Origin of the sequence: Micromonospora citrea (genome assembly GCF_900090315.1) — a bacterium.
GTDB lineage: Bacteria > Actinomycetota > Actinomycetes > Mycobacteriales > Micromonosporaceae > Micromonospora > Micromonospora citrea.
Map to the genome: position 1 here is coordinate 1 of NZ_FMHZ01000001.1, position 56902 is coordinate 56902.

Below are 56902 nucleotides of genomic sequence, written 5' to 3' on the forward strand. Positions count from 1 at the left end.
AACAGCTCGTAGGCGTCGACGCGGTCCTGGACGATGATCGTGGTGGTCACGGTCATGGCGCTCACCGGCCCCAGATCGCGAGGGCGGCGGTGATGGCCGCGCCGGCGTATCCGGCCAGCAGCAGCGGCACCGCGCGGGCGATGGCGGCGTACTTGGCGCGTACGGCGCGGGAGAGCCACCACAGCTCGCGGGCGCGGGTCAGCGGGGTCATCTGCGCCACCTGGTCGGTGTCGCCGCCGGCGAGCCGGGCCAGGACGCTCTGGGCGTCGGTGGCGTCGGCGTAGGCCATGAACCCGTAGCCGCCGGCGAGGCGGGGCCGGGAGGCCGTCAGCAGCAGCACCACGGCGGTCAGCACGACGGCGGCGGTGGCCGCGCCGGCCACCGCCGCGGTGGTGGGGAGGTGGCCGCCGGCTCCGGCGCCGCCGAGCACCGCGAGGCCGGCGCCGAGCAGCACCCCGGCCATCTGCAGGTAGCCGCTGGCCTTGGGGTCGACGCGGTACAGCTCGGCGCGGACGGCGGCGATCTCGGCGTCCAGGGCGGCGGTGGTGGTGCCCCGGCCGCAGGCGGAGGCGTGCGCGCCGGCGCGGGCGAGGATCTCCAGCTCGGAGAAGTCGCTGTCGGTGGTGCCGCAGCCGGTGCAGCGGGAGGTGCTGTTGGCGAGGCTGGTGGAGATCTCCACGAGCACCGCGTGGGCGCCCGCAGTGGGGATCTGGAAGTGGCGGCGCGGGCCGTGCGGGCCGCGCGGGTCGTGGGTGCTGGCGTAGGCGACGCCGAGGTAAGTCGGGTCTGCGGGATCAGGCACGATGGCGGTGCTCCTTCGGTTCGTTGCGGGCTGGGGGAGTGGCGGGCGGCCCTGTGCTGTAGGAGGCGGTGGGGCCGCCCGCGCGGCGTTATCGGCTGGTGGGGTCGTAGAGGGTGGAGTCGGGGCGCGGGTACGCCTCGGGGCGGCAGGAGTCGTCGTGGCCGCACCAGTGCCAGGTGGTGTTGCCTGGGCGCAGCGGGGCGGTGCGGGCGTCGGCGAGGATCTGCGCGTCGTCGTCGTTCCAGTCGATGCCGGTGGTGATCGCCGTGGCGGCGGCCTCGTCGACGTGGCGGGCGCACAGCCGTTGCGCCAGGGCCAGGCCGCTGGGCAGGTGCACGAGGCTGTAGCGGCCGTCGAGGCGCTGTCCGTCGTCGTCGACGGTGACGTGCACGGCCAGGCCCGGCGCTACGGGCCAGCCGGCGACGATCGTCTCGCTGACGCGGGGCTGGTCGGCGGCGTCGGTGTCCAGCGTCTTGATCCGTACGGGAATGGTGATCGGCGCGGTGGCGGGGGTCGTGGTGGTCGTCATGGGGGATCTCCTGTTCGGTTAGCGGCGGGTGCCGCTGCGGAACGGCAGCACCGTGGCGCTGGCGCTGTCGTCGGGGTCTGCGGTCGGCTGGCTGCCGAGGGCGGTGAGCAGGTCGGGCAGGTCGTCGGGGCGGATGAGCACCTCGCGGGCCTTGGACCCTTCGGAGGGGCCGACGATGTGCAGGTCGGCCAGGGCGTCCATCAACCTGCCGGCCTTGGCGAAGCCGATGCGCAGCTTGCGTTGCAGCATCGAGGTCGACCCGAACTGGCTGGTGACGATCAGCTCGGCGGCCTCGCCGAGCAGGGCCTTGTCGTCGTCGCTGAGCGCGTCGAGCACCGTCGTGTCCACTGCCGCCGGCGCTCCGGTGGTCGGCGCCATGACGGTCGGGGCGGTGGGCTGGCTATCGGCGGCGGCCTGGCTGCGCCAGTGCGCGACGACGGCGGTGACTTCGGCGTCGGACACCCATGCGCCCTGGATCCGGATCGGGGTGGAGGCGCCCATCGGCAGGAACAGGCCGTCGCCCTTGCCGAGAAGTTTCTCGGCGCCGGGCTGGTCGAGGATGACCCGGGAGTCGGTCAGCGAGGAGGTGGCGAACGCGAGCCGCGACGGCACGTTGGCCTTGATCAGGCCGGTGACCACGTCCACGGAGGGGCGTTGGGTGGCCAGCACGAGGTGGATGCCGGCGGCGCGGGCGAGCTGGGTGATCCGCACGATTGAGTCCTCGACGTCGCGGGGGGCGACCATCATCAGGTCGGCCAGCTCGTCGACGACGACCACCAGGTACGGGTACGGCTCCAGCGTGCGCTCGCTGCCGGCCGGGGCGGTGATCTGACCGGCGCGGACCTTGCGGTTGTACTCGTCGACGTGCCGCACGCCGTGGGCGGCCATGTCGTCGTAGCGCATGTCCATCTCCCGCACGACCCACTCCAGGGCGTCGGCGGCCTTACGGGCGTTGGTGATGATCGGGGTGACCAGGTGCGGAAGGCCCTCGTAGGCGGTCAGTTCGACACGCTTGGGGTCGATCAGCAGCAGCCGCACCTCCTCGGGAGTGGCCCGCGTGAGCAGGGAGGCGAGCAGGGTGTTGAGGCAGCCCGACTTGCCGGCGCCCGTAGCGCCGCCGATGAGGATGTGGGGCATGGCCGCGAGGTTGGCGGTGACCGCGCCGCCGTCGATGTCCTGGCCCAGACCGACAAGGAGCCGGTGCTGGTCGCGGGCGGCGACGCGGATGACGTCGCCGAGGGTCACGATCTCCCGGTCCGGGTTGGGCAGCTCCACCCCGACGGCGCTCTTGCCCGGGATCGTGTCGAGCATCCGCACGTTCTCGGTGCCGACGCGCAGGCCAAAGTTCTTGGCTAGGCCGGTGACCTTCTGGACCTTCACGCCAGGGCCGAGGGTGATCTCGTAGCGGGTGACGGTCGGTCCGCGGCGCGCGCCCGAAACCTTCGCGGCGACCTTGAACTCGTCGAGGACGCCCTGCAGCGCCATCCACCCGGCGTCGCCGGGCCCAACGCGGCGGCGGGTGGACTCGCCAGCGACGAGCAGGCTCACCGGTGGCAGCTGGTAGCCGCCGGCCGTCGTCGCCGGCGACACCGCCGCGACGGTCGTGGTGGCCGGGTCGGCCGCCCGGCGCGGTCGCGGCGGACGAGACGCGGATTCCTCGGAATCGCCCGGGGCGGGGGTCGTGGCAGCCGCCAGCGTGGCGGTGGTGGCCGTCGGTACGGCGGTGGGGACGTCCTGGTCGACGTCGTCCTCGTCCTCGGCGTCGGCCAGGTCGATGAGGTCCGTCGCCGGCGACGCGGGGGTACGGCGGCGCAAGGCGGCGATGCTGATCGCCACAGCGACCGGGGTGACGCCGGTAAGGGCGGTCAGTCCGGCGGCGACGAGTCCGATCATGATCGGCACGGCGCCCCATGCGCTGAGCACGAGGTCGAGAGCACCGGCCAGGCGGCCGAGCAGCCCGCCCGCGCCGGACACGGCGAGATCGAGCAGTCCTCCGAAGCCGGCGGCGATCCCGAGGATGCCGGCGGCCTGGGCGAGGGTGCGCACGGTGTGGGTGCCGGCGGGATGGCGCATCGCCTGCACGGCGAGCCAGAGCAGCGGCAGCGGCGCGAGCGGGGCGAGCTCACCCAGTAGGGCGTCGGTGATGCCGGCCGGCACGTCCAGGATCCGGCCGGGCAGGCCGGCAGGGTTGGTCCACACGGCGGCCGCGGTGACGACGCCGGTGAGCAGCAGGGCGAGGCCGGCGTGGTCGTGGCCGGGCAGGTCGACCTCGGGGGTGCGGTGCGGGCTGGGCAGGCGGCGGGCGAGGCGGCCGGTGTGGCGGGCGCTGCCGTGCCAGGCGCTCCGGGCGGCCAGGGCGCACCAGCGGACGAACGCGGCGCCGTGGTCGACCTCGGCCTCCTTGGTGCGGCGAGAGCGGCGGGCGGTGCTGGCCATAGGGGTCTCCTTGTCCGAGCGGGGTTTGGGTGCGCGGCAGAGGGCGGGGCTTGGCGGCTGCCGCGAGGGCCGGACTCGTGGGGGCCGGCCGTCACGGTGGCGGTCAGGCCGAGAGGGTCCAGGGGCCGCCGCGCTGGGCGGGCGGGGTGATGCGGCCGGCGTCCTTGAGTCGGCCCAGGACGGCGTAGAGCTGGGCCTGGTTGACCGGGCAGTCGGGGCGGTCGAGCAGCGCCTGGGCGGAGGCGGGGCCCCGGCGCAGGCACGCCAGCACCCACTCGGCGGTGGTCTGCGGCTGCGTGACCTCGACGACGGTGGTGGTCGTCTTGGTGCGGCCACCGAACGCGGCGCGCAGTCGGTCCACGGCGCTGCCACCGGTCGTCGGGGCATTGGTGGTGGTGCTGCTGGTCTTGGGGGCCTTGATCGGGGTGTTCGGGTCGATCGGCGGGACGTTCCAGCGCACCGGCACGCGGGGGCTGGCGGCGGCGACGGCGACCTCGTCGAGGTGCGGGACGCGGCAGAGCATGCCGACGCGGTTGCTGTGGCGCAGGTAGCCCATGCCGGCGGTGGTCTTGCCGTCGATCTCCCGCTCGATGGCGAACGGGTCGCCGACGAAGTCGTCGGGCAGGATCGTGGTGCCGGAGCCGCGGTTGGACAGCCGCAGGATCAGCGCGTTGCCGGCGACCAGGGCGTCACGCAGTCGCACCGAACCACCGAGGGACTTCATCTGCGGAAGCTGGGTGGCCAGCACGAGACCGGCGCCGGTCTTGCGCATCGTCTCGGCGGCCTGCTCGACCAGGGGCACCAGCAGGGTGTTCGGAATCAGCACCAACTGGCACTCGTCGACGATGACCATCAGCTTGCCCAGGCCGAGGGCCTTCACCCGGGGATCGTTCTCGTCGTAGGTGTCGACGCCGGCGGCGGCGAGCAGCTCGGAGCGGCGCATCACCTCGGCGTGGAAGCGGCGCAGCAGCAGGTTCACCGCGTCGACACCGGCGTGGTACTCCACCGTGTCCTTCCAGGCGGGCAGGCTCTGCCCGTTCTGCGTGTCGCCGATCACGACCTGGAAGCCGCCGTCGAGCAGGTTGGCGCACAGCACCCCCAGGGCGCGGGTCTTGCCGGAGCCGGAGGAGCCGACGACCACTCCACCGAGCACCCCGAAGTTGCGTCGGGAGAACACCCACGGGCCAGCGGAGCCGTCGGTGAACCGGGCGATCTCGCAGCGGCCGTCGTGGTAGGTCGGGCCGGTCCACGGCACGCCGTCGAGGATGTAGGAACGCTCGACGATGATGACCTGCAGCCGGGCCGTCTTGCCGGTGGAGCGCCACCCGACGGTGCCTTCATCGAGGTCCAGGGCGACCTCGACGTCCGGGCCGCTCTTGAACAGCGGGGCCGGCTTGGTGCCGGGAGCCAGGCGCACCAGAGCCTCGGTGACGCCGGGGCGGGGGTTGGCGGCCCGGGTCAGGGTGGTGCCGGCGCAGACGCCCTGTCCGACGACCTCCTGCTGCCAGCGCTGCTGCCAGTGCGCGGTCAGCGGATCCACGGTGGGCGGCGCGTCGACCACGACCGGGGCCTGCTGCGGCTCGGGCTGCGAGGGTCGCTGACGCAGGTGGTACCACCACGGCCAGCCCAACACCGCGCCGGCAAGGGTCGGCCCGAACATCGTCAGCGTGGGGTGGGCGGCCATCGCGGCCGAACCACCGGCGGCGACCGTGGCGACAGCGAAGACGCCGAGGACCACGGCGATCGTGGCCCGCCAGGCGCGCACGGTGCGGCTGCGGGCACGCCACCCGGCGGCCGTGGCGGCGATCGCCAGGGCGAGGATCGCCACCGTCTGCCACGACAGGCCCAGCGGCCCAGCCATCCAGGCCACGGCCAGCTCTGCGAGCACCCAGTAGCAGGGAAACAGACGCCGCCAGCTACGGCGCACCAGCCAGCCGACGCCGTAGGCGACGATGGCGAGCAGGGCGCTCAGGGCGCGGCCCAGCGCGGCCAGGCGGTCCGCGCGTACCTCGGAGGCGGTCCGGGTGGAAGCGGTCCGGGTCGACATCGTGGGTGCTCCTTCGATCCAGGCTGGTGGGGGCGGAAGGTCTTGGGATGGGCCCCGGGGCGGTGCGTCCGCCCCGGGGCCGGGGTAGAGCTCGGTCAGCCGACCAGAACTTCCTTCGACGCGACGTTGCCGCCGGCGTCGGCGACGGCCTCGGCGACCTGGCCGTCCTTGGCGTTGAAGTCGGCCAAGGCGGCCTGCAGCTCCTCCTGGGCGCTGTTCAGCGCCGCGTGGGCCGAGGCGAACTGCTCGGCGGCGTCGCGCAGGTGCCCGACGGTCGAGGCGGCCATCTCCAACCCCTCGTAGCGGTCGGCGGCCTCGGTCAGGACGCCGGCGACCCCACCGACCTCCTCGGCCCGCTCCCCGGCGGCCTCAGCGGCCTGGGTGAACGCGGCGCGGATCTCCTCCGGACCAGTGGCTTCCAGGTTCACGGTCATCTCCCTCAGTTGCTCGGTGGTGCTGGACAGACCGACCGCCGGGCGGGCGGCCGGGTGGTGCTGGTCGTCCCCGGCGTCGGTGCCGGAGGTCTTGTGGACGTCGCAGAACGGGCCCTCCGGGCCGCCGCCCGGGTTGTCGCACCACTGATCCGGCAGGCCCTCGCGAACCTCGCGGTGGGCGCACCTGCCGTACAGGTCGTTGCGCATCCGCTCCACGTCGGCCTGACTGGGCGGGCCGACCGGCGACGGGCGGGCGGGCTGCGACGGACGGGCGGGCCGCGGGGGGCAGGTGTGCTGCGCGCCCGCCGCCTCGGCCGCCTGCATCGAGGTGAAGGTCTCGTCGCGCTGGCCGCACACCCGGCACCGCCACCCGAACCGCGGCGGCCGGCACTTCGCGCAGTCCGGCTTCTGGCAGTAGGTGTGGTCGTCGGTGTGGACCACCGATGACACCGGGCCCTTTGCCTGCGCCACCGGGTCGTTGACCGGCTCAGCCGAGCGGGCGGACTCCGTCGCGTCCTGGGCGCCGCCGGGAATCACCCGAAGTGCCGGCCGACGCGTTTCCTCCTCACCGGCGCTGCCGCTGGGGGCGGGGGATTCGGCGGGATCACCAGTGGTGGTCTGGGTGGGCTCGGGCTGTCCGGTGTACTGGTCGGGGTGCTCGGTGCGGGTGTGCTCGCGGCCGGCACCCTGGGCGTTGGCCTCGATCCGGTACGGGCGGCTGGACCACCCGCACAGGTCGCAGTCGGCGTACCAGCGGCCCTGCTCGTCGACGTCGACCACGACCCCGTCGACGGCCTGGGCGCCCCGCTTGCGGGCGGCAGCACGTCGGCGGCGGGCCCGGGCCCGGTCGGTGGCGTCCTCGATAAGTCCGGCCAGGTAGCCGTCTGCGGCGGCGACCGTACTGCCGGTCCGGCCAGCGCCGGCCGGGGCGCTCACCCCGGCCGCGCCGTCGGCCTTCTGCGCGGCGGCCTGCTGTCGGGCGCGGGCCTGGCGGCGCGGGGACTGCTTGCCCCGCACCGCGTAGGCGGCGTCTTCCAGCAGCAGCACGGCGATCTTCGCCACCGCGAGGTAGACCAGGACGTCGAAGATGATCACTGGACCACGCTCCGGATGGTCTCGCCGAGACCGCCGATGATCATCGGCAGCAGCAGGGCGCAGGCCAGCGCGGCGTGGGCCAGCTTGGCCTTGCCGCCACCGCCACTCTTGCCGGCCGCCCCCTTGCCGCCGGCCTTGGCGCCGCCGCCCTTGCCGCGCAGGAACACGACCACGACGATCGCCAGCGCGAGACCCAGCGCGGTGGGAATGGCCAGGGCCACGTCCTCGGCGTCCTGACCGATCCACTTGCCGACCGGTTGGGCGATCGTGTCGATGCCCTTGGCGAGCCACTTGTTGACCTGCCTGACGACGACGCCGGCGAGCAGCGCGCCCACCACCAGGGCGACCACGACCCGCAAGCGGGGGGTGAAGTGGAAGACGATCGACAAAGCGATGTAGACGAGTCCGCCGAGCACGATCAGTGCGCTGGTCATGACGGGTGCCTCCTCTCAGAGGGTTCGGGTTGCGAGGTAGACCGCGGCCACCGCGGCGGCGGCCAGCGATCGGAGGGGATGCGCGAGGACCCACGAGGCCAGGTGCAGCAGGCCGCGGGGGATGAGCACGAGAACGGCCCAGCAGGCCATCGCGATGGCGTGGGCGTCCTGACCGTCGCGGGCCCGGCCGGTCTGCTCGACCAGCGCGGACAGCGGCTCGGGGGAGCCCGTCCACACCGCCGTGACGCTCTCCCAATCCCCCGGAATGTCACGCAGAGTAACTCTGGTGCCGGAGTTGGGGCCAGAAGAGGCCGGTGCAGTCTGTACGGGTTCGTACTGGTTGGATTCCGGTAGGGGAGAGGGCGGAAGGGCGTCTGACCTGTGCGGAACGAGGGAAACGACATCCGCCTCACGCCGGAATGGAATTCGCGGCGATGGTGACGGTCGGTAGTTGTCCTCGGCGGGTTGGGCGCTCACGGGATCACCTCCATCAGGTGTCGGTGGGGCGGGGTCAAGACGGGTCGCATGGGGGTTGTTCCTCCCTGCCGAGGGGTGGGGCCACGGCACTCGACCCGACGTCGGCGGCGGATCGAGCACCGTGGGCTCACCTGCTCACGGGGTTGCGGCTGTCGGCGTCGCTGGCCGGCCGGCTCAGGCGACGCGACCGTCGGTGAGTTCGCGGACCCGGCCGACGATTTCCGCCGGCACGGCGTTGAGGACCTTGCGGATGGTGCGGTCGGAAATCCCGGTGATCTCCGCCAGGTCGGCCTGCCTCGCGTCCGGGTTTTCCGCCCGGGCGATGAGGATGGCGGCCACCTTTTCCGGCTTCACCGTTTCCACCTCCGGCAGGCCAGGCGGCAACTGCGCCGGCACCGGGGCCAGAGATTTCCGGGTGGCGGGCCGCACGATTTCCGGCTGCCTGCCACCGCTGATTTCCGCCTTCTCCTGTGCCCTGGCGAGGGCCCGGCGGGTGCGCTCCAGCTCGTTGACCAGACCGTCGCGGGCATCCTTGATCGCCTGGCTCTCCTGCTCGGCGTAAGCCCTGGCGGTGGCCTGCCGCTCGGCGAAGCGCTGCGCCTCGTCGAGCTGCGCCCGCAGCGCCCGCACCGTCTCGTCCAACTCGGCGGCCCGGTCCTGGGCTGCCTGCGCGGTGTAGCGGGCCTCCGCGAGGGCCTGCTGGTAGTCGCGTTCGGCCTGCTCAGCGGCCTCGGTGAGCACCCGGACCTGCTCGCTCGCGGTGTGCTCCGCCAGCACCCGGGCCGCCGCCGCCCGGTCTGCGGCGTCGCGGGCCTCGGCCAACCGCCCCTCGGCCAGCCGGGCCGCCTCGACAGCGGCGTTCGCCCGCTGCTCGGCGACACGGGCGGCCTCACGAGCCTCCGTAGCGGCCCGGGCATGCCCGGCGATTTCCGCCTCCGCGTCGGCCTCGATTTCCGCTCGCGTTTCCGCTTCCGACCGCGCCCGTGTTTCCGCTTCGGCCACCCGGGTTTCCGCCTTGACCCGGGCAGCGGCTTCCGCCTCGGCCCGCGCCGTTTCCGCCCGCGCCACTGCCTCGGCTTCCGCCTGCGCTGCCCGCGCGGCGGCCGTTTCCGCCCGCGCCACCCGGACCTCTTCCGCCCGCTGGGCCGCCTCCTCCTGAGCCGCGATCTCCTTTCCGGTACGGCCAGTGAGGATCTTGACCCGGACAACCACGATCGGCGCGATGCAGGCGACCGCCACCACCAGACCCCACGGCACCTCCTCGCCCTCGGTGATGTAGACCGGGAGAAGGTGCACCGCGACCTGGCAGAAGATCATCAGCAGCATGCCGACGACCATGTCCTTCCACCGGCGACGGTGGAACGCGGTGATCACGTACACGTCGAGCATCACCGGGAACATCCAGGCGATCCACTGCGAGAAGTGCGCGGCCACCGCCAGGTCGAACTCGCCCTTGGCCGTGAGGATCACCGCTGCGGCCATCGCAATCCACGGACCCCACGACGCGTCGGCGAACCTCTTGTTCACTGCGGGCCTCCCGATGCCGGCACCCGCTCGTCGGCGATCAGCGACCGCCCGGCGCCGAGCAGCTCCCGGGCGATCTCGTCCTCCGCGCACGACTGGTGGCAGGCGGCGCCCTTGCTGTCGCGCATCTTGGTGCCGGTTTCGCAGACTCGGCAGGGCAGCGACCGCACGCCGTCGTAGTGCCCGGGGCCCGTCCAGTCCAGGTGCACTCGCACCACCAGCAGCGCGGCCATCACGACACCTCCCCACGGCGGGACCGGACCTGCGCGACCAGCTCCCGGCCCAGCGGGTCGAGGTCGGCCTCGTCGACGTCCACGGCGAGGCCGTGGCGGCGCTCGTTGACCCACCGCACGACTCGCCGGCCGGCCACCACGGCGGCGACCAGCCCGAGGACGGCGGCGGGGGAGTAGAGCAGCAGGTCCGGGGCCGCCTCGGCGTGCTCGGCGTAGCGGCGCCCGGCGCTCACGACGAAGGCGGCCGGGCCGGCCACGGTCACGCCGGCGACGGCGACCCACACCGCCCGGCCGGAGCGGCCCGGCCGGGCGTCGTCCTGGTCGACCGGCTCCACGCGCGGCGCAATCGGCCACCAGCCGTCACGGCCCTGGTGGTCCCACGCGGCCCCGCAGAACGGACACGCCCAGCCGTCGGCCTGCCGGGTCAGCACCACGTCATCGAGAGGGCACAGCGCCCCGACGTCGTCGAGCCGGAGCGCCGGCGGAACCGGAAACGCCTCACGCAGCAGGGGGCCGGCCTGCGGCCGGCACGCCGCCACGCGCACGACCGGGGAGTTGGTGGTCGTCATGCCGCCACCCCCAGCGCGTGGGTGAGAGCGGCCAGCTCGCGCAGCCGCACCAGCGGACGCTGCTCCACCTCCGGCAGCTCAGTGAGCACGTTGTGCTCGACCAGGCCGTCACCACCACGCAGCTTGACTTCGTACGCGGCGGCGTCCGCGGCGGCGAAGGCCCGGCTCCGGTCCTCACCGGCCGTGGCGTGGACCGCACCGACGCTGGCCGTCACCGAAACGGCGACGCCGTCGGCGACCTCGATCGGCGCGGCCAAGGCCTGGATGACCTCCGCGCCGAGAATCTGCGCCATCGGTGCCGGCGACGGGCACGCCAGCACGAACTCGTCGCCACCGATCCGGGCGACGACCGCGCCGTCGATGCCGTCCAACGGCTCCCGCAGCCGGCGGGCGATCTCCACCAGCAGCCGATCCCCGGCGGCGTGGCCCCAGGTGTCGTTGACCGGCTTGAACTTGTCCAGGTCGGCCAGGACCAGGTCGTACGACTCGCCGTCCATCTCGTCGAGCGCGGCGGCCAAGCCCGCCCGGTTCGCCAGGCCAGTCAGCGGATCCGTGGTCGCCTCCCGGCGGGCCTGCGCCAGGCGGCACCGCTGCGACCGAACCGCCCGCGCGGCCCACACGTGCCCAGCCACCGACAGCGCCGCAACGGCCGGGAGCAGCACCGTCCGCGCCTTCACTGGGTCACCTCCGACCCAGTAGCCGCCGCGTACGCCTCGCAGATCTCGCGCGAGATCCGACCCCGCTCCTTGACCTCGTAGCCGTTGGCCACGGCCCACTGGCGCATTGCCACCCGCTGGGCGGCGCCCTCGCGGCGATTACGCGGCGGCGAGTCCGCAGAATCGCGGCGGCCGGCCGCCCGCAGCTCCTGGCGCACCTCGGCGAGCTGGCTCGCCAGCTTCTCCGCAGCCTCGGACAGCTCGCGGCGTCGCTTCTCAGCGGCCTCGCGCTCCTGGCGCGTCGCCTCCTCCGCCTCGACCCGCCCGGTCAGCTCCTGCACCAGGCCGGTGATCTTCTCGGCGAGCTTCCGGGTTCGGGCGGCCTCGCTGCCGGCCGCAATTCGCAGCAGCTCCTCCACAGTGCGGCGGACCTGGGCTGGCGTCGGCTCGGCCCCCGTGGTCGGCGCGACCGGCGCGCCAGGGCCCACGGTGACCCGGATGCCCATCGGCATCCGCTGCGCCGGGGCCGGCGTGCCCTTCGCCGCGCGCACCAGCGCGGCGGTACCGTTGGGCGGCGTCATCGTCGTGATGCTCATGCCGGCATCACCACCGTCACCGGCAGCAGTGCCCGCAGCGCCTTCAGTGCCTTGTACTGCACCGACTTGATCGCCATCGGGGTCTTGCCCAGCGCCTGCGCGGTCTCCTCGATTGACAGCTCCCGCAGGTACCGCAGTGTGATGCACTGCCGCTGTACCGGGTTGAGCTGCTCGATCCCGGCGAGCAGGGCCTCACGGGTCAGGGTGTCCACTGCGGCGGCCTCCGGGCCCGGCGCCCGGTCCGCCGGGGCCGCGTCCCGCAACTCCGCCACCGGCCGCTCACGCCGCTGGTGCGACCGCTGCCAGTTGATCACCAGATTCCGGGCGATCGTGGTCACCCAGGCACCGAAGTCGCCGCCCGGCCGCCGGAACGAGTTGATGTTGCACAGTGCCCGCAGGAACGTCTCCGAGGTCAGGTCCTCGGCAACCTGCCGGTCCAGGACCCGCCGGTAGATGAGCCGAAACACCTGGTCGGTGTACCGGTCGTAGACCAGCCCGAACGCTTCCGCGTCACCAGCCTGTGCCCGCGCCACCAGCGCGGTCATCTCGTCGGCCGTCGATGATGTCTGGGGCTGCCCGGCACGAATTTGGGCAGCACGTACTCTCGTTGCAGGCATCTGAGCCTCCTCAGGTAGAGATGCCGTCGCCCTGGGGCGTCAACCCGCAGGGCATTGGTCACAGCGGGTGCGATCCGTTGCGACCATGACCGCGGCGGGTGCGATCCGCCGCGGTCTCTTTTTGGGCCTATGGGTGCGATCCTTTGGCCCTTGGTTCTTGTCTTGGGACAATGTTGACTGTCAGCCCCTCGGCTGTCAACGATAGTCCCAAGACAATTCTTGAAGATGAGGAGACGCGGTGGCCGTACACTCGCGCTACCTGGACATAGCGGCCAAGATCCGCGATCGGATCCTGGCCAACGAGTGGAAGCCCGGTTCCAAGCTGCCGCGCCTCGACGACTTTGCCGCCGAGTACGCAGCAAACCGGGACACCATTGGGAGAGCCATCGGTGCACTGGAGGCCGAAGGCTACGTCTGGGCGATCCAAGGCCGAGGGATCATCGTCCGTCACGGGACGATCCGCCCTCGTCGCCCTCGTGGGAACCTGGTGAAGCGAAACACCGTCGCGCCTGGGTACTCGTTCCCCTCGGCCTCCAGCCAGGAGGTCTGGAAGCACCACATCCCGCCCGTGGCAACCTTCGAGCCGGTGACCGATTCCCGGATCGCCAAGCTGCTTGGTATCCCGCAGGGGACCGAGGTGCTACGGCGTTTTCGGGTCACCGGGCCAGAGTCGGAGCCCCCCTTCCAGATCAACATCTCCTGGATCCATCCTCGGGTGGCCGATATCCCAGGGGTTGCCTCACAGGCGCCAGGGCCGGGGGACTGGCTTTACCGGATCGAGCGAGCTGGCCACTGGCCGCTGAGTTGGATGGAGATCCACAGGGCCCGGATGCCCAGCAAGGACGAGGCAGCACTACTCGAGATCCCGACCAGCCTCCCGGTCTTGGAAATCGTTCGCGTCGGCACATCCGGAGCAGACGGTCAGCCCGTCGAGGTGACGGAGTACGTCGTTGCCAGTGACCGTGTCGAGACGATCCACGTTCTGCATCGAGATGATTCAGCACAGAATCCTTGGCCTGACGAGGGTAAAGATGCACCCCACGGCGACGGCGGCGGTGCTGCATGACGCCGCCCCTCCGCATCGAGCGAGCAGGTGGGTCGCACGTCGGCTACGTCCGACAGCGCAACGAAGATTCGATCTACTTGGGACGCTCTCTGATCGCCGTAGCTGATGGGCTCGGGGGGCACGTCGCCGGCGACGTAGCCAGCTCGACGGTGATCGAGGCCATGCGGCAGTACGACCGGGAAGTCGATCCGAGCCTTCTTGCAGCCACACTCGGGCAGGCCGTCAATGCCGCCAACAACGCTCTCCGAGAACGGATCACGTCCGATGCCGAGCTAGCAGGTATGGGGACCACCCTGGTCGCCATGCTGATCAACGGCCAGACTGCCGCGCTGGCCAACATCGGCGATTCGCGGGCCTACCGACTTCACAGGCTGGCCACACAGGGTGGCCTCACCACGCAAGTCACGGAAGATCACGTCTACGGCCGCCTGGTCTCCGACGCCGCAGATGTGCCTAACCTCCCCGAAAGGCTGGCACGCTTCCTGGACGGAAGACCCGACGGCCGCTCGCCAGACATCACCTTGTTGGCCTTGAACCCGGGCGACCGGTTTCTGCTGTGCTCCGATGGGCTCAGTTCGTACGTGCCGGAGCACCTGCTACACGCCGCACTGGCAAACGCCTCAACGCCGACACAGACGGTTGATCGCCTGATCGCGGCGGCTCTCGACCACGGCGGCCCAGACAACGTCACCGTCGCTGTCATCGATGTCCAGGAGGGCACAGGATCCGACTGAGCGTCGGGCGGCCCGCATGTGGCCTGGGTGGATTCGGCCGCCTGAATGACGGTGGTTGGGCCAGGCGCGGGGTCGCGGCCCTGATCACGACCGGCCTCAGTCTTCGATGCCAGCGAGGGAGAACAGGTCGAGCTGCTCGCCGGGGTCGGTTGGCCGGCACGCTGCCCACACGGCCTCGCCGGCGCGGGAGCAGGAGTCGACGACGTCAGTCCAGCCGATGCCCCGGAATCCACCCGGGTGGTCGCGCCAGGCGATGACGGCCTGCTCGCAGCGGCGGATCAGGTCGTCGGTAACCCGGTCGCTGTCGAGAACGGTGCCCAGGTCGGTCCAGGTCAGCCGCAACGGCCGGTGGAGGTTGCCGTCGTTGATCTCGATGCGTGTCCGGTCGAGCCGGAGCAACCGGCCGGCGGGCAGCGTCTGCCCCTCGTACTCCGGGGCAAGCCGTCGGGCGTCTCGGGTGCGCCAGTAGGTCAGCGGGTGGATGGCGTGGCCGCGTGCGGTGGCCCCGACGGCCCAAGCCAGCAGCGGGCGGTGGGTGGCCGAGGTGGCGGTGGCGAGGATGGTGCGGGCGTCGAACCGGTGGCTGGTGCTCATGGTGGTCCCCCTGTCGTGTGCTGGTCGGGCGGCGGGTCCGCACCCGGGCCCGTGGCGGCCCGGGTGCGGGAGGTGTCAGCCGTGGTCCTGGTCGACGTCGACGACGTCGGGCAGGCGGGTCCAGCCGGTGGGGGTCCAGATCTGCCAGTGCTGGCCGGGGCCGGCGGGAAAGTCGCGGTGCAGGGCGCGGGCTACCGCGCGGTGCCAGGCGGTGTCGGTGGTCATCGGCGCGGTGGCGCTGGCGTAGGTGATCGGGTACGGGGCCCCGACGGGCTGGCTGTCGCCGTCGAGGGTGTGCTGCATGAGCCGAACCGGGGTGCGGGAGGCGGCCAGCCGCTCGGCGATGTCCGCCGCGGTGACGTGCTCACGGACCAGCTCGGCCAGCACGTCGGCGACGGTGGCGGCCTCGCCGGTGAACAGCCGGGCCCCAGCGGCGTACTCGTCGAGGTCCCTACCGCCGAAGTGGGGGTTCACCGGCCGGTAGGTGGCAGTTCGGTGCGGGCGGTGCGGGTGAGTGGTGATCCAACCGAGGAAGCGGTCGCCGAGGTACAGCCCGTGCTGCTCCGCGCGGTCGGGACCGGGCTGGGTGAGGCCGTCGACTCGAAGCTGGGTGTGCGGCACGGTGAGGCCGGTGTGCGGCAGGGTCACCGGTCCGCTGGTCGCCGCGATCACCCTGGCGTTGATCCAGGCCACACGAACCGGGTTCGCCTTCACGCAGGTGCGGCAGTCGATCGGCACGGTAACGGCGGCGCCGGCTGCGACGGTGTCGCCTCGGGTGCCGGCGCCGCACGAGCTGGAGATGTAGCGGGGCTCGCCGGCCGGGCCCTTGATGCTGCTCAGGTTGCCGAGGTGCACGGCGCGGCCTCGGCCGACGCGAACCGGTGCGAGCTGGGCGGGCCTGGTGTGGGTGGTGCTGGTCATGGTCTCGATCCCTCCGATGTGCTGACTGGGGTTGGTGGGGAGCCGGGCCGGCCCCTCGGTGGGCCGGCCCGGCCGGGTGTCAGCAGTCGCTGGGGTCGGGGTCGTTGCCGTCGTACTGGTCGGCCGCGCCGTAAAGCGAGACCGCGATCTCGGCGAGCTGGGCGAAGAGGCCGTGCCGGTAGACCACCTGGTTGTGGATCGCCTCGGCCTGCGGCCCCCACTGGCCGACCAGGTAGTCGGCCAGCGCTTGCCGGGACTCGTCGGCGAGGGCCTGCGCCTGGTCGTTGCCGACCAGGTCGATGGCGGCGGCGAAGATGGCGCCGGCGATGTCGTATCCGACCCCGGCCGGGTGGTTGCGCACCCGATGGTTGGCGGCCCGCAGGATGACCGCCGGACCGAACTCGCCGGTCTCGAACGGGCACAGCGGGTGGCACGGGTCGGAGAGGTGGGCGCTGCATCCAACGCACTCGTCCTGGTGGTTGATCTCCCGCGCCGAGATCGTCGTATCCTGGGACATGGAACTCCCTTTCGCAGAGGGCTGTTCTTCCTGGCCCGGCCGGGTGTTGCCTCACCCGCCGGGCCGTTCCTTGCCCCTCTATCGTACAGGAAAAGGTACAGAAAAAGCTGTCTCCGAGGGCCTTTTTCTGTACCTTTTTGCCGTACGCTGGGGGCATGAGCAGCGAGTCTGAGATGCGCCGGCCTGAGGTGTCGGCGGGGATGGCGGCGGCCCGGGACCGAGGTGTGCGGTTGGGTCGGCCGCCGGCGCCGGTGCCGCCCTCGGCCGTCCGGGCGGCGAAACTGCGTGGGGAAGGGCTGTCGCTGGCCGCGATCGCCGAGAGGCTGAACGCCGAGCAGGTGCCGACACCGTCGGGCAAGGGGACGTGGGCCAAGAGCAGCGTCAAGTACGTGCTCGACCGGCACGACGCGGCTCAGGAGCCGACGTAGGCCCTTGAGGACGCGGGTTGCAGGCTTGCCCGCGCACGGTGCCGGGGGTGGGGTGGGATCTCCTCGTGTCGGCCGATCTCCGATCGACCGGGCCGGCTCCGGGACGGCCAGGCTCGGCGCAGCCGACCGCGAAGCGGCTTGGCCTGGTCGTCTTGGAGCCGGTCTGGTAGCCCTCTGGGCGGCCGGCGCGAGGAGATCCCACCCCAGGGTGACCACTCACCCACCTGGCACCGGCGGTCGTTCCCCGGGCATCTCCGAGAGAGGCCCCGCCGGAGGCGTCGATATTGGAGAGCCCGACCACGACGGGCCGGGCGGCTGGCGCCTCCTGGACCGGGTCGCTACCCCTGGCCGTAATTCCGCGGCATCAGCTCCGCCGCGTAGAACCCAAGGTCACCCGGGCTTACCGGACCACCCCGTCCCTGGACGGACAGAAAGCGCACGCCGGGCTCAAGCTCCTCCGCCGTGGCGTGCGGCCAACGCGTCAAAGAAGGTGCGCAGAAGGTCGCTGGGCCGGGCTTCCTCCCGCAGCTCCTGGCCGCCGAAGCGGTAGACCTCGTAGCCACGCAGCCGCAGGCCGCGGTCCTCGGCGACCATCTCCGCGTACCGCTGAGGGCTGGCCCGGCCGAAATCGTCGGCGTAGTGCTGGACACCGTCGCACTCGATCACCACGCGCGCCCGGTTCGGCAGCAGCAGGAGGAAGTCCATCCGCTGTCGGGCAAGGGTGGTTCCGCCCTGACGCTTCGTGTACGGGTCGTAGTGGAGATAGACCTGCGGAATCAACGCGGGGATGTCGGGGCCCAATCGCAGGTACCGGTCGGCGTAAGTGCGCAGGATCCGCCGCTCTGCGTCGTTGCTGCCCAAGGACCGATCCAGCCGGCTGTAGAGGCTCCGGGAGACCTCTGTCGGCGATCGGCCGGTCAAGCCTTCCCGATCGGCCCACCAATCAGTGAGTTCCTTCCAGGTGAGCCCGCTCGGACCCAGTGGCCGGTCATAGACCAGGCAGTACTGCTCGTTTTCCACGAGGGCGATGTCGTTGTTGACGGCATCCCGGAAGACGATCTTCGGTTTGGGCCCGTCTGCCGCGAAGATCAGATTCTTTAGGTCGCCGGCGACACCGGTCGGACCTAGGCGGTCCACCAGCGCGGCCAGCCCCGGCGCCTCAACCTCATCCAAAACGCGACGCGCGACGTCGGCCAGTTCAGGCAGTGTGTGGTCCCCCAGGATGGACCAGACGAACGCCGCCTTGGTCAACGACACCCATTCGTCTGGCCAGGGAGCCAGACCGAGGTCCTCAAAGAAGTTCTCGATCTGCCGCCGCGTCATGCCGTCCCGGAGATGCTCGGCGATGGCGTCCCGTAAGCGTGAAGGGCTCACAACCTGCATGGCATCTGACTGTAGGTAAGCGGTAGGACACGACCGCTGTCCCGGACCTATCTCGACGTGGCGTGCCGGGGCTGACTACCGTGGGCGGGGAGTCGATCACTACGGGGGCACGATGACCGACGAAGCTGCGCAGCCTGCACCGCCGCGGACTATGGACAGCACGATCGCGAGCTTGCAGGACCAAATCGACCAGCTCACGTCCACGCTGGAGCACCACCAACGGCTGTTCGAGCGGTTGCGCGCCCAAGGGGTGCTGACAGCGGGTGAGCCCGACGACGAGCGAGCTCCATGACGACGCCTGACCGCAGCGACGACCAGGTCGCGGCTGAGGTCGCCGAGCGCGTCGACGCGGCCCGCGACCGGGCTGCGGCCTTGGCGCTGCGCGCAGCGTCCCTGGACGCCCAGGTCACACCCCGACCTCCGACGCGGTCCCGGGTCACCTCCGCCGAGCAGGACCGTCTACTGGCCGCGCAGGACCTCGCAGCCCGCTTCTACCGGGCGCAGCTCGACGGGCCGGACGGCGCGGGACCACGCCGATGGCTGGCCGGGCAGGGCGTACCGGTCGACGGACGGTGGATGCTCGGGTACGCGCCGGGCCGCCCGACGGCGCTGGTCAACGAGCTGCGCCGGGCCGGCTTCACCGACACCGAGATCCTCGCCTCCGGGCTGGCCTCGACCGGCCGGGGCGGGCACCTCGTCGACCGCTTCCAGGACCGGGTCATGGTCGGCGTACGCGATCCCCAGACACACGCCGTGGTCAGCTTCGTCGGATACGCGCCGCCGGGAGCCGACCCGTCGGTGCCGCCGGTGCTGCACGGCCCGGCCACCGCAATCCACCGGCCGGCCGATGCGCTGGTCGGGCTCGCCGAGCAGCCGGAGCGGACCGGCCGGCCGGTGGTGGTGGCCACGTCGGCGCTGGAGGCGATCGCACGGTCCGCGACGGCCGGCGAGGACGCCCCGGTGGTGGTCGCACCGTGCGGGCCGACCCTGACGCCTGGACAGGTCGCGGTACTCACCGAGCAGACCGAGGTCGCTGCGGGCGTGACCGTGGCCATCGGTGCCAGCGAGGCCGGCCGGCGCGCGGCGGAGCGCGCCTACCACCTGCTTGCCCCCGCCGTGCAGGCCCACCCCACGATGCCGGGAGCGCTGCGGGCGGTCGGCCCCCGGCCGCAGGACGGTGCGCGGCCGTTACTGGAGGCCGTGGTCACCGCCCGGGTCGAGTGGGCGGCCCGGACCTACCAGACGCCCGCGGGCCGCGCCGGCGTCGCCCGCTCGGCGCGGTCGCTGCTGCGCTACCAGGTCGGCGCGAGCGGGGTGGACGTCGCCGCCCTGGAGGCGTACATCGCCCGGCACCTGGACCCGGAGCCTGCCCACGACGTGCAGCCGGCGGCCATGGTCGACGTGCCGGCGCCCGCTCCGGCCGTCCTGGACGGCGCGGCCACGGCGCACGCGCCGCCGGTGGTCGACGCGGGCGAGGGGGCGACCGCCGACCCGCCCGCCGACGGTGACCAGGACGGCCCGGCCGACGCGGAGGAGACGGATGAACCACTACGGGGCGCAGGCCCAGCGGCACTGGCGGACGTACCTGCCCCAGCGGTACGCGACCATCGAGGACCCGAGCAGCTTCTTCTCGACTTTGGGGGAGCAGGCAGCGGAGCAGATCGAGCAGCGGACGCGGGAGCTGGCCGGTCCGGATCAGCCGGGCGAGGGGTACCTCGGCAAGCTCGGCCGGCTGAACGCGGCGAAGCAGATGGCGGAGGAGGAGATCCTCCCCGAGCTGATCCTGATCGACCCGAACGCCGAGCAGGCGGCGAACGAGACGCCGACCGGCTCGACGACGCCGGCGGCCAGCCCGACGTGGACGCCGCTGGTGGAGGACCCGAACGACCCGTGGTGGCAGCGGGTCGCGGAGGAAGAGGACGACCAGAACGACGACCCGGTGACACCGGCCCGGTAGCCGGTCCGGTTGACGACGTCGGCGCGGCCGGGCCCGGCGACACCGGGCCGGCCGCCGCCGTCGACCAGGCGCCCGTCGCCACGGCGGTTGATGACACGGAATCGTTCCGGCCGCGCGGGCAGCAGGACCTGGCGCCCGCTGGCGAGATGGCCAAGCTCCGGGCGAACCTGGCCGCTCTGCGGACCCTGCGGGAGGTGCAGGCCGCCGGGCGGCCGGCGACCGCCCAGGAGCAGGCTGTGCTGGCCCGCTGGTCGGGGTGGGGTGGGGTGGCGGGGGTGTTCGAGGCCCGCACCAACCATCGCGACTACGCCCGCTTCGCCGAGCAGCGAGCCGAGTTGCGGGAACTGCTGTCGCCGGCGGAGTACGCCGCAGCGGAACGCACCGTCCTCAACGCGCACTACACCGACGTCGCCTACGTGCAGGCGATCTGGGACGCGGTGCGGGAGTTGGGCTTCGACGGCGGCGCGGTGCTGGAACCGGGCTGCGGGTCCGGCAACTTCATCGGCTTGGCCCCGCCGCAGGCGCGGATGGTCGCCGTGGAGCTGGATCCGGTGACCGCCGGTATCGCCGCCGCGTTGTACCCGCACGCGGAGATCCGGACCGAGAGCTTCGCCGACACCCGCGCGCCGTCCGGCGCATTCGATCTGGCCGTGGGCAACGTGCCGTTCGCGCGGCTGCCCCTGGTCGACCGGCGACACAACCCGGGCCGGCACTCGCTGCACAACCACTTCATCATCAAGAGCTTGCACCTGACCCGGCCTGGCGGGCTGGTTGCGGTGCTGACCTCCCGTTTCACGATGGACGCCCGGCATCCGGCGGCCCGGCGGGAGATGGCCGCGCTGGCCGACCTGGTTGCCGCGGTGCGTCTGCCCTCGGGCGCGCACCGGGCCACCGCCGGAACGCAGGCCATCACCGACCTGCTGATCCTGCGGCGTCGAGAGCCGGACCGCGAGCCTGCTGCGATGACCTGGGAGCAGACCCGACCCCTGGACCTCGACACGGACGCCGAACAGCCCGAGCACGTCAACGGCTACTTCCTCGACCGGCCGGAGCGAGTGCTCGGGGAGATGGCCCTGGGGCGGGGCATGAACCGCGACGGCGAGCTGATCGTGCGCGCGAGCGGCGACCCGGCCGAGGACCTGGCGCGGGTACTGCGCGACGTCGTCGACGAGGCCCGCCGCGAAGGCCTGACCATGACGCCCCGCGGCGACGCCGACCGGCCTGCCGAACCGCTGGCCGTGCTCGCGCCGACCGATCGCGCCGAGGGCCACATCGAGGCCCTGGACGACGGCACCTTCACCACGGTTGCTGATGGTCAGGTCGTGCCCCACCAGGTGCCTGCCACGCAGGCTGACGAGCTGCGGGCGCTGCTCGGGCTGCGTGACACCGTGACCGCCCTGCTGTCCGCCGAGGCGGCCACCCTCGACGACGGTGACGAGCACGGAGGCCCGGCCGCCGAGGGCACGCCAGCGGCGCTGCGCGCGCAGCTCAACGACCGATACGACGCCTACGCGGCCGTCTACGGTCCGCTCAACCGGTACACCCGGCGTCCGACCGGCCGCACGGACCCGGAGACCGGCGAGCCGAAGATGGCCCGGATCAACCCGCCGATGGGCAAGTTCCGGCAGACCGACCCGCACGCCGCCACCGTGTTCGCCCTCGAGCACTTCGACGAAGCGACCCAGCGCGCCACCAAGGCCGACATCTTCGCCCGGCGCGTCATCCTGCCCCGTGCCCCGCAGCTCGGCGCCGACACCCCGCAGGATGCCCTCGCGATCTGCGTCGACACTCACGGCGAGGTGCGGCTGCCAGAGGTGGCCCGGCTGCTGGGTGTCAGCGAGCCGGAGGCCCGCGCCGCGCTCGGCGAGCTGGTCTACGACGAGCCCGACACGGGGCGGCTGGTGGAAGCCCCGGAGTACCTGTCGGGCAACGTGCGCGTCAAGCTGCGTGCCGCGCAGGCCGCCGCCGAGGACGACCCGCGTTTCGAGGCCAACGTGCGGGCGCTGCACCGTGTCGTGCCCCGCGACCTCGGGCCGGGCGAGATCGACGCGGCGTTCGGCGCGCCGTTCCTGCCCGCCGCCGTCGTCGAGCAGTTCCTCCGGGAGACGCTGCGTGACCCGGGGCTGCGGGTGGAGCACGTCGGCGGCTCGGACTGGCGGGTCCGCGGCTCGCGCGCCGGCGTGCTGGCCCGCTCGACCTGGGGCACGCCGGGCATGGCCGCGCCGGACCTGGCGCAGCGGCTGTTGACCAAGACCCCGATCCGGGTGTTCGTGGAGGTGGAGGAGGGCAAGCGGGCCCTCGACGTGGAGGCCACCGCTGCGGCGCAGGCCAAGGCGATTGAGCTGGAGGAACGCTTCGGCGCCTGGGTGTGGGAGGACCCGGACCGGGCCGCCGAGGTCGCCACCACCTACAACGAGATGTTCAACGCCACCGTGCCGCGCTCCTACGTCGGGGTGACCCGGTCGCTGCCGGGCATCGCGGTGGGCTTCGTGCCCCGCCCGCACCAGGTGGAGGCGGTGGCCCGCATCGTCGCCGAGCCTGCCGTCGGCCTGTTCCACGCCGTTGGGGCCGGCAAGACCGCCGTGATGGCCATCTCCGCAATGGAACAGCGCCGCCTCGGCCTGGTCAACAAGCCGGCGATCGTGGTGCCCAACCACATGCTGGAGCAGTTCACCCGCGAGTTCCTGCAGATCTACCCCCGGGCCCGGCTGCTGGCCGCCGGCCGCGACGACATGAGCACCGAGCGGCGCCGCCGCTTCGTCGCCCGGGCCGCGACCGGCGACTGGGACGCCATCATCATGGCCGCGAGCTTCTTCGAGCGGCTGTCGCTGTCCCTGGACGAGCAGCGCGCCTTCCTCGACGAGGAACTGGCGGAGCTACGCGAGAAGATCGTCCGCGCCGGTGAGCAGGCCATCGAGAACGGCGAGAGCCCCAAGCGGAACAGCACCGTCAAGCGGCTCCAGAACACCCTCGCGCGCAAAGAGGAACGGATCAAGGAGAAGCTGAGCAAGGCCCGCGATCCGGGTGTCACGTTCGAGCAGACCGGCATCGACTTCATCTACCGCGACGAGTTGCACGAGCTGAAGAACGACACCATCAACAGCGCCATCCCCGACGCCGGCCACGAGGGCTCCGACCGGGCGGTCGACTTCCGCATGAAGCTGAGCTATCTGCGCCGCAAGCAGGGCCTTCGGGTGGTGTGTGGCGCCACCGCCACCCCGATCGCCAACAGCGTGCGGGAGCTGTACGTGGTGACCCGCCAACTCCGCCCGGACCTGCTGGCGGCCACCGGCACCAGCGACTTCGACACCTGGGCGGCCACCTTCGCCAAGGTCGTCACCGCCATCGAGGTGTCGCCGACCGGGCAGGGCTTCCAGATGCGCGCCCGGCTGGCCAAGTACACCAACGTGCCCGAGCTGTCGCTGATGATGCGGACCTACGGCGACGTCCGTACGCCCGAGGATCTGGCGCTGCCCACGCCGCTGCTGACCCAACGCGACGACGGCGAACGCGCCCCGCACATCGTCACGCTCGACCCGTCACCCGAGCTGGAGGAGTTCATCTCCAGCCTCGACGAGCGCGTCGACGACATCCGCAACCGCCGCGTCGAGCCGGAGCAGGACAACATGCTCAAGGTCTCCGGGGAGGCCCGCGCCGCCTCCCTGGACATGCGCCTGATCGGCGGCGAGCAGAACACCCCCGGCAAGATTGACGCCGCCGCCGACCGCATCGCGGCGATCTGGCGCGACACCCGCGACACCGTCTACCTGCTCAACCCCGACGCCGACACGCCGGTGCCGCACCCCACCCCGGGCGCCCTGCAGATCGTGTTCTGTGACCAGTCGACACCCAGCCCGGAGAAGTGGAACGTCTACGACGCCCTCGCCGACCTGCTGGTCGAGCGGGGGATGCCCCGCGAGAAGATCCGCTACATCCACGAGGCCGACACCGACGCCAAGAAGGCCAGCCTGTTCAACGCCTGCCGCTCCGGCGACGTCGCCGTGCTCATCGGCTCCACCGCCAAGATGGGTGTCGGCACCAACGTCCAGGCCCGCGCGGTCGCGCTGCACCACCTCGACTGCCCGTGGCGGCCGGCTGACGTTACCCAGCGCGAGGGCCGCATCCTGCGCCAGGGCAACCAGAACGCCGAGGTCAGCATCTACCGCTACGTCGTCGCCGGCAGCTTCGACGCCTTCTCCTGGCAGACCGTGGCCCGCAAGGGCACCTTCATCGACCAGATCATGCGCGGCACCTCCGCCCGCGAGATCGAGGACGTCAGCGACGAGACCCTGCAAGCGCACCAGATCAAGGCCATCGCCACCGGCAACCCGCTGCTCATGGACCGCGAGCAGGTCGCCCAGGACCTCACCCGCCTTGACCGCGCCGACCGCGCCCACCACAACACCCAGGCGGCGCTGCGCCGACAGATCGGCGACCTCAAGGCGTGGATCGCCAAGGACACCCGCCGCGTCGACGTCCTCGACGACGCGATCAGCCGCCGCCAGGACACCCGCGGCGACAAGTTCACCGCCACCGTCGCCGGACACCGGTTCACCAAACGCGCCGAGGCGGGCCGGGCCCTGCAACACGCCCTGACCGCCCACTCCCAGGGCCTCGCCTCCACCGACCAGCGCGAAGCCGACGGCGTGGCCGAGCTCGGCGGCTTCCGCGTCGACGCGGTGCTCTGGACCGGCCGCGACGGACTGCTCGTCGCGCTGAAATTCCACGGAATCCCCGACTCCTCCACCACCATCAGCCTCACCGCCGCGATCGAGGGTGACCCCACCGGCCTGGTGCGCCGGCTGGAGAACCAGCTCACCGACCTCGACAGCACCCGGGCCACCGTGCAGGCGCGCATCGCTCAGCAACAAGACGAGATCGACCGGGCCGTCGAGCAACTCGACCAGCCCTTCCCACGCCGCGCCGAACTGCTGGACACCCGCCGCCGGCTGCGCGCCATCAACGCCGTCATCGACCTGATGGCCGCTCCACCACCACCACCCACGCCGAGCGCACCGCCCGCCGTGCCGGTCACCGTCACCGACTGGATGCCAGCCGACCTGCGCGAGGGCCTGACCCCCGACGAACAGAGCTGGCTCGAACGCCGGGTACAGAACGTCGCCGGCGACAGAGCCGTCCAGCAGGCCGCCCGCACCACCGATCTGCCCACCTTCGCCGCCACCTTCGACACCGCGCTCAGCCACGCGCTGGCCGACCCCGGCAACACGGAGATGGCCGTGGCCGTCATGCTCCGGTGCGACGAGCCGGACTGGCGCCACGCCCTCTACAGCGCCGCCGGGCAGGCCGTGCACCAGGTCGTCCGCGCCGCCCCACCACCGGCCCCGGCGGCCCCCACCGCGCCGCCGCAGCGTGACGTCGAGCCGGACCAACCTCAGCCGGTGAGCCCGATGACGCCGTCCGCCATCGTCGCGGCCACCACCCAGGCAGACCGGGCCCTGCTCGACGCCTGCACCAGGCAGGCCGTGCGCGTCGACCACGTCCAAGCCGCCGCCCAGGCCGGTGACGAAGCGGCCTTCGCCGCCGCCTTCACCACCGCGATGACGGCGGCTATCGATCAGCTCGACGACCCTGCCGACGCCCAGCGTCTCAGCGAACTCCACGGCAACGAGGCGTTCCGTGGCGGCATGGCCCAACTCGTGTGGAGCAAACTCACTCCGCTGCCACGCGGCGGCCAGGGCGCCGTGCCCGACTCGCGGCCGGCCGACGCCGCCGCGGTCGCGGCCACCGCGTTCCCCTCCGCCACCACCGCCGTGCCGTCGCCAGCGTCGGCACGGCCCGCAGCATCGGCGGCGCACAGCACCGCGCCAACGGCTGAAGCTGAACCCGCCCGGTAGGACAGTGGGCCGCCAGAAGAGGTGCTGCCGCGCCGCTTCCGGTCCTCGCGCCGTGGCCGGCGCTGCGGTCCGGGTCGGCTTGCCACCGATCTACCCCCGGTCACCATGCGAGGGATGCGGCAGATTGAAACAGGCGTACTAGGTTCGCCACCAGCTCAAACAGCCCCTGGCGAGTTGGCACGGATGCCGGTGACGCGCCGGACACACCGCCCAACTTGACCCAAGCCAGTGAAGCGACTGCAATGTGAGACGCACATGTAGTAGTCACACGGGCGTAAGTCGCCTACAGGTTGGGTTCGACTACCGGGATGCTCACCGGCCGAGATCAACCAACGTAGGGGGCCCGCCCGGCGTCACGACACGCCGCCCTTCGGTTCGGAGTGTCGGTCGTGTCGTGTTCGCACAGTAGGCTTCGCGAGGCAAGCCGCTACGGCCTCCAGTGTGGAACTGATCGTCCCTGAACGCGCGCGGGGGACGAAAGATCCACAGATCGATGGAGGTGGTTGGTGGCGAAGCACAGGGCACGGCCTTCTGGCCGCGGTCCGCGAACTGGCACCGGTTGGTGGCGGGACGCGGGCGAGGGAACAGCGACTGCGCTGAAGATCCTCTACTACCTGGTGATGTTGGTCAGCACCTTGACCGGCTCCACCGGAGGCGGGCTCACCTGACCCATAAGGCCAGGTGAACCGCCAACCGAACCAGCCGCTCGCTCGGGCCTCGACAACTCGGAGCGATCGGCCTCGTGTACCGCTCTGTATCGTTCTGTAGCGCACAGTGCGCTACAGAACGATACGAGCCGAGCATACGGTGGGACTGCTCCAGGGGCGAGAAAGAGTCAACGCAGTGTCGTGGATTTCTCGTCCGAGGGGTAGTCAACCGGACCGGGGACGGCGCCAGCTCGCCGTCCCCGGCACCCATCGCCACGTCAACGCCGCCGCCGGCGCGGCCAGCAGTACCAGCAGCTCGCGGAACCGCGCCAGCGGCTGAGCCTGAGTCCACCCGGTAGGAGAGTGGGCAAGGCCAGGGAAGGTGCTGCCGCGCCGCTTCCGGTCCTCGCGCCGTGGCCGGCGCTGCGGTCCGGGTCGGCTTGCCACCGGTCGGTAGACAACTCACGGTTTTCGCCGCAGCACTCCGCTGTTGAGCCACTGCACGATCGTCGCGGCCAGGTGGACCGCAGACTCTCCTTCTACCTGGGACTGCCGACGGGAGTTGGGGCTGCCGGCGTGCCGAGATTGCCCTTCCCACAGGAGTGCCATCATGTCCACGAGCCGGCCAATGCCAGCCGGAGCGCCAGTGCTGTCACCGATCGCAAGCTCCCACTGGCTTTCTTGGTTGCGAAGGTCTCGGATGACAGTACCGAGAGTGGGCCTCGGGTTACGGGGCGAAACAACTGGACAGGCCACGGCCTCCACTGCCAGCACTGCCTCGTCGTATGCCTTGTCTGCGTCCGGATTCCGTCCGTAGGCCGCCCGCCAAGCAGCCGCCAGATGGTCGGCGGCATCGTCGCGCGCGTTGCCCCGGGCGTGATCGACTGCGGCGGTGACGGTGTCATCCAGGCGTCGTTCCAGCCCGTCGAGCGTGCGGTTGACTCGCCAAGACGAGCCGCCCATGTCGAGGATCTCCCGTACCTGACTCGCGATGTGCTGCCACATCTGGAGTTCCTCTTGGTACTCCCTCTCCTGCTCCGGTGTGAGTTCAATGCCGACGTCTTCTCCGTCGTCAAAGACGGACCAGGGATGCCAGAACAGGACAGCGTCGACGACGTCCAGCAGTTCGTCGTCCTTCGCGTTGCCGAGCGCGCCGGCGCGCCGCAGGCGCAGGCGCAGTTCGCTCTGCAACCCATCGTGCTGGAAAAACTGGCCTCGCAGCCACGTCTGTAATTCGTGCTCGAGGTACGGCGGAACGCCTTCAACGGGCGGTTCGGGTTCAAGGCCAGCACGACGGCGACTGAGAGGCACCCATTCGGTGGACGTCACGGCCACAAACCCTATCCGGCAAGGACGACTTACCCCTCGTAGCTAATCTTCGCGGCGGCGTCCGGTGGCCTGCAGGTACGCACGCCCTCACCGCGGCGAGCACCTCCTCGGCCGGCCCGCCGCCGGCCCTCCCGGGGGGCAGTCGGTGGCGGGTCTGACGGCGCGGCCAGCGAGGCGGCCGTGCCCGGCCGCCTGGTCGCGCTGTTCTTAGCTGGGTGGGAGGGCGCCTTAGCGGCTGGGCGAGTCGAGGCCCGCCTCCACGGCTTTCACCGCAGACACCTGCCCGGCTGCGTCGCTGCCGGTCTTCGTCGCCGCCACAGCGTCACGGGTCGGGACGGGAAACGCCCGAGCAGCGGTCACCGCCGGTCCACTGCTGGCCGCAGTGCTCTCCGCCAGATCGGTGTAGGCCGCCTGGTTCGCAGCGGCCTCCTGGCTGCGGTCTCGACGTGCCGTGCCGAGGTCGATGCGCCCGTCGAGTTGGTCCTGCACCACCCGGCACGCAAACGCCCCTGGGGTCCGGGCCCGGTCGATGAAGTTGGGCACTCCGCGCAGCAACTGCTGTACGTCGTGGCCGGCATGCTGTGCCTGGTCGAGCGTGTACGCCAGCGCACCCCACGCCTCACACCCGAGCACCCGCTCGGCCCGCTGCCCAGACGGCCACGCCTTGCGGACCTCGGCGGCCATCCGCTCCTGCCTGTCCCGCACCGCCTCGGCGGACATCGCCGGCCGCCGCGACCGGTCCGTTGCCTCGCGCACCGCCCGATCGACGGCATCGGACAGCACCTCGATGCCGTCCGGCTCGCGCGTCGGCTCGGGCTTCTCGACCGCCTGGGCCGTCCGGCCCGCTCTCTTGGCGAGCTGGTCGACGACTGTCTGCCGGGCCTGCTGCGCCCGGGGGTCGACGTGCTGCCACGTCGACGCGGCCCGCCACACCCGAGCGATGTCCTCCGTCCCTGCGGTGCGCCACCACCCCGGGCGCATCGCCGGCCGCCACACCGCCGCGTCGGCCTGCTGTGCCGCGCGAGCCTGCGCGCGGACCTGCCGAGCCTGCTCCTCGCTGGCCCGCGCGGCGCGTTGCAGCTGCGCGATCCGGGCGTCGATAAGCACCTGGGCCAGTTGGCCGGCGGCCTGGATCGCGGCGGTCATCGCCGCGGTGGCCCGCTGGTGGATCTCGGCCATCTCGTTGTCGGCCACTACCTCTCCCCGTCTCTCATCGCTGCGTCTGCTGATCCGCCGCCGGGTCGACGCGGGCCCGAGCCCGCCCCGCGTCCGGCTCCTCCCGGCCGACGCGCGGGCCTGGAACGTCTCGCTCGACGTGCACCGCGCCCGGCGCGAGCAGCGGCATCAGGTGCGCCGCCGCCCTGGCCGCCGCGCCGGCCGCGTGTGCCTGCTGCTCGGCCGCGCGCAGCTCGGCCAACGCCACCACCAGCCGGGCCGCCTGCACGACAACGGCCAGCAGCACCGCCGCCTCACCGCCGTCGCGGGCAGGTCCGGTGACCATCAGCGCGTCGGCGACCCGGCCCAGCTCGGCGGCGATCGTCGACGCCGCCGGCGCCGGCGCGCGACGCGGTGGCGCCGCCGCACGGGCCAACGCGTCAGCCGCCCGCGTCACCGGGCCCCGCCCCGACGGCTCGGCCACGGCCGCGACTCGCGCCAGCAGTTCGGCGCTGGCCCGGGCTGCCGCCGGCCACTGCGGCGAGCCCGGCGCGACGCCAGCCAGCCGCCCGCTGATCGCCTCCAGGGCGGCGGCCGACGACCTCCACACCGCCATCCGGTCCTCACCGCGCAGCGCGGTCGATTCTGCGGAATCCGCCGCCTTCCACTGCCCGGCCGGCGGCGGGGGCGCGTCGGGCCACCGCTTGCGGATCTGGGGCAGGCTCAGGTCCCCGTCCAGGCTGCGCCCGGCATACCAGCGCGGCTTGCTGGCACCGGCCGGCCGCAGCGCCACGGCGTACCCGACCACCTGGTCCCGGTCGGTCGCCGCGGTGCGCGCAGCGACCAGAAGGCCGACGGACTTCATCCGCGCGACCCACTCCGCCTCGCTGGTGGCACCCGCGAGCGCGGCCCGGACCTGCCGGCGCAGCAGCTCCCGGTCCGGCGCCTGGTCGACGCGCCGGGCCCGCTCCACCTCGGGCCGGGTCAGCTCCGGCCGCCGGGTCGCCCCGGCCCGACCGGGCGTCCACTTGCCCAACCCGAACTCGTCCTCGATGAGGTCGGCAACCTGCTGGCTGCGCCGCTTGTCCTGCCGCAGCCACACCGGCGCCCCGTCCTCGGTGGCGAGGGTGACGACCAGGTGCACGTGATCGTTGCCCTTCGCCGACAGCCCGTGCCGCACCGCGATCCACCGGCACCCGGCCCGCTCCGGGTCGCCGGCGAAACCCATCTCGGCCACGAACCGGCCCGCGATCCGGCCCCACGTCGCATCGTCGAGCTGCCCCTCCTGCGCGGGCAGGCTCAGCGAGCACTGCCACACGTACTGCTTCACTCCGCGCTCGCCGGCGGCGATCTGCGGCGCGTCCAGCCGCGCCGCCAGCTCGTCCAGCGACCACCGTTCGCCGTCGCGGTCGTGCCGGCCAGGAGCGAGCAGCGCAACGTCGTCGTATCCGGCGACCAGGTGCGGGTCGACGTGCTCCTCGGCCTTCCCCGGGCCCCACAGGTACTCCAGCAGTCCCCGAACCCGGGTGCCGTAGGTGACCTTCGGAATCATCAGCGTCGACCGGTCTGGGCGGCGGCGATCGCGGTCACCAGCTCGTCGACGCGCGCCGCGACCCGCGCCAGGTACGCCGCTGTCGCGGCCAGGTCCCCGGCCGGCTCCCCGGTGGAGTGCAGCCGCGCCACGGCCTGGTTCAGGTTGTGCGCCGCACCCCGCACCTGCCGGTGAACGCCCATCAACTCGACCAGCAACGGACCCGTCTCCGCAGCGCCATCCGGGCCGGCGGCGGACACGAGCGGTGCAGATCCGGCCTCCGCCAGGTACGCCGAGGTAGCCATCCGGGCCGCCGCCGCATTCGCCTCAACCGCCGCCATCTCAGCCTCGGACAGCCGCACGGTCACCCGATGCACTCGCGGATCGTCGTCGCTGTGGGCACGCCGCCGGCGCTGGCTCGCACCGAACCGGACCACGCCGACCTGCGCCGGATCAGCCACGTCGATCACCCTCCCGACCGGCGTCGCTCGCCGCGTCTCGGCCGGCCGCAGCGCGGCCCGTCTGACCAAAAGTCAGACTTTTATTCCAACTTGCTCCGACAACGGAGGGCGGTCGCGTGTGCGCGACCTGAGCGTGTGGTCGCGCCGAGCGCACCTGACGGAGCGCACCACGAACCCACCCCGTGGGGGCCGGAGACGATAGCCGGCCGCCGCCCAGCATCAAGGGCGCTACGCGTCGCTGCGCGATGGGCCTGTGGCCCACCCTTGACCCTGGTCGACGACCTCGGCTGAGGCTGATAGCGCCCCCACCGGCCGGGGGGAAGGGTGGAAGAGCGGGTCCGCACCGATCGATCTTGACCGCTAGGCTCGGCGTCCTCAGCCACCCAACCGGAGCATCCTGGGGGAGGATCCCATGGCCGAACAGTCCGCCAAGGCCGTCCGTACCGAGACCGAGAAGGCGGCGCTGCAACTGCTGCGTGAGCGCGCGAACCTGGTCGGCGAGGCCGCCACCGCCCGGCATGAACGCGACCAGCTCGCCGAGGCGTTGCGTGAGGCCAGCACCCGGTACGCCGCCCGATATGCCGACGCCGTCGCCGGCGGCTGGACCGCCGACGATCTGGCGAAGCTCGGCCTGGACGCACCAGAGTCGTCCGGCACGTCCAGGCGGCGCCGCGCGCCTCGGCAGGCACAACCCGTGCAGGATCGGCCAGACGGGCTGGTGACGCCGGCCGACGTCCCGGCGCAGGCGTAGCGGCCCCGCGCACGTCACGATGACGGCCTCCCCGGCCTCGGCGGGGGAGGCCGTCATCGTGTGGGCGCCGGTCATGACCTTGTCCCGAGCGGCACGCCGCGGGCTCGCATCCACGGTTCCGGGTCGACCGCGTTGCTGCTGGTGGCGTGGTACGGCCCGGGTCGCACGTTGACGTGAACCTCGAAGTGCAGGTGCGGCCCGGAGCTGCCTCCGCTGTTGCCGACGAAGCCGATGACCGTTCCGGCGGGGACCTGCTGGCCGATGGACACCTCGGGTCGCTGGATCATGTGGCAGTAGCGGGTCACGATGTTGCCCGCGTGGCGGATGTCGACGTACCAGCCGCAGCCACGCGCACCGGTGTGCCCGTCCCGGTCGCAGGTGGTGTGCCAGTCGCACTTGACCTGCTCCACAACGCCCGTCGACGCGGCACGGATCGGGTCACCTCGCACGTCCGGCGTCGACATGTCGACGCCGGCGTGCAGGCGGCCGTTCCGGGGGCCGAACGGGCTGGTGATCATCGCCTGCAGCGGCTGTACCCACCCGCCCGGACCGACCGGTATCGGGCCCAGGTCGTCGACGCCACACGGGGCTGTCGGCGCACCACCGCCGATGTCGTCGATGCTTGGCAGACCGAGCACCCGCGCGGCGAGCTGCTCCGCGTCGGCCTCCCACTTCTGGTACGCCTCCGGCAGACCCGAGCGCTGCACCGCCTGCGCGGCGTCGGTCAGCCGCATCCGCTGCCACCCGTCGACGCGCACCAGCGCCTCGTAGAACTTCGCGGCCGCGTAGCTGGGCGTCATCCGCTCCCGCACGCTGCCCCACCCGGGACGCTGCTGGAACAACCCGACCGAGTCGTGATCGCGGCCCACACCCTCGTGCGGCAGGGACAGCGACTCGGGCACCGTCGAGTTGGCGAGGTTGCGCAGCGTGGACTCCTGCATCGCGGTGGCCAGCGCGATGACGAACCCGCGCGGCGGCACCTGACGTTGGCGCCCGACCGCCACGATGGTCGCCGCGTTCGTGCTCTGCGCGCTGTCCCACCGTCCGGCGCCCGGCACCGGTGAAGCGCCGGGTACCGACGGCACCTCGCACGCCGCCGCTTCCGCCTGCGCCTGGCCGAACATCACTAGCGGCAGACCCACCGTTCCACCGCACACCAGCATCACCACGGCGGCCACCGCCGCTATCAGCGCGATCGGTCGCCGCGTCACTGGACCGCCCGGACGAAGTCGTTGCCGGTGACCACCCAACGCCCGTTCACGGCGGCGAGAGTGACGGTCAGCGTGCCGGCGTCGGTGGGCACCTCGTACACCGCCGCCCCGCCCTTCGGCGCCCGCGTCGCCGCCGGGCGGCCCGTCACCCTGCGCGCCGGAACCTGCGCCGGGTCGACGGTGCGCAGGGCACGAGCGAAGCCCTCCTCACAGTGCGGCGCGACCCGCTGCCACCACACCTCCGTCGGCAGATCCGGCCGCGCCCACGCCGCCGCGAACGCCGCCGCCACCCGGGGTGCCTGAGCCGCCGGCGGCGGCGCGACAGGTGCCCGCTCATCGCCGTGATCGTCGCGGCCCGGTGCCTCGCCGGTCGACGTTGGCGACACCTCGACCGCGCCGGCCGTCGGATACACCGGACCGCTCAGAACCGGCGCCGCGGTGCCCTGCTCGACCGGGCCACCACACCCCGCCAACGCCACAGCCGCAGCTGCGGCGGCCAGCACCGCCCTAACCCATCCCACGTCATTGAGACGCGCGGATGCGCCCGCTCTGCGTGCCATTGACGCCCTCCCCCGTGCTGCCATTCACGTCCCTGTCCGCAGCAGAGCAATCACCATAGATCCACTCCGAAACGCGGTGCTACTGTCAGCTACTCGTCGGTGACCTTGATACACGGGGGAGGCATCAGGTGACGGGGAGCATCTGCGTGCGACGGGGCCGCCGGTGAAGACGACGGCTGTTGCCGCGCACCGCACACGCCTCGCAACCGCACCACACCTGCCCTCAGCGGTGATTCCCAACGACGTCTTCCAGGGCGGATGGCCGCCGGTCTGGTGGGTCGGATGCCACGGCGGCGCCGGGGCAAGCACCCTGGCCCGGCTCGTCGGCTTCGGGGCCGACTTCGGTCGAGCGTGGCCGCTGACGGCGCCGATGATGCCGCCCGCCCAGGTGGTGCTGGTCTGCCGCCTGTCCGCCCACGGCACCTGGGCGGCCACCGGCGCGATCGAACAGTGGCGTCGCCGCGAAGGCATGCCCGGCACCACGAGCGTGCTCGGCGTGGTCGCCGTCGCGGCCTCACCACGCCGGCCGCCCCGCATCGCCACCGAACGCCTGCACCTGCTCAGCGGATGGGCGCCGCAGGTATGGCGCGTCGGCTGGGTCGACGCACTCCTGGCCGCCGACGACCCCCGCGACGTCGGCACTCCCCCCGACATCGAGACACTCCGCCACGCCCTCGCACAGAAGATCCACACGAGACCGGGAGAAACCCGATGACGCTCACGGACCTACAGGTACGCCTGGGGCAGTTCCTGGCAGCGCCCGGCCCCACCCCTCCACCTGGCGGTGGGGTGCCGAACCCCGGCGGCGGCGTGGCACCTCCCGGGGTAGTGCAGAGCAACGTGCTGGAAATCCTCCAGTGGGTAGCCTGGCTCGCCACCGCAGCATGCGTCGGCGGGCTCCTCTACAGCGCCGCGAAGATGGCCCTCGCCCACCGCCGCGGTGACGACACCAACGTCGCCCAGCTCGGCTGGGTGTTCGCCGCCTGCCTCCTCATCGGCAGCGCATCCACCATCGTCGGGGCCCTCATCGCGTAGGCCAGGAGGCCCTCATGTCACAGCCTGACTTCGCCCAGCGTCCGCCCTGGACCCGCCCTGGTTTCATCGCCGCTGCAGCGCTGCTCGTGCTCGTCCTCGTAGCAGGGCTACTGATCGCACTGCTATCCATGGGTGACGACGACAGGAGTGGCGGTGCGGCCTCTGGTGCGCCGACGACCGCGCCCGCTGCGGCCGACAGCAGTACCGCAGAGTCACTGCCCACGGCCGTGCCGACGTCTCCACCGGCCGACGTGCGTTGGGAGCTCGTCGGCGCGTCTGCCGTACCGGTCAGCGCCACCGCAGGCCCAAAGCGGGTCACCGGGACCACCGCGTCCGGGTACGCCCACACCCCGGAAGGTGCTCTAGTCGCTGCCGCGCAGCTCATGACCAGAGCCAGCCACACCCTCGGGCCGGACTACTGGCAGCCCACCATCGAGGGCCAGTTCGTGCCGAGCGCCGACCGAGACCGCCTCGTCGCCGAATACCGCGCCAGCGACAGCGGCCCTGCCGACCCCGGCTCGCTGAGCCAGATCGCCGGCTTCACCTACCAGTCCTACACGCCCGACACCGCCGTCATTGGGCTGGTGCTACGCGCCCCGTCGGCCGGCACCCCGCGCTACCACGTGCTGTCATTGACGCTGCTCTGGCGTGACGGGGACTGGCGCATGCAAGCCCCGCCCGGCGGAGCTTGGGTCTCCATCAACCGGGTCACCAGCGACCTCACCGGCGTCGTGGAGTGGGGGCCCCGGTAGTGCCGGACGACTGCCCGATCGTCAATCCCGTCTGCGTCCCAGGTCAGGTCCTCGACACCACCGCCGGCCGGTTCCTCAACGAGCTATCCGAGCAGGCATCTGAGGCTGCCGCGGAGATGCTGAAGGCCTTGGTCGCCGGCTGGTTGTCGATCCCTACGACGAAGGTGTCCCAGGGCTCCTGCCGCACCGACGCATCCGGCGAGTTCGTCTGCGACGGCACCGTCGCCTATCTGAGCGCCTACACCAACTGGGCGGTGGCCGCGCTCGCAGTGGGTGCGGTCCTCATCGGGGCGATCCGGCTCGCCTGGGAACGCAACGGCCGCGACGCCGGCACCCTGGCCAAGGGCCTGGTGACGATGGTCGTGATCGCCGGTGCCGGTGTGCCCGCCGTGCAACTGCTCATCGGCGTTGGCGACGCCTACTCCGACTGGATCCTCGACGCCTCTGCCGACGGTGACCTGGGTGGACGGCTTCGTGCCTTCGCGCCGGCCGTCGCTACCAATGGGCTGTCCGCGCTGATGGTGATCGGCATTTCGATCATGATGTTCCTGGCCACGATGGTGCAGTTGCTGTTGCTGCTGGCCCGAGGCGCTGGCCTGGTGTTGCTGGCCGGGCTGCTGCCGCTGGCCGCCGCGTCGGGCATCGCCGGGTCCGGGCGTGCGATCCGGGACAGGTATCTGACGTGGCTGCTGGCCTTGGTGCTCTACAAGCCGGCGGCGGCCACGATCTACGCCGCGGTGTTCTGGATGCTCGGCAAGGGCCAGGACCTTACGACGCTGCTCACCGGGCTGGTGATGTTCTGCATGGCCATCGTGGCGTTGCCGGCGTTGATGCGGCTGATCGCCCCGGCGGTGTCGGTGCTGTCCAGCGGCGGATCCGGTGGTGTCGCGGTTGCCGCCGTGTCCGGGGCCGGGCAGATCGCCTCGGGTGCGATGCGACTCAACGCCAGCAGCAGCGGCGGCGGCGGGTCCGGCGGACGGTCGGGTGGTGGCGGCGGTGCCGGCCGCCCCGGCGGGGCGACTCCGTCGGCGCCCACGCCGGCACCTCACCCCTCGGGTGGGGGCACGAGAGCGGGCACGGCTGGAGCGGGCTCGGGTGCCGGAGGCGCCGGCGCGGCTGGGGCCGGCGCAGGAGCAGGGGCAGGCGCAGGAGCAGGTGCTGGCGCCGCCGGGGCCGGCGCGGGCGCGGCAGGAGCCGGCGCGGCAGCGGCCGGCCCGATCGGGATCGCCGCCGCCGCAGTGAAGGCCGGACCGGCGGCGGTGCGCAAGGTCGGCGGAACCGCGTCCGGCGCGGTGGACGGTGAGGGCGGATGAGCACCGGAGTACGGGAGCGGGCCGGCGAGCAGCAACGCACTTACGGCAACTGGCGGCTCGGCCGTGGTGCCGGGTTGTTCGGGCTCGGTCCGGTCGGCACGATCGCCGCGTTCCTGGTGATGGTGCTTTCCGCCGGGATGTTGCCGTTGTCCACGGTGGCGGCGCTGCTGACCGCCGTGGTCGGCACGCTGGTGCTGGCGCCGTTGGCGATCCGGGTGAACGGGCGCACCGGTTTCCAGGTCATCACCACTCGGGTCGCGTGGTGGTTGGGGCGGGCTCGCCGTCAGCACGTGTACGTCTCGGGTGTCGCGTCCCGCGTCGCCGCCGCCCACCAACTGCCCGGGGTGCTGGCCCGCTCCGAGGTGTATGAGGTGGAGACCGGCCGCTCGGGGCTCGTCGCCGTGGTTGTGGTGCCGCAGAGCCGGCACTACACGGTCACCCTGCGGTGCGCGCCGGAAGGGATGGACCTGGTCGACCAGGCGGTCATCGACGCCCGCGTCGGGCACCTGGCGGCCTGGCTGGCGGCGCTGTCGCGGGAGCCGCAGCTCGTGCAGGCCCAGGTGACCGTCGAGACCACCCCGGACCCGGGCACCCGGCTGGCCGCCGAGGTGGCCGCCACGTCCCGGCCCGACGCCCCGGCGCTGGCCCTGCAGGTCCTCGACGACGTCGTGCGCTCGTACCCGGCCGGTTCGGCGTCCGTCGACACCCGGGTGTCGCTGACCTACACCGCGCCGCCGGGCCGGTCGATGTCACACGAGGACGTGTGCCGGGAGGTCGCCGCCCGGCTGCCGCACCTGCACGCCGGGCTGACCGGCGCCACCGGCGCCGGCATCGTGCCGATGTCCGCCCGCGGTCTCGCCGGCGTGGTGCGCGCCGCGTACGACCCGGCCGCCGCCCTCGATCTCACCCGCGACCCGCAGCTCACCCCCGACTGGCCGCAGGCCGGCCCGGTGGCCACCCGGGAGAGCTGGGACTCCTACCGCCACGACTCCGGTGTCTCGCGCACCTGGTGCATGGTCGAGGCCCCGCGCGGGGTGGTGTACTCGCGGCTGTTCGCCCGCCTCACCGACCCCGACCCGCAGCTGCTGCGCAAGCGGGTGAGCATGATCTACCGGCCCTACTCGCCCGGCGAGGCGGCTCGGCTGGTCGAGTCCGACAAGCGCGACGCCCGGTTCCTGGCCGGCAAGAAGCACCGGCCCAGCGCCCGGGACCTGACCGACCTCGCCGCCGCCGACCAGGCCGCGGAGGAAGAGGCCGCCGGCGCCGGGGTCACCCGCTTCACCGTGCTGGTCACCGCCACCGTCGCCGACGAGACGCAGCTCGACGAGGCCACCGGCATCATCCGGGCCCGCGCGGGCGAGGCCCGCCTGGTGCTGCGGCCGATGTTCGGCTGCCAGGCCGCCGGGTTCGCCGCCGGCCTGCCCGCCGGCGTGGTCCTGCCCACCCACGCCTCCATCCCCTTCTAGGACACCGGCATGACCATCAGCACCCGCGACGCCACCCCGCCCGCACCGCGTCGACCAGCCGGTCGCCGGCCCGGCCGCCTCGGTCACGCCGGGCCCGGCGGCGGCCGCTGGTCGTGGGTGGAGCCGCCCATCGAGTACCGGGGCACGACCGTGCAGGTGTGCGGGCTGTTCCCATTCGGCACCGGCGCGTCGACGCCGATGATCGGCGTGCCGGTCGGCCGACACCTCTACACCGGCAGCGCAGTGTGCTTCGACCCGATCTCCTGGTACACCCGCGCCCGACTGATCAACAACCCGTCGGTGTGGATCGAGGGCGAGCCCGGCATGGGCAAGTCCACGGCGGTACGGCGGATGGTCCTCGGGCTCACCGCGCAGGGCGTCACCCCGCTGATCCTCGGTGACCTCAAGCCCGACTACGCCGAGCTGGTCCGCGCACTGGGCGGGCAGGTGCTGCGCGTCGGGCCCGGCCTCGATCGCATCAACCCCCTGGACGTGGGCCCGTGGCGGCAGGTCCTCGACCGCGTCGACGAACGCACCGGCGCCGTCGTCCGCGCCGCGGTCACCGACCGGCGGCTGAACATGCTGGTCGCTCTGGCCACCCTCGTGCGGCGCGGACCCGTCACCTCGGATGAGACCACCGTCCTGGCCGCCGCGCTGCGCTACCTCGCCGAACGGGAGACCGACACCCAGCCGGTGCTCTCCGACGTCCTGCGCGTCATCCGCGACGCCCCGCCGGAGGTCCGCGCGGTCACGCTGTGGCAGGAAGAGCAGGACATCCCCCGGTTCCGCGACGACACCGCCGGCCTGCACCGCACCCTGCTGGCGCTGCTGCACGGCCCGCTCGGCGACACCTTCGAGGGACAGACCACCACCGCGATCCGCCTCGACACCCCCGCCGTGTGCGTCGACATCTCCGGCATCGACGACACCGACGAGCTGCGCACCGCCGCGACCCTGCTGTCGACCTGGTCCTACGGCTTCGCCCAGGTGGAGGCCGCGCACCTGATGGCCGACCTCGGCCTGGCCCCGCCGAGAACGTTCTTCACCGTGCTCGACGAGCTGTGGCGGGCGCTGCGCGTCGGCCACGGCCTGGTCGACCGCGCCGACGGCCTCACCCGGCTGAACAGGCAGAAGGGCACCGGAACGGCGTTCATCACCCACTCGCTGGCCGACTTGGAGGCGCTGCCCACCGCCCACGACCGGGCCAAAGCCCGCGGCTTCGCCGAGCGGTCCGCGGTGCTGATGATCGGTCCGTGCTCCGAGCAGGAGCTCGACGCCGTCGCCCGGGTCCGGCCGCTGTCGCAGGCCGAACGGCGCGAGGTGCTGTCCTGGTCCGCCCCCCCGTCGTGGACGGCCGCCGAGGGCAGCGAAACCGTCGGGCGCGGCAATTTCCTGATCAAGGTCGGGTCGCGGCCGGGTATCCCGGTGCACCTGGAACCCACGGAGGTGGAGAAGCAGCTCGGCAACACCGACTTCCGCTGGACGATGACGTGAGCGGCCGGCCCGCCGGACCGCGCGGTGGCCACGACGACGCCGGCCTGATCGCCGGGGGCATCGCCGCCGCGGTCCTGGTCCTCGCCAGCGCCGCGTGGCTGCCGGTCGTGCTCACCCGCCCACCCGGCTACACCGGCGGCGGGCCGATCCGGGTCGCCGCCGCGGTGCTGCGCGGCGAGATCACCTGGACCACGGCCTGCACCCTCGTCGCCGTCGCCGAGGTGAGCGTCCTGGCGCTCCTGGCCGTCGGCGGCACCGCCGCCTGGCGGTGGACTCGCCGGCGCCGCACCCGTGTCGACTCGGCCGCCCGCCGCATGGCCAGCCGCGCCGACCTCGCCCACCTCGGGCCGAAAGGCGTCGCCGACAGCGGCCGCCGGCTGAGGCCCAGCCTCGCCGACGTCGACCGGCCCGACCCCGACCAGCTCGGCGTGTTGATCGGCACCACCGTCGCCGACGGAATGCCGCTGCGCCAGTCGTGGGAGGACATGGCCGTCGACATCTGGGGCCCCCGCACCGGCAAGACCACCAGCCGCGCGATCCCCGCCATCGTCGCCGCCCCCGGCCCGACCCTGGTCACCAGCGTCAAGGGCGACATCGTCGACGCCACCCGCGACATCCGCGCCACCCGCGGCACCGTGTGGGCGTTCGACCCGCAGCACATCCTCGGCGACCACCAGGGCATGTGGTGGAACCCGCTGCGCGCCGTCGCCACCATCAGCGACGCCCGCCGCCTGGCCGAGCACTTCGCCGCCGCCGAACGCGAACCCGGCGTCAGCCGCGACGCCTTCTTCGACCCATCGAGCGAGGAGCTGGTGGCGAACCTGCTCCTCGCGGCCGCCGTGTCCGGTCGGAACATCCTCGCCGCGTACCGGTGGGCCGTCAGCCCTCGCGACGACGAACCCGCGACGCTGCTGCGCGAGCGCGGCTTCGACCTGCCCGCTGACGCGGTCGCCAGCGTGGTCAACATGCCCGACAAGACCCGCGGCGGCATCTATGCCGGCGCCCAGAAGATGCTCATGTGCCTCACCGAGCCCGCCGTCACCGCCTGGGTCACCCCGCCCACGCGCGGCGGGGTCCTCGAGTTCGACCCGGCCGCGTTCGTGGTCAGCACCGACGTGCTCTACCTGCTGTCCCAGGGCGGCCCCGGCTCCCCCGCCCCACTGGTCGCCGCCCTCACCGACGCCGTCCTGCGCGCCGGCGAACTACGCGCCCGCGCCTCGGCCGGCCGGCGCCTCGACCCGCCGCTGCTGAGCATCCTCGACGAAGCCGCGAACATCTGCCGGCTCCGCCAACTTCCCAGCCTCTACTCCTACTACGGCTCCCACGGCCTGCCCATCATCACGATCCTGCAGTCCTACCCCCAGGGCGTCGACGTGTGGGGACGCGAGGGCATGCGCAAACTCTGGTCCGCGGCCAACGTCCGCACCTACGGCGGCGGCGTCGCCGACCCCGACTGGCTGGAAGAACTCTCCAAGCTCATCGGCGAGCACGACGTCACCACCCGCTCCACCAGCAGCAGCGGATCCGGGTGGGGCCAGCGGTCCGTCTCCCACGCCACCCGACGGCAGCGGATCCTCGACGTGTCCGACCTGCACGCCCTGCCCCGCGGCCGGATGGTCGTCTACGCCTCCGGCGCCCCGCCCGCGCTCGCCCGCACCGCCCCCTGGCAGGACGGCCCGTACGCCGAGGCGATCCGCGCGTCGATCGCCCGCTGGGACCCTGACGGCCGCACCGACTGGACCCTCACCCCCGACGCCCCGCCGGAGCCGACGCCATGACCACACCCACCACCGGACCGGTCAGCGATCCGGTCGCCGACCTCAGCGCCCTGCTCGGCCAACTCGCCGGCGACCCGGACGCCACGCCGCCGGCCGCCACACCGCCGGCTGCCGATGACGCCGCACCGGAGCCGGCCTATCGCAACGTCGAGGCGTTCGTCGGGGACTACCTCGCCCACGTCGTTGAACGGCGCCTCGCCTCGGGGCCGACCTCGGGAGTGAACTGGTGCCCCCGCTGGTGGGCACACCCCGAAGCGATCTCCCGCCTCTACGCGCTGTGGCGAGCCTGGGAGACCCTGCGCGTCAGCGACCCGCAGACCGGCATGAGCATATGGTGGCGCGACCACCTCGACCCCCACCTCACCGCACTCGCCGCCGAGTACGGACCCTTCAGCCGCTGCAGCCCGGACAAACACACCGAACCCCGACCCCTGCCCGTGGAGCCGGCGCCACCGGAGGTACTCGCGCAGTTCCCCGACGCTGACGCTTCCTGATTCCGTGGCGTCGCCGGGTCTGTGGATCTAACCGTGTTTCCGGCCTGCCCCACCGGGCACGCGTACCTGGTGGTGCGCGCCGCTCCACTACCCGCCGCCAGCGGGCGGCGCCCGCGTCGATGTGGGAGGCCCGCGGCGGGCGGCATGCCCAGAGGGTGAATCATGACGTGGTGAAGTCGACCTGGGTGCAGCTACTGGTGGGGCTGCTTGCGGTCGTCGGGATCTTCGTCGCGGCGGCGCTGGGTGCGGCGCTGTTGGCCTGGGCACCGATGGCCGGCCGCGATCCGGTCAAAGCGCCCGGCCGGTGGCGTTCGGTGGCACGTGGCATGCGCGAAGGTACGCGACGGCTGACAGCCCTCGTAGGGACCAGGGTACGTCGATTCCGCGTGCCGTCGGCGGTGAGCACGCGGCTGACCGATACGGTGCGGCATCCGGCTCGGCTGGTGGTGCTGGGCTTTGCGGTGGCGGTGCTGGCCGGGTCCGCCCTGTTGTCGCTGCCGTTCGCCACGGAGAGCGGCCGCAGCGCGCCGCTGGTGACGGCGGTGTTCACCGCGACGTCGGCGGTGTGCGTGACCGGGCTGGTCATCGAGGACACCGGCACGTTCTGGTCCGGGTTCGGCGAGGCGGTGATCCTGGGCCTGATCCAGATCGGCGGGTTCGGGATCATGACGCTGGCGTCGCTGCTCGGCCTGCTGGTGGCGCGGCGGCTGCGGATGCGCTTGCAGCTGGGTACCCAGGCGGAGACGAAGGCGATCGGGGTCGGTGAGGTCCGCCGGGTCGTGCTGGGTGTCGTGCGGGTCAGTCTCATCGTCGAGGCGGTCGTGGCGGCCGCGCTGGCCTGGCGGTTCGCCGAAGGCTACGGCCACAGCACGGGCCGAGCGCTGTATCTAGGGGTGTTCCACGCGATCTCGGCGTTCAACAACGCCGGCTTCGGCCTGTATGCCGACAGCCTCATGCAGTTCGTTGACGACCCGCTGATCTGCCTGCCCATCGCCGCCGCGGTGATCATCGGCGGGCTCGGCTTCCCGGTGCTGTTCGAGCTGCGCCGCGAGTTCCGTACGCCGCGCCGTTGGTCGATCCACACCAAGATCACGGTGGGGATGACGGTCGTGCTGCTCGCCGGTGGCTGGTTGGCGATTAGCGTCGCGGAGTGGTCGAACCCCGGCACGCTGGGCGGCCTCGGGATCGGCGGCAAGCTGCTCGCCGGATTCGTCGCCGCGGTGATGCCGCGCACCGCGGGGTTTAACAACCTCAACGTGGCCGAGTTCAACGACGTCACGCTGCTCATCCACGACGTGCTGATGTTCATCGGCGCCGGCAGCGCCGGCACCGCCGGCGGCATCAAGGTCACCACGTTCGCACTGCTCGGCTTCGTCATCCTCGCCGAAGTCCGCGGCCAGCCGAGCGTGCACGCCCTCGGCCGCCGGCTACCCGCCAGCGTGCAGCGTCAGGCACTGACCATCGCGCTGCTCAGCGTCGCCGCCGTCGCCGCGTCCACGGTCGCCTTGCTGGCGCTTACCCCGTTTCGGCTCGACCAGGTGCTCTTCGAGGTCACCTCGGCGTTCGCTACCGTCGGGCTGTCCACCGGCATCACCGCGCAGGTTGGCACCGCAGGGCATGTCATCCTGATCATGCTGATGTTCGTCGGCCGGTTGGGCCCGATCACCGCCGCGACCGCGCTGGCGCTGCGCGAGCGCACCCGCCGCTACGAACTACCTGAGGAGCGACCGATCGTTGGCTAGGAAATCCGCGACCAGCAACCGCATCGCCGTGCTCGGCCTGGGCCGCTTTGGCGGTTCCATGGCGATCGAGCTCATACGCCAGGACTGGGAGGTCCTCGGCATCGACGCCGACCCTGCCGTCGTGCAGACCTACGCCGACGAGCTCACCCACACCGCCGTCGCCAACACCACCGACGAGGTCGCCCTGCGGCAACTCGGCGTGCACGAGATGACCCACGCCGTCGTCGGCATCGGCACCGACCTCGAAGCAGGCATCCTCACCACCGCCCTGCTGGCCGACCTCGGCGTAGCGAACATCTGGGCCAAGGCCGTCAACCGGCAGCACGCCCGCATCCTTGAGCGCGTCGGCGCCCACCACGTCGTGCTTCCTGAGCACGAGATGGGCGAACGCGTCGCCCACCTGGTCACCGGCAAGATCCTCAACTTCATCGAGTTCGAGGACGACTACGCCATCGCCAAAACTCGCGCCCCCGAGGAGGCATTCGACCAGACCCTCGCCGACTCGGCGCTACGCTCCAAGCACGACATCACGGTGGTGTCGATCAAGCGGCCGGGTGAAGACTTCACCTATGCCACCGCCGGCACAGTCATCTATGCCGGCGACATCCTTATCGTCGCCGGCAGGACCCGCAACGTCGAAGCGTTCGCCAACCTGAGCTGACACGGTCGGACGTCGGTCTCCGGCGGCGTGCATCACCGTGATTGCCCGGCCGCCCTACCGGGCGAAGGCCGCGGCGCCCGGCTCGGACTGCTGTCCGCTGCCGGCGCTCCTGGCCGTGCCGGGCGGGGGAACGCCTGGGCGGCCACGCTGGCGGCACTCGGCTTGAGCCTCTGCGACAACGCTCGGCTGAGGTCGCGCACCAGGTCGTCGTCAGCGGTCGCCGGCCGCCAGCGCGGGGCCGCACGGTAGACCAACGACCCGGCGGGACGCTGCAGGGCAGACTCTCCCCGGACGAACAGGTCATGGCGCTGTACAGCGCTGCGCAGTCCCCGGTGCAGGGTGACGGCGAGCAGCGGCAGCTCAGTACCGAGGCGCGCGAGGTCCCCGATGTGCCGGACACGGTCGTGAGCATCAGGGTTCAGCAGCGAGCGGGTCCACCGCAGGGCCTCGCCCAACTCCGCCGCAGCGTCCCGAGCGAGCCCCGTCGGCGGGGTGGCGCGCAGGTCGGCAGCGGCGATGGCTGCCTGCCGCCAGCCGCCGATCATCTCCGGATTCCCGTGGGCCATCAGGACGTGCACGGCCAGACCGAGCTGGGTGCCGACCTGCAGATGCGCCCCGGTGACCTGGTCAGGATGCTGCCAGAGCCAGGACCGTCCGGCCCGCGTGGCGGCGATCGCCGCATCGACGGTGGCCACCGCTGGGGCTGGGTGCAGCGGCGACCGGGCGATGTCGAGTTCGTCCAGGCCAGGTTGAGCCTTCGCGGCAGCGACCAGCTCGCGGGCGACGGCGCCGAGCCGACTGCCGGTTGTCCACCTGGCGGTCTCCGCCACCGGGCGGTACGTCTGCGCCGCCGGTCCACCCTGGTCCAGCCAGGCGGGCACCCTGCCGTCGAGTCGCACGGCGTCGACGGTGAGCTGGGCGAGGTCGCCCAGCGCCCTTTGGACGCCACCGCCGGCCCGAATGGCGATCCCCTCCGGTGTCCCTGGACGCTGTCCCAGCGGGACGTGGCTGGCGATGATGTCGCCCATGACGCCAACCGCGTCGACGGCTCGGCGTAGGGAGCGCGCGGGACCGGTGGTGACGAGCGGTGCCGGCGGGTACTGCTCGGCCACCATCGCGGCGGCCCGCAATCCCACGTAGAACCTGGTCAGGCTCTGCCCGTGTCGTCCGAGAATCAGCGCAGCCGCCGCCCGGTCCGGCACCTCGGCGGCGGGCCGGCCGCCGACCAGCAACTCGGTGACCCTGGCCAGTTGGTGGTAGAGATCAGACCGGGCACTGACCAGGGCGTTGATCTCAGCAGTGGTGCTCGCGCGATGTCCGCTCATCGCCGCGGTGGCCGCGCGCACCGCCCGCTGCGCCTCCGCGTGCCAGAAGCCGACTGTCATGCCAGGGCCGCCGCTGCCCGGCGCAGTTGCTGGGCGGCAGCGTCGTGGTCGAGGCGCTGAGCCAGCCCGTCGTGGGGGTCGGCGGCGCGACGATCGTGGTGCTGGGCGAGGTGCTCGACGAGGTCCCTCACCGCGGCCCGGATCTGGGGTCCGTCGGCGTCCGGGACGGCCGTATCGACGATGACGTCGTCGTCGCCGTAGAGCCGGCCTCGGACGTCGAGCACCTCCAGGCCGAACTGGTCCCATGCGGTGTTGGCACCAGACAGGTGTTTCCAGGCTTCGATGGCCAGGTGAATAGCCCCGGCGGCAGCGAGGTCGTCGTTGCCGGCGGCGAGTCTCGCGCTGAGCGCGCTTGTTGCGTCCGCGAACTCCATGCGCGCAGCCTCCCGTCACCACTGCCTCGCCGTCCACCCCGCCGGCACCGGCCTGTGGAAGACTCGCTTCAATCCACAGCACCGGCGCGCCGCAGTGAGTGGAAGGGCCCTGCTACGTGGCAGTGCCGGGGCGTCCCCCGGCCTGCTCGTCGAGGCGACGCCGGTACCACGAGGCCGCGAGGAAGGCCGCGAGCACGCCGAGGATCGCCGAGCTGATTCCTGCGGTCGTGCGGACCGGTCCAGTGCCGACCCAGGAGGCAACCAGCGCGACCGCCGCCAGCACCGCGCACACGATTGCGGTCATCGGGGGCCGGTCCGGGCTCGGGGGCGGCTCCATCGGTGGTCGCTGCACCAGCAGGATCTGGGCGTCCTGCGGGTTGACGCTCACCTGGTACCCAGCCTGCTCTAGGACCTGCTGGTAGCGCTGCACGGTCTCGGGGAAGCGTGTGCCGCAGTACGAGACAACGAAGGGCTCGGTGCCGTCTTGGCTGGTGTTGGCACCTTCGACGGCGAACCCATCGAGGTGACGCTCGTCGAAGTCGACGAACCCACCTCGGCGCAATGTCCGCCGGATCGCCTCCGCGTCGCGGTCGCGCGGTGACCACAACGGCCGCTGGCCCTTGCCGTACCCGAATTCCGGATCATCCATGACCGTCACCGTACCGTTCGCCCACTGATCTGTATTCATAGCTCATTCCGGGAGGGGCGGGCGCGGGTGCGCCGGCCATCCGTCGTGGACGGACGTTAAGATATTGGTGCGAGGCACTGCACGACCCCGACACGTCTCGAAAACGGTGCGCCGGACACCCCGGGCCGCACATTTACGAGTCGGAGGTAGGGCAGTGAGGCAACACAGATGGTGGTGGCAGAGACTCCTGCGAGGGAGGTCGATGCCGCTGCCGACGGGTCGGCAGCGCAAGCGCTGGCTGGCGGTGGGAGAGGCGGTGGCCGTGATCCTGCGGATCGTCGCCTCACTGGTGATGCTGATCAACGGCATCGACACCCCAGGCAGGTGACGCGATGCCGGCACCTGCGGGGGAAGCGGAACGGTCCCCATCTCGGGGCACGAGATGAGGACCGCGTGACGCTGCAGGCGGTCTAGTACCACCCGTTCATCTGATCCACCAAGGCGGTCCCGGAGTTCGCGCTCCGGGGCCGCCGCTCTTTCCAGCGGTTCGACAGTCGGTTCACTGCCTGACGCGCTCGATAGGATTCTACTACTTACAACGTCATGCGTGTTATTACGGATGCCCCTCCCTGCCAGCCTGTTTGCGTTTGTCGAAGTTACGATCGGATACCGTACTCGGCTCCGACAGTCGTGATCCACGATCACTCACGTTGTCCTGCACGGTTTTGGGGTTCACGACAGGGTCAGTCGAAGATGCGCTCAACGACGGCGGCCTGTTCGGCGGTGCCGGCGCGGAAGTAGCGAGCGGTGGTATCGAGGGAGGCGTGGCCGAGCAGGGCCTGGACCTGTGCGGGGTCGGCGCCGCCTTGGCGTAGTCGGGTGGCGTAGGTGTGGCGGAGTCGGTGCGGGCGAAGGCCGGGCAGTCCGGCGGCGGAGCCGACGGTGAGGACGACTTGGGCGACGCCGGAGTCGCTAAGCGGGCCGCGCTGGCCGGTCCACAGCGGTCCCGGCTCGGTGCCGCGGTGTCGGATCCAGGCGGTAAGCCGCTCGCGCGCGGCGGCCGGGACCGGCACGTGACGGACCTCGTCGCCCTTGCCGTGCAGGCGGATCGTGCCGGTGCGGGCGGTGAGGGCGAGGTCGTCGACGTCGAGGCGGGCGCATTCCTGCGCGCGGGCGCCGGTGTAGAGCAGCACGGCGACGATGGCGGCGTCGCGGGCTCCGCGGCGGCCGGCGGCCCGCTCCACCGCGCCCTGCTCCTTCGGCGTGAGCGCGTCCGGTTCGCCGGGGCGGGGCACGCGGGCCCGCTTGACCTTTAGTCGCAGGCCGGCGCCGATCTCGTAGAGCAGGTCGACGGCGGCGAGGGCCTGGTTGACGGTGGACGGGCTGGCCTTGGTGGCGATGAGGTGCCGGCGCCAGGCGGTGACGGCGGCCTCGGCGCCGACCTGGTCGACGAAGGCGTCAGGGTGCTCGTCGGCGTGCGCGGCGAGCCAGGCGGCGTATGCGCGGGCGCGGGCCCGGTAGGCCTTGGTGGTGTTGGCGGCCAGGGCGCACCGGTCGAGGTGCCGGTGCAGCGCCACGAGGGCCCGGTTGACCGCCGCCTCCGGGTGAGCGGGGCGCAGCGGGACGATCTTCGCGGTCGCGGTGCGGGCCATCCGGTCCACCACCCTTCTTATCCACTGAGTTTGGGCCGGACTTTCAGCCACGCCTTAAAGACGTTATCCGCTGAGATCCTAGGCAGACTCAGCGGATAAGGATAGTTATCCGCTGGCTGCATTGGAGAGCGGCCGACGGCCCCGGCGAGAACTGGGCGCGCCGGGGCCGGCCATCGTCGGCAGCATCTGGACGGCCGGGGTCAGCCAGCCGCGTCGCCATCGTCGTCGCGCTCTCGATCATCACCTGGCACGAACCTGACGTCCTCAGGCGTGACCGCCAGCGGCACCCCGGAGCTTTCGAGGGCGCTCAGAATCTGCGCCGCCAGACGTTCCTGCTCGGCAGTCCGGCGGTGGTGTTCGTCGTCCTCCACGTCCACGGCAACTCGGGCGGCTAGCACTTCACGCAGGACCGTCATCTCGGGCGTGAACTCAAGCCAACCGCCGGACCGGCCTTCCGCCCATTTCACCGACAGGCCGGCGTCCAGGGCGCTACGGACAGCGACCGCAAGATTCTCCAGTGCTTCGATCTGGGCGGCGGCAGCAGCGCGGGTCTGCGCGGCCGACTCATAAGCCCGACGGCGCCAATGATCGACGGTTATCGCGAGGTTGAACTCGGCGGGCTTGACGGTCAGTTCCGTCCACCTCCACAGGCCGAGCGCTCCACCGATGGCGACAGCCTCGGTGAGCTTCGGCTCGCGGTGCCCCTGCTCAAGCTTCCAGATCGTTGCCTGAGTGCAGGGGTGGCCAAGTTCCTTGACCCGCTGGGCCAGATCGGCCTGGGACAGACCCCGCGCCTCACGGGTCTTGCGCAGGTTGATCGCGAAGTACTCCGCGACCGAGCTATCGGAATCCAGCGTTGGCACTCCCTGATTCCCATCTCTCGCTTAACTCCGAAATGGAGTCAGGTACGACTACGAACCATAGTGTACTCTGCTGCGGAGTCAAGGCCCAATCTGAATTGGAGTCGACGTGGCGAAGCAGCCGCAGACCGACAGCCGCCCCTACCTGCTCAGCGTCCGAGCGAGCATCATCCTGGCGTTGAGCGCACTGGTCGGCAGCGCGACCGCCGGGCTGACCATCGCGTCCGGCGGAGGCTGGGCGAAGGCACTGCTTACCGGCGGCGCGGCGGCCGGCGGCGCGATCGCGCTGTTCAACCAAATCATCGGGGACGACGGCGGCGCTCGGTGACCCGCGACCAGCCAGGCATGAAGCAGGGCCCCTCCACCGGGATTGCTGGTCAGTACAGGGCCGGCGGGCGAGCTGCCGTCTTAGCCAGTCGCTGGGCGCGGGCGTAGAGCTCTTCGCGGGCAACGGTGGGGGGAGCCCAGCCGCCGGCCCAGATGGTGAGGAACCGCTCGGCGGCCTGTTTGCGGGCAGCGGCCGACCCAGCCCGCTGGTAAGTGGAGTCGGCGAGCAGGTCCGCAGCAAGCTGCTCGTAGTGGTCGTCGATGTCGGCGTACCGCTGCCGGGTCAGCTCGTCGGCGCGGTCGCAAGCCAGCCGCACGGCCGTGTGCGTGATGCGCTCGTCGATGTCGGCGGGCAGGTGCTGCTGCGCGAACCGGTATCGGCCGCCGCCAGGCTTCTCAACGCGGAACTCGGGCATCGCGAGCAGGGCCTGCACGGCGGGCTCGGCCAGTTCGGCCCTCTCGCTCTCGGTCAGCCAGCGCGGCCGGTCGTCGTCGACGTCCTCATCACGGACAGCGGCTCGGCTCGCGTCGACCAGGTCTTCCCACTCGGTGTACCAGGACGCGGTGTGCTCCCAGAAGTGCACGACGCCGCCGGCGACGAACGCCATCTCGATGCCGTGCAGCTGTCCGCGGCGGGCGAGCAGGTGCCGTGGCGGATCGGCCACCAGGGCCGGGTCCGGGTCGAACGGGTCGACCTCCAGATACAGGGCTGGCGCACCCATCCGCTGCGCCAGGGCCAGGAAGCCCGGCAGGTCGATGACCTCCGCGTCGAGCTGCACCTCGGGCCCGAGATCGTGCAGCGGCACAGCGGGCACCACCGTCATGGCGTGCTGCTCGGCGAAGGCGGTCGCCGAGGACCGCAGGCTGCTCACGTCGTCCACGGCGGGAAACGTAACCGCCCTGTACGACGAACCGTAGCCGCCGCGCCCAGGTAAGCACCGGGCTGGCATACCGCTGGGCGCGACGGGTGGTGCCGCTGCAACGATGCCAGGGTGACCGATCCCGCGAACCCTGACGGCTACATCGGCGGCTGGGTGCTCTACGCAACCCGGTGCGGCCACCCGATCCACTACGGCAACACCGAGTTCGACTGCCGGCTCATTTGGCACGAGTTTGACCACGGGCCGATGACCGGACCGTCGGTGGACACCGCGACGCACTCGGACGTTCGCCTGGCCACCCAAGCCGACCTGGACGCGATACGCCGCGGTGACTCCTGCGAACTGTGCAGCCTCGACACCAAGTCCAGATAAGCCCCAGCAGCCCGCCGAGCACGCAGTGCGACTCCGGGGCGGTGGTGACGATGACCCTGGTGTCGGACGTCGAGTGCTAGTCGGAGCCGTGGGTGTAGGTGAGTTTCGGCTTGGCTGGCACCGTCTGGGCTCGGATCTGCCTTCATGGGAGGATCGCCGGGGCTTTGGGCAGAGGGGGTGGGCCGTGAGGTTCGATTTTGGTCGGCTTTCGACTGGCAACGCGATCAACAAGATCACCGATCCAGCCGCGTTGTTCGACGCGCTGCCAAACAAGGCCGGCGGGTACGGGTATCTGCGGGCGGTGCAGAAGACGGTTCTGGACGCCTGGTCGACTGTGCGGGACCGGCGTGACGTGGTCATCAAGACCAACACCGGCGGCGGTAAGACGGTCGTCGGACTGCTGATTCTGCAGTGCTGCCTACACGAGAAGAAGGGGCCGGCGCTGTATCTGGCCCCGCACCCCCACCTGGCGGCGCGGGTGCGTGACGAAGCAGCCCGGCTGGGCTTGGCCGTGGTCGATGATCCAGAGGCGGTGAAGTTCCTCTCTGGAGAAGCGATCTGTGTGACCACCATGAACAAACTGGTCAATGGCAGGACACGGTTCGGTCTGTCCGTGCCCGGCAGGCGTCAGCCGATCACCGTGGGATCGATTGTCATCGACGATGCACACGCAGCGCTTGCGTCGACGGAGGAAAAGACTCGCCTGCACATCCCCCGAAGCCATCCAACCTACAACCAACTGGTGGACCTGTTCACGGAGGAACTCAAGTCGCAGGACCTCAACGGCTTCTTGGGCATTGAGACCGCAGACCCGAGTGCAGTCGTGCCGGTGCCGTTCTGGGGTTGGCAAGACAAGCATGAGACTGTCATGCAGATCCTGCACCCGCACCGTGACGATTCGACGCTCATGTGGTCGTGGCCGCTGATCGCCGACATCCTTCCGTGGTGCCAAGCCGTGGCGACCGCCCACCAGTTCGAGATCGTGCCGCTATGCCCACCGATCGAGAAGATCCCCAGTTTCGCGGAGGCGAAGCGGCGCATCTATCTAACCGCAACGCTGGCCGACGACAGCGTCCTGGTCACCCACTTCGACGCCGACCCGGAAGGTGTCGGCAAGTCGATCGTTCCCGAGAGCGCTGCCGACCTCGGCGACCGGCTGGTGCTGTCCCCGCAGGAGCTGAACCCTGACATCGATCACGAGCAGGTGCGGGCGCTGGCCCTCCAGATCGCCAAGACGCACAACGTAGTGGTACTGGTGCCTTCCCACCCAAAGTCTCGCGAGTGGGCGGCGGAGGCGAACCTGACCATCAGCACGGCTGACGACATCAGCGCAGCCGTCTCCCGGCTTACCACCGGGCACGTCGGCCTGGTCGTCATGATCAACCAGTACGACGGCATCGACCTGCCCGACGACGCCTGCCGACTGCTGATCATCGACAGCCTGCCCTTCGCCTACACCGGCGTCGAGCGCCGCGAGGCGACAGCACTGCGCGACAGCGAAGCGATGGTGACCCGCCAGTTGCAGCGGCTGGAGCAAGGCATGGGCAGAGGTGTGCGCAGCCGCGATGACCGGTGCGCCGTACTGCTGCTCGGTTCCCGGCTGACGCAGTTGATCGCCCGTCCGGAGATCGCCGGCCGCATGTCGCAGGCGACCCGCGCTCAACTGGACCTGTCCCGCCAAGTCGCCCGGCAACTCGAGGAAGACGGCGACGTCACGATCAACGCAATCGGCGGGGTGATGGAGCAGGTAATCGGCAACGATCCGGGCTTTCGAGCCCTGACCCGCGAAGTGCTCCTGGGCGCGACCTACAGTCCCGCATCCGTTTCGGCGTGGGACGTGCACCTGCGCCACGCCTACAACCACGCCACCCAAGACCGGCTCAGCGAGGCGGTGATCCACGCCCGAAAAGCGGTCGAGGAAGCCCATAAAGCCGGGGACGTAGCCCTCGCCGGCTGGCTTGGGGAGACCTACGCCACGTACCTACACGCCGTCGACACAGCCGGAGCACAGGAGGCCCTGTCCGAAGCCAGGAAGGCCAACCGCGCGGTACTACGCCCCCGGGGCGGCGTGGCTTTCCAGCGCATCGAGGTGCCGTCATCGCAAGCACAGCAGGCCGTTGACTTCCTCACCAAGCGGTACGACAACGGTCCGCAGCTCATACTGGGCGTCACCGCCGTGCTAGACGACATCGCATGGGACAACACACGCACAGCCGAGGCGGAGGCAGCTCTGGCCGAGTTGGGCGAACACCTGGGATTCACCGTCCAGCAGCCAGAGCGCGACTTCAATTCTGGACCGGACGTGCTGTGGAGCATGGGCGGGCATCGGTATGTAGTGATCGAGGCGAAGACCGGCGCAACCGCGCCGAAGATCTGGAAGGACCACATCAACCAGCTCAGCGGCTCAGTCAATTGGTGCCGCAGCAACTACGGCGGCGACGCAAAAATAACGCCGGTGCTCGTACATCCGTCCCACGTGGTCGACTCCGCAGGTACTGCCCCTCTTGGCACCCGGGTCGTCAACAGGAAAAAGCTCAAGGGCCTCAAGGACGCAGTACAGAAGTTTGCCCGGGCGCTGGCCCACGAGGATCGGTACCGCGACCCCGCCGCCGTCGAGGCCCAACTGGCTGACCTACAGCTAACTGCCGAGACACTGCTCAACGCCTTCGCAGAAACCGCCTACCGCGAGCCAGCCTCGACGATGTAACGCCACCCCGAGGCGTTGGGCCTGGCAGCCGACGCCAGCCGTGGGTCAGGTCGGTAAGGACGCGACCTAGCGCTACCTGACCGACCGGGCACCTTGAGCACCTCGCGCAGGTTTGCTTCATCGACGAGCCGATATCTTCCGCTTCTGCGGTTACAAGTTCGGTTTGCCCGGGAACGCCCGAACGATGCTGTGACAGGTGAGGGCTTCGAGTGCGGTGGCAACGAGTGCGGGCCAGGGCGACAGCCGCTCACTTCCCTCTCGAAGACGCACCGAACTACCCGCTACCACCAGGCCCCACTATGGACTGGAGCTAGGTACGCGATTAACCGCGGTTAACCAAGACACTCCCCGACGGGGCCAGGCTTCTGAGCAGGCCGGAGTTCGCCCTAGCATGGGCGGACATCCGAAGTACCCCGGCCGCAAACGGCCAGGGGAAGCAAACGGAACGGAGCCCGTCATGACTCAGGTACATGTCATCGCCAACCAGAAGGGCGGCGTTGGTAAAACCACCCTCGCCGTCAACTTGGCAGCGGTGACCTACGACGTCTTGGTCAACCCCGAGCCGATCCTCCAATCGACCGCCGAGGCAATCGGTGATCCGGAGAGCCCGGTAATGGTTGCGTCCACCGACCCCCAAGCCTCGTCAGTTTGGTGGTCACGGCGTGTGGAGCAGCAGGGAGGGCTGCCGTTCGACTTCGCCCAGGTCGACGACCCGCGCGACCTGCGTAAGCTGCGGAACCTGCACTACGAGCACATCTTCGTTGACACGCCGGGCTCGCTCGAGGATGAGCGCATCCTCCAGGTCGCGCTCGATGAGTGCGATGACGTTCTCGTGCCAATGGTGCCGGAGCCGCTCTGCTACGACCCGACCACCAGAACTATCGAAGCGGTTATCGCGCCGCGCGGGATTCCGTACCGGGTGGTCGTCAACAGCTGGGACCCGCGTGACGGACTCCCCGATCTGCAGCAGACCGCGCAGTTCATCCAGCGCAAGGGCTGGCCCATGTGCAATACAGTCATCCGCCGGTACAAGCTGCACTCCCGTGCGTCTGCCGAGGGCATGGTGGTGACGCAGTACCCGCGGAACCGCGTGGCGATGGAAGCGCGCGAGGACTTCTTCCGCTTGGCGCTGGAGATGGGCTACGGCGGGGCGGCGCCAATCCCGTCACAGGCCGGCGCGCCAAACCTCCAGGAGGTCTGACGTGGCAGGGAAGCGAGTCAACCTGTCGGACCTCGCCACCGAGCCAGCGCTTCCTGAGGCACGGGTTCCGGCTTTTGCCGAGTCGGCGCCACGCACGGCTCGCGTGCAGCAGGTCGCGGCCAACCCACTGAACACCCGAGACCTTGACGCCGACCACGCGAAAATCGAGAGCATTGCGGACTCGTTGCGCACGCACGGCCAGCTCCAGCCGTGTGCGGTGGTATCCCGGGAAGCCTTCCTGCGTATCTACCCGGAGTACGAGGCTGCCATCGGCAGGGCGACCTGGGTTCAGGTCACCGGCGGTAGGCGCCGCGCCGCCGCGCTCTTGGCGGAACAACCGACGCTGGACATCGTCGTCAAGAACAGCTTGGCCGAGAGCCGGGAGGCATGGGTCAGTGCCACTGCGGCCGAGAACCTCGATCGGGAGAACCTGGACCCGATCGAGGAGGCCCGTGCGGTTCAGCTCTTGGTGCAGGAATGCGGGACGGGCAAGGCCGCCGCCGAGCGACTGTCCCGCACCCCGGCTTGGGTGACTCAAAGGCTCAATCTGCTAAAGCTTGCGCCAGAGCTGCAAGCGATGCTGAGGTCCGGCGCGGTACCTCTCCGAGATGTCCGGGACCTCCACCAAGTTCCCCTCGCAGATCAGCTTGACGAACTGCGTCAGCGACAGCAGCCCCCGGTCGAGCCAAAATTAACCGCGGTTAACGGGACTGCCGACTCTGCGAGCCCTGAGGGCAGCAGCGAGAAGAGTGAGCGTCCACGAAAATCGGCAGCAGCCTCTGCCATCAGGCGCCTGGGCGGAACTCCTGAGAAGGTCGCGGATTCACTACGGGCGGAGATGACGCCCGAGGATCTTCGAACCCTGGCAAACCTCCTCCTGGAGGCATCGGACAGCCAGGAAGCGACGCAGTAGGCGTTTGGCATACCAGCGGCCCCCGGGGATGCAGTCTTCCGGGGGCCGCTGCTATGTACCCCGTCTCGGTGACGGCTCCTACCGGCGGCCTGCGACTTCGGCGGGCTTGGCGAGGCGGCCTGGTCGACGTCGAGCCAACGAGAGCACCCGTGTCCCCGAGTTGCTGGGGGGCACGGGTGTTTCCTTTGGTGCTGGCTCGCTGTGGCCTGCGGTTACGCGGGCATGTGGATGACCGGCAGGTGCCCCTCGGGCCCGTACCGGTTGCCCTCGCTGGTCAGGATCGATGCTCGGTGCTCCAGGGCGGCCATCACCGTCGCGGCCAGGTCGACGCGGCCGGTGAGCCCACGCCAGTAGGACAGTTCCTGCCACGACTCGCCCCGGGTGGGCAGCCGTGCACAGGAGTCGTGGCTGAGCAGCCGGTACAGGTGATTTCGGTGCTTGGCGTCGGCGGCCAGCTCCAGGGCCTCAGCGGCAGTAACGGCGGTGACGCCGAAGCGCTGGCCATCGGTGATGACCTCACCGATGGGTTCCCCGACGTGGATCGAGTACGGGTAGGCCAGCAGCGCTGATCGGTCCAGCACCAGCGCGACCGGGCGCTGCTCGTCCTCGGTGCTCACGCGGCCGGCCGGCTGGCGTCGTCCGCCTCATCCTGCATGTGTTGGCGCACCCGGTCGCGTACGGCGTCGTAGCGCTCGTGGGGCCATTGGGCCTGCACCTGTAGCCGGCGGGCGCGGGCCTCGGCCATGCCTTGCTCGGTGAGCTGCACCCCGGCATCGGCCATCAGCGCACGGAACTCGTCCATGCGCCTGCGGTCGCGGACGGCCTGGGCGACGTACGCGGAGGCGTTGGGCTGCTGCTCCAGGGTCTCGGCCACGTCCTCGGGCACGGAGACGGTCACTCGGCGCTTTGTCATACTGATCAGGCTACTCCTGTCATACCATTACGTACAGCAACGTCGCGCACTCAGAAGGGTGCCGGGCCGGGGGTGCGGTCCGAGACCGGGATCGGGGGCTGTTGGCCGACGTCGGCCAGCTCCTGCGCCCGGTCGCGCTCGATCAGCTCGGCTCGGCCGTTGACGTGGGTGCAGTCCGGCCGCTCGCAGGTGAACCCGCCGCCGGGAAGCCGCCGTTGGTCCTGGCCGTACGTCGCCGCGGCGTTGTCGATGTCGATCACGATCTCTGCTTTTTGTCTGGTGGCGTACCGGTGGGAAGTGCGGCGTGCAGGTAGAGGGAGACGCCGTCGCCGCTGCGGCGGGGGACCGGTCGGCTGGTGTGGGTGATGGTGAGGGCCTGGGCGATGGCGGCGGTGGCGGCGTGCA

Annotated in this window: 55 protein-coding genes (1 of these 55 cut by a window edge); 22 read left to right on the forward strand and 33 right to left on the reverse strand. The window is 71.4% G+C overall.

The window, feature by feature from the left end; all coding sequences use genetic code 11:
- Positions 1–61 precede the first annotated feature (61 nt).
- The 13 genes from GA0070606_RS00005 to GA0070606_RS00070 form a co-directional block, all read right to left on the reverse strand.
- Positions 62–802, reverse strand: a complete 741-nt coding sequence (locus GA0070606_RS00005) for a Pycsar system effector family protein (RefSeq protein ID WP_141721463.1) — start codon at positions 800–802, stop codon at positions 62–64.
- 88 nt (positions 803–890) lie between these two features.
- Complete coding sequence (locus tag GA0070606_RS00010) at positions 891–1331, reverse strand: hypothetical protein (RefSeq protein WP_091094446.1); 441 nt, start codon at positions 1329–1331, stop codon at positions 891–893.
- Positions 1332–1349: 18 nt separating this feature from the next.
- Positions 1350–3767 (reverse strand): DNA translocase FtsK, encoded by a 2418-nt coding sequence (locus GA0070606_RS00015; protein ID WP_091094447.1) that lies wholly within the window; start codon positions 3765–3767, stop codon positions 1350–1352.
- A 103-nt stretch (positions 3768–3870) separates the two neighbouring features.
- Positions 3871–5814, reverse strand: a complete 1944-nt coding sequence (locus GA0070606_RS00020; protein ID WP_091094448.1) for an ATP-binding protein — start codon at positions 5812–5814, stop codon at positions 3871–3873.
- A gap of 95 nt (positions 5815–5909) precedes the next feature.
- Positions 5910–7343, reverse strand: coding sequence for a hypothetical protein (locus GA0070606_RS00025; RefSeq protein ID WP_091094449.1), 1434 nt, complete (start codon positions 7341–7343; stop codon positions 5910–5912).
- Positions 7340–7777 (reverse strand): hypothetical protein, encoded by a 438-nt coding sequence (locus tag GA0070606_RS00030; protein ID WP_091094450.1) that lies wholly within the window; start codon positions 7775–7777, stop codon positions 7340–7342. The genes GA0070606_RS00025 and GA0070606_RS00030 overlap by 4 nt, the downstream gene beginning before the upstream one ends.
- A 15-nt stretch (positions 7778–7792) precedes the next feature.
- Complete coding sequence (locus GA0070606_RS00035) at positions 7793–8014, reverse strand: hypothetical protein (RefSeq protein ID WP_091094451.1); 222 nt, start codon at positions 8012–8014, stop codon at positions 7793–7795.
- A gap of 414 nt (positions 8015–8428) precedes the next feature.
- Entirely contained in the window at positions 8429–9736 is a 1308-nt protein-coding gene (locus GA0070606_RS31755) for a hypothetical protein (protein ID WP_141721475.1), read from the reverse strand.
- Positions 9737–9777: 41 nt separating this feature from the next.
- Entirely contained in the window at positions 9778–10011 is a 234-nt protein-coding gene (locus GA0070606_RS00050; protein WP_091094453.1) for a hypothetical protein, read from the reverse strand.
- Positions 10011–10580: a hypothetical protein gene (locus GA0070606_RS00055; protein ID WP_091094454.1), complete on the reverse strand. Its 570-nt coding sequence runs from the start codon at positions 10578–10580 to the stop codon at positions 10011–10013. The genes GA0070606_RS00050 and GA0070606_RS00055 overlap by 1 nt, the downstream gene beginning before the upstream one ends.
- Positions 10577–11257 (reverse strand): GGDEF domain-containing protein, encoded by a 681-nt coding sequence (locus GA0070606_RS00060; protein ID WP_091094455.1) that lies wholly within the window; start codon positions 11255–11257, stop codon positions 10577–10579. The genes GA0070606_RS00055 and GA0070606_RS00060 overlap by 4 nt, the downstream gene beginning before the upstream one ends.
- Positions 11254–11832, reverse strand: coding sequence for an Lsr2 family DNA-binding protein (locus GA0070606_RS00065; protein ID WP_091094456.1), 579 nt, complete (start codon positions 11830–11832; stop codon positions 11254–11256). Before GA0070606_RS00065 ends, GA0070606_RS00060 begins: the two co-directional genes overlap by 4 nt.
- Positions 11829–12377, reverse strand: coding sequence for a sigma-70 family RNA polymerase sigma factor (locus GA0070606_RS00070; protein WP_091094457.1), 549 nt, complete (start codon positions 12375–12377; stop codon positions 11829–11831). The genes GA0070606_RS00065 and GA0070606_RS00070 overlap by 4 nt, the downstream gene beginning before the upstream one ends.
- A gap of 310 nt (positions 12378–12687) precedes the next feature.
- On the opposite strand from GA0070606_RS00070, the gene GA0070606_RS00075 reads away from it, so the two are divergent.
- Complete coding sequence (locus GA0070606_RS00075) at positions 12688–13515, forward strand: GntR family transcriptional regulator (RefSeq protein WP_091094458.1); 828 nt, start codon at positions 12688–12690, stop codon at positions 13513–13515.
- Positions 13512–14249 (forward strand): PP2C family protein-serine/threonine phosphatase, encoded by a 738-nt coding sequence (locus tag GA0070606_RS00080; RefSeq protein WP_091094459.1) that lies wholly within the window; start codon positions 13512–13514, stop codon positions 14247–14249. The genes GA0070606_RS00075 and GA0070606_RS00080 overlap by 4 nt, the downstream gene beginning before the upstream one ends.
- A gap of 96 nt (positions 14250–14345) precedes the next feature.
- Here GA0070606_RS00080 and GA0070606_RS00085 read toward each other — a convergent pair whose 3' ends face one another.
- The 3 genes from GA0070606_RS00085 to GA0070606_RS00095 form a co-directional block, all read right to left on the reverse strand.
- Complete coding sequence (locus tag GA0070606_RS00085) at positions 14346–14843, reverse strand: hypothetical protein (protein ID WP_091094460.1); 498 nt, start codon at positions 14841–14843, stop codon at positions 14346–14348.
- Positions 14844–14918: 75 nt separating this feature from the next.
- Positions 14919–15764 carry a hypothetical protein gene (locus tag GA0070606_RS33025; RefSeq protein ID WP_245724495.1) on the reverse strand — a complete coding sequence of 282 codons (846 nt, stop codon included), beginning with the start codon at positions 15762–15764 and terminating at the stop codon, positions 14919–14921.
- 79 nt (positions 15765–15843) lie between these two features.
- Entirely contained in the window at positions 15844–16281 is a 438-nt protein-coding gene (locus GA0070606_RS00095; RefSeq protein WP_091094461.1) for a hypothetical protein, read from the reverse strand.
- A 155-nt stretch (positions 16282–16436) separates the two neighbouring features.
- On the opposite strand from GA0070606_RS00095, the gene GA0070606_RS00100 reads away from it, so the two are divergent.
- Positions 16437–16709: a recombinase family protein gene (locus GA0070606_RS00100; RefSeq protein ID WP_091094462.1), complete on the forward strand. Its 273-nt coding sequence runs from the start codon at positions 16437–16439 to the stop codon at positions 16707–16709.
- A 447-nt stretch (positions 16710–17156) separates the two neighbouring features.
- On the opposite strand, the gene GA0070606_RS00105 is transcribed toward GA0070606_RS00100, so the two are convergent.
- Positions 17157–18092: a hypothetical protein gene (locus tag GA0070606_RS00105; protein ID WP_091094463.1), complete on the reverse strand. Its 936-nt coding sequence runs from the start codon at positions 18090–18092 to the stop codon at positions 17157–17159.
- 112 nt (positions 18093–18204) lie between these two features.
- On the opposite strand from GA0070606_RS00105, the gene GA0070606_RS00110 reads away from it, so the two are divergent.
- The gene (locus GA0070606_RS00110; RefSeq protein ID WP_091094464.1) at positions 18205–18384 is read left to right on the forward strand and encodes a hypothetical protein; all 180 of its coding nucleotides are present in this window, start codon (positions 18205–18207) and stop codon (positions 18382–18384) included.
- Positions 18381–25904 (forward strand): helicase-related protein, encoded by a 7524-nt coding sequence (locus tag GA0070606_RS00125; protein ID WP_176737160.1) that lies wholly within the window; start codon positions 18381–18383, stop codon positions 25902–25904. The genes GA0070606_RS00110 and GA0070606_RS00125 overlap by 4 nt, the downstream gene beginning before the upstream one ends.
- A gap of 1109 nt (positions 25905–27013) precedes the next feature.
- Here GA0070606_RS00125 and GA0070606_RS31765 read toward each other — a convergent pair.
- The 4 genes from GA0070606_RS31765 to GA0070606_RS32275 all read right to left on the reverse strand — a co-directional run bounded on the left by GA0070606_RS31765 (position 27014) and on the right by GA0070606_RS32275 (position 31036).
- A complete protein-coding gene (locus GA0070606_RS31765) occupies positions 27014–27880 on the reverse strand; it encodes a hypothetical protein (protein WP_141721465.1) in 867 nt (288 codons plus the stop codon).
- 228 nt (positions 27881–28108) lie between these two features.
- Positions 28109–29074, reverse strand: a complete 966-nt coding sequence (locus GA0070606_RS00135) for a hypothetical protein (RefSeq protein ID WP_245724496.1) — start codon at positions 29072–29074, stop codon at positions 28109–28111.
- A gap of 16 nt (positions 29075–29090) precedes the next feature.
- The gene (locus GA0070606_RS00140; RefSeq protein ID WP_091094466.1) at positions 29091–30587 is read right to left on the reverse strand and encodes a relaxase/mobilization nuclease domain-containing protein; all 1497 of its coding nucleotides are present in this window, start codon (positions 30585–30587) and stop codon (positions 29091–29093) included.
- Entirely contained in the window at positions 30587–31036 is a 450-nt protein-coding gene (locus tag GA0070606_RS32275) for a plasmid mobilization protein (protein WP_091094467.1), read from the reverse strand. The genes GA0070606_RS00140 and GA0070606_RS32275 overlap by 1 nt, the downstream gene beginning before the upstream one ends.
- A gap of 403 nt (positions 31037–31439) precedes the next feature.
- Between GA0070606_RS32275 and GA0070606_RS00150 the strand changes: the two genes are divergently transcribed.
- A complete protein-coding gene (locus GA0070606_RS00150; protein WP_091094468.1) occupies positions 31440–31778 on the forward strand; it encodes a hypothetical protein in 339 nt (112 codons plus the stop codon).
- Positions 31779–31849: 71 nt separating this feature from the next.
- Here the strand turns inward: GA0070606_RS00150 and GA0070606_RS00155 are convergent, their stop codons facing one another.
- Positions 31850–32989, reverse strand: a complete 1140-nt coding sequence (locus GA0070606_RS00155; RefSeq protein WP_176737161.1) for a M23 family metallopeptidase — start codon at positions 32987–32989, stop codon at positions 31850–31852.
- Positions 32986–33279, reverse strand: a complete 294-nt coding sequence (locus GA0070606_RS00160) for a hypothetical protein (RefSeq protein ID WP_245724497.1) — start codon at positions 33277–33279, stop codon at positions 32986–32988. Before GA0070606_RS00160 ends, GA0070606_RS00155 begins: the two co-directional genes overlap by 4 nt.
- A 499-nt stretch (positions 33280–33778) precedes the next feature.
- Between GA0070606_RS00160 and GA0070606_RS00165 the strand changes: the two genes are divergently transcribed.
- From GA0070606_RS00165 to GA0070606_RS00215, 10 genes are all read left to right on the forward strand, one after another.
- A complete protein-coding gene (locus tag GA0070606_RS00165) occupies positions 33779–34264 on the forward strand; it encodes a hypothetical protein (protein WP_245724498.1) in 486 nt (161 codons plus the stop codon).
- A 125-nt stretch (positions 34265–34389) separates the two neighbouring features.
- Positions 34390–34584: a hypothetical protein gene (locus GA0070606_RS00170; RefSeq protein ID WP_245724499.1), complete on the forward strand. Its 195-nt coding sequence runs from the start codon at positions 34390–34392 to the stop codon at positions 34582–34584.
- A gap of 128 nt (positions 34585–34712) precedes the next feature.
- Positions 34713–35336 carry a DUF8175 domain-containg protein gene (locus GA0070606_RS34115; protein WP_483819071.1) on the forward strand — a complete coding sequence of 208 codons (624 nt, stop codon included), beginning with the start codon at positions 34713–34715 and terminating at the stop codon, positions 35334–35336.
- Entirely contained in the window at positions 35336–36649 is a 1314-nt protein-coding gene (locus GA0070606_RS31775) for a hypothetical protein (RefSeq protein WP_141721467.1), read from the forward strand. Before GA0070606_RS34115 ends, GA0070606_RS31775 begins: the two co-directional genes overlap by 1 nt.
- Complete coding sequence (locus GA0070606_RS00190) at positions 36646–38115, forward strand: SCO6880 family protein (RefSeq protein WP_091094474.1); 1470 nt, start codon at positions 36646–36648, stop codon at positions 38113–38115. The genes GA0070606_RS31775 and GA0070606_RS00190 overlap by 4 nt, the downstream gene beginning before the upstream one ends.
- Positions 38116–38124: 9 nt before the next feature.
- Complete coding sequence (locus GA0070606_RS00195) at positions 38125–39609, forward strand: ATP/GTP-binding protein (RefSeq protein WP_091094475.1); 1485 nt, start codon at positions 38125–38127, stop codon at positions 39607–39609.
- Complete coding sequence (locus GA0070606_RS00200) at positions 39606–41387, forward strand: type IV secretory system conjugative DNA transfer family protein (protein ID WP_091094476.1); 1782 nt, start codon at positions 39606–39608, stop codon at positions 41385–41387. The genes GA0070606_RS00195 and GA0070606_RS00200 overlap by 4 nt, the downstream gene beginning before the upstream one ends.
- Positions 41384–41881: a DUF4913 domain-containing protein gene (locus GA0070606_RS00205; protein WP_176737162.1), complete on the forward strand. Its 498-nt coding sequence runs from the start codon at positions 41384–41386 to the stop codon at positions 41879–41881. The genes GA0070606_RS00200 and GA0070606_RS00205 overlap by 4 nt, the downstream gene beginning before the upstream one ends.
- Positions 41882–42051: 170 nt before the next feature.
- Positions 42052–43623, forward strand: coding sequence for a TrkH family potassium uptake protein (locus GA0070606_RS00210; protein WP_425413016.1), 1572 nt, complete (start codon positions 42052–42054; stop codon positions 43621–43623).
- Positions 43616–44284, forward strand: a complete 669-nt coding sequence (locus GA0070606_RS00215) for a potassium channel family protein (protein ID WP_218105903.1) — start codon at positions 43616–43618, stop codon at positions 44282–44284. The genes GA0070606_RS00210 and GA0070606_RS00215 overlap by 8 nt, the downstream gene beginning before the upstream one ends.
- A 32-nt stretch (positions 44285–44316) precedes the next feature.
- Here GA0070606_RS00215 and GA0070606_RS00220 read toward each other — a convergent pair whose 3' ends face one another.
- The 3 genes from GA0070606_RS00220 to GA0070606_RS00230 all read right to left on the reverse strand — a co-directional run bounded on the left by GA0070606_RS00220 (position 44317) and on the right by GA0070606_RS00230 (position 46692).
- Complete coding sequence (locus GA0070606_RS00220) at positions 44317–45669, reverse strand: hypothetical protein (RefSeq protein WP_141721469.1); 1353 nt, start codon at positions 45667–45669, stop codon at positions 44317–44319.
- Complete coding sequence (locus GA0070606_RS00225) at positions 45666–46043, reverse strand: hypothetical protein (protein WP_091094478.1); 378 nt, start codon at positions 46041–46043, stop codon at positions 45666–45668. Before GA0070606_RS00225 ends, GA0070606_RS00220 begins: the two co-directional genes overlap by 4 nt.
- A gap of 112 nt (positions 46044–46155) precedes the next feature.
- Positions 46156–46692, reverse strand: coding sequence for a hypothetical protein (locus GA0070606_RS00230; RefSeq protein ID WP_141721470.1), 537 nt, complete (start codon positions 46690–46692; stop codon positions 46156–46158).
- Between the two features lie 241 nt (positions 46693–46933).
- On the opposite strand from GA0070606_RS00230, the gene GA0070606_RS33630 reads away from it, so the two are divergent.
- Positions 46934–47059 carry a hypothetical protein gene (locus tag GA0070606_RS33630; protein WP_281190533.1) on the forward strand — a complete coding sequence of 42 codons (126 nt, stop codon included), beginning with the start codon at positions 46934–46936 and terminating at the stop codon, positions 47057–47059.
- 355 nt (positions 47060–47414) lie between these two features.
- Here GA0070606_RS33630 and GA0070606_RS00235 read toward each other — a convergent pair whose 3' ends face one another.
- Complete coding sequence (locus GA0070606_RS00235; protein WP_091094480.1) at positions 47415–48335, reverse strand: tyrosine-type recombinase/integrase; 921 nt, start codon at positions 48333–48335, stop codon at positions 47415–47417.
- Between the two features lie 188 nt (positions 48336–48523).
- Entirely contained in the window at positions 48524–49186 is a 663-nt protein-coding gene (locus GA0070606_RS00240) for a helix-turn-helix domain-containing protein (RefSeq protein WP_091094481.1), read from the reverse strand.
- A gap of 106 nt (positions 49187–49292) precedes the next feature.
- Here GA0070606_RS00240 and GA0070606_RS00245 point away from each other — a divergent pair, with 106 nt between their 5' ends.
- Positions 49293–49511, forward strand: a complete 219-nt coding sequence (locus GA0070606_RS00245) for a hypothetical protein (RefSeq protein WP_091094482.1) — start codon at positions 49293–49295, stop codon at positions 49509–49511.
- Between the two features lie 49 nt (positions 49512–49560).
- Here the strand turns inward: GA0070606_RS00245 and GA0070606_RS00250 are convergent, their stop codons facing one another.
- Positions 49561–50391, reverse strand: coding sequence for a hypothetical protein (locus tag GA0070606_RS00250; protein ID WP_091094483.1), 831 nt, complete (start codon positions 50389–50391; stop codon positions 49561–49563).
- Between the two features lie 111 nt (positions 50392–50502).
- Between GA0070606_RS00250 and GA0070606_RS00255 the strand changes: the two genes are divergently transcribed.
- The 4 genes from GA0070606_RS00255 to GA0070606_RS00270 all read left to right on the forward strand — a co-directional run bounded on the left by GA0070606_RS00255 (position 50503) and on the right by GA0070606_RS00270 (position 55584).
- Positions 50503–50763: a hypothetical protein gene (locus GA0070606_RS00255; RefSeq protein WP_091094484.1), complete on the forward strand. Its 261-nt coding sequence runs from the start codon at positions 50503–50505 to the stop codon at positions 50761–50763.
- A 184-nt stretch (positions 50764–50947) separates the two neighbouring features.
- Positions 50948–53470, forward strand: a complete 2523-nt coding sequence (locus tag GA0070606_RS00260; protein WP_091094485.1) for a helicase C-terminal domain-containing protein — start codon at positions 50948–50950, stop codon at positions 53468–53470.
- A 457-nt stretch (positions 53471–53927) separates the two neighbouring features.
- Positions 53928–54671 carry a ParA family protein gene (locus GA0070606_RS00265; protein WP_091094486.1) on the forward strand — a complete coding sequence of 248 codons (744 nt, stop codon included), beginning with the start codon at positions 53928–53930 and terminating at the stop codon, positions 54669–54671.
- A 1-nt stretch (position 54672) separates the two neighbouring features.
- Positions 54673–55584: a ParB/RepB/Spo0J family partition protein gene (locus GA0070606_RS00270; RefSeq protein WP_091094487.1), complete on the forward strand. Its 912-nt coding sequence runs from the start codon at positions 54673–54675 to the stop codon at positions 55582–55584.
- Between the two features lie 212 nt (positions 55585–55796).
- Here GA0070606_RS00270 and GA0070606_RS00275 read toward each other — a convergent pair whose 3' ends face one another.
- The 4 genes in view from GA0070606_RS00275 to GA0070606_RS00290 are tightly spaced (at most 50 nt apart) and all read right to left on the reverse strand, a layout consistent with a single transcriptional unit that may run on beyond the window.
- Positions 55797–56201 carry a hypothetical protein gene (locus tag GA0070606_RS00275; RefSeq protein ID WP_091094488.1) on the reverse strand — a complete coding sequence of 135 codons (405 nt, stop codon included), beginning with the start codon at positions 56199–56201 and terminating at the stop codon, positions 55797–55799.
- Positions 56198–56497, reverse strand: a complete 300-nt coding sequence (locus tag GA0070606_RS00280) for a hypothetical protein (protein WP_091094489.1) — start codon at positions 56495–56497, stop codon at positions 56198–56200. Before GA0070606_RS00280 ends, GA0070606_RS00275 begins: the two co-directional genes overlap by 4 nt.
- A 50-nt stretch (positions 56498–56547) precedes the next feature.
- The gene (locus tag GA0070606_RS00285; RefSeq protein WP_245724501.1) at positions 56548–56757 is read right to left on the reverse strand and encodes a hypothetical protein; all 210 of its coding nucleotides are present in this window, start codon (positions 56755–56757) and stop codon (positions 56548–56550) included.
- Positions 56754–56902, reverse strand: the 3' portion of a protein-coding gene (locus GA0070606_RS00290; protein WP_091094490.1) for a hypothetical protein. It continues 40 nt past the right edge of the window; the window shows 149 of its 189 coding nt (coding positions 41–189); its start codon lies off the right edge, out of view — the gene reads right to left on this strand; its stop codon occupies positions 56754–56756. Before GA0070606_RS00290 ends, GA0070606_RS00285 begins: the two co-directional genes overlap by 4 nt.

Coding starts and splice junctions, on each gene's coding strand:
- GA0070606_RS00265 (WP_091094486.1), top strand. CDS start 53,928: ATGACTCAGGTACATGTCATCGCCAACCAGAAGGGCGGCGTTGGTAAA.
- GA0070606_RS33025 (WP_245724495.1), bottom strand. CDS start 15,764: ATGACCAGCACCACCCACACCAGGCCCGCCCAGCTCGCACCGGTTCGC.
- GA0070606_RS00070 (WP_091094457.1), bottom strand. CDS start 12,377: ATGACCGCGCTGGTGGCGCGGGCACAGGCTGGTGACGCGGAAGCGTTC.
- GA0070606_RS00030 (WP_091094450.1), bottom strand. CDS start 7,777: ATGACCAGCGCACTGATCGTGCTCGGCGGACTCGTCTACATCGCTTTG.
- GA0070606_RS00205 (WP_176737162.1), top strand. CDS start 41,384: ATGACCACACCCACCACCGGACCGGTCAGCGATCCGGTCGCCGACCTC.
- GA0070606_RS00140 (WP_091094466.1), bottom strand. CDS start 30,587: ATGATTCCGAAGGTCACCTACGGCACCCGGGTTCGGGGACTGCTGGAG.
- GA0070606_RS00225 (WP_091094478.1), bottom strand. CDS start 46,043: ATGGAGTTCGCGGACGCAACAAGCGCGCTCAGCGCGAGACTCGCCGCC.
- GA0070606_RS00230 (WP_141721470.1), bottom strand. CDS start 46,692: ATGGATGATCCGGAATTCGGGTACGGCAAGGGCCAGCGGCCGTTGTGG.
- GA0070606_RS00105 (WP_091094463.1), bottom strand. CDS start 18,092: ATGCAGGTTGTGAGCCCTTCACGCTTACGGGACGCCATCGCCGAGCAT.
- GA0070606_RS00220 (WP_141721469.1), bottom strand. CDS start 45,669: ATGACAGTCGGCTTCTGGCACGCGGAGGCGCAGCGGGCGGTGCGCGCG.
- GA0070606_RS00125 (WP_176737160.1), top strand. CDS start 18,381: ATGACGACGCCTGACCGCAGCGACGACCAGGTCGCGGCTGAGGTCGCC.
- GA0070606_RS00280 (WP_091094489.1), bottom strand. CDS start 56,497: ATGACAAAGCGCCGAGTGACCGTCTCCGTGCCCGAGGACGTGGCCGAG.
- GA0070606_RS00065 (WP_091094456.1), bottom strand. CDS start 11,832: ATGAGCATCACGACGATGACGCCGCCCAACGGTACCGCCGCGCTGGTG.
- GA0070606_RS00020 (WP_091094448.1), bottom strand. CDS start 5,814: ATGTCGACCCGGACCGCTTCCACCCGGACCGCCTCCGAGGTACGCGCG.
- GA0070606_RS00010 (WP_091094446.1), bottom strand. CDS start 1,331: ATGACGACCACCACGACCCCCGCCACCGCGCCGATCACCATTCCCGTA.
- GA0070606_RS31755 (WP_141721475.1), bottom strand. CDS start 9,736: ATGGCCGCAGCGGTGATCCTCACGGCCAAGGGCGAGTTCGACCTGGCG.
- GA0070606_RS00015 (WP_091094447.1), bottom strand. CDS start 3,767: ATGGCCAGCACCGCCCGCCGCTCTCGCCGCACCAAGGAGGCCGAGGTC.
- GA0070606_RS33630 (WP_281190533.1), top strand. CDS start 46,934: ATGCCGCTGCCGACGGGTCGGCAGCGCAAGCGCTGGCTGGCGGTGGGA.
- GA0070606_RS00110 (WP_091094464.1), top strand. CDS start 18,205: ATGACCGACGAAGCTGCGCAGCCTGCACCGCCGCGGACTATGGACAGC.
- GA0070606_RS00080 (WP_091094459.1), top strand. CDS start 13,512: ATGACGCCGCCCCTCCGCATCGAGCGAGCAGGTGGGTCGCACGTCGGC.
- GA0070606_RS00100 (WP_091094462.1), top strand. CDS start 16,437: ATGAGCAGCGAGTCTGAGATGCGCCGGCCTGAGGTGTCGGCGGGGATG.
- GA0070606_RS00050 (WP_091094453.1), bottom strand. CDS start 10,011: ATGGCCGCGCTGCTGGTGGTGCGAGTGCACCTGGACTGGACGGGCCCC.
- GA0070606_RS00190 (WP_091094474.1), top strand. CDS start 36,646: ATGAGCACCGGAGTACGGGAGCGGGCCGGCGAGCAGCAACGCACTTAC.
- GA0070606_RS00055 (WP_091094454.1), bottom strand. CDS start 10,580: ATGACGACCACCAACTCCCCGGTCGTGCGCGTGGCGGCGTGCCGGCCG.
- GA0070606_RS00095 (WP_091094461.1), bottom strand. CDS start 16,281: ATGTCCCAGGATACGACGATCTCGGCGCGGGAGATCAACCACCAGGAC.
- GA0070606_RS00150 (WP_091094468.1), top strand. CDS start 31,440: ATGGCCGAACAGTCCGCCAAGGCCGTCCGTACCGAGACCGAGAAGGCG.
- GA0070606_RS00085 (WP_091094460.1), bottom strand. CDS start 14,843: ATGAGCACCAGCCACCGGTTCGACGCCCGCACCATCCTCGCCACCGCC.
- GA0070606_RS00195 (WP_091094475.1), top strand. CDS start 38,125: ATGACCATCAGCACCCGCGACGCCACCCCGCCCGCACCGCGTCGACCA.
- GA0070606_RS34115 (WP_483819071.1), top strand. CDS start 34,713: ATGGGTGACGACGACAGGAGTGGCGGTGCGGCCTCTGGTGCGCCGACG.